Here is a 57,671-nt window from a genome sequence, read left to right on the forward strand (position 1 = left end):
CGAGCCACTTTGGGGTCGACCTTGAGCGGTTGATACAGCTCCACACGATCACCAGCACATAAAACATGGTCAAGTGGCTGAGTACGCCCCCAAACACCGCATGCTTGTGTGACGCCCAGCGTCAGGCCACAGGCTTGCAGAGCCTCTTGCAGGGTTGCGCCCGGCAGCAGAGACACTGCACGCTCCTGCACCTGATCGCGTGCATCCACCCAAACCACTGTCACCTGCAGCATGCCCACCTCAGCCATAGACTTTCTCGGCTCTCTTGATGAAAGCATCCACCATGGAGTTGGCAATGCGATCAAAAATCGGACCGATCAGCGCTGCAATTGCCATGCTGTCAAAGCCATAATCCAGCTGCAACTCCACCTTGCAAGCGCGTTGCGTGCCATCACCCACAGGGTGAAAAATCCAGTGGCCTTCCAAACGAGAGAATGGACCTTTGACCAAACGCATGCTTATTTTGCGCTTGCCTTCATGCACATTGCGTGTCACAAATGATTTTTTGAGCGCGCCCATTGACATGCCGACCTCTGCTGTCATGCTCTGCTCATCCTGCTCCAAAACCTTTGTATGCGAGCACCAAGGCAGAAACTCGGGATAGCGCGCAACGTCTGCCACGAGCGCAAACATTTCTTCAGGGCTATACCAAATGAGGACGGACTTGTTGACGTTTTTCATGAAAACATAAAAACCAGCACCACCCCACCTTAGGACATTGGCATGCTTTCAGGGTAACCTGGAGCTGGAGAAACTAGAATCGCTGTTTAGCGGGAGAAACGCCAATTGTAGGTAGAGCCCGGCATCTGCGGGTCACCCGCCCTGAAAGACCCATGGCAAAAAAACCAGAAACCAACTCCCGCATTGCGGACAACAAGAAAGCGGCGTTCAACTATTTCTTTGAAGAACGCCATGAAGCAGGCATTGTGCTGCATGGCTGGGAAGTCAAAGCCCTGCGCAGCGGCAAGGCCCAGATCAGCGAAGGCTACGTCATCATCAAGGAAGGCGAGCTGTACCTGATCGGCTGCCAAATTCAGCCTTTGAAAACAGCGTCCACCCACGTCAACCCCGATGCGGCACGCATCAAGAAGCTGTTGATGAAGAAGGACGAAATCCGTCGCCTCATCGGCAAGGTGGAACAAAAAGGCTACACATTGGTGCCTGTGAATCTGCACTGGAAAAATGGCTTGGTGAAGTGTGAAATTGCGCTTGCCAAGGGCAAGGGCGAGCACGACAAGCGCGATGTCATCCGTGACCGCGAAGGCAAGCGCGAAGTTGAGCGCGCCATGAAAAGTCGCAACCGCTGAGCACAAACTTACTGTTGCCGTATTCACCAGCGCCTGCTCTTTGCTCCACCTCGTGCTGCGGCCAATAGCTGGAACGGCAATAAAAAAACCGCGCAGCCAATACGCGGTTTTTTAGCGCCTCATTGCTCAGTCTTTGAGTGCAGCCAAAGGATGCGAATGGGCAGGCCATGGGCTGACAAAAAACGCCTTCCACAAATCCTCTGGCACCTCTTCAATGCGCGCAGGGTTCCATTTAGGCTTGTGATCTTTGTCCACAGCCAGCGCACGGATACCTTCCACTGTTTCAGACTGACCAGGTCGCAAGTAGAAACAATGGCGCACCATATCCCGCTCCATGCGCAGATCCGAGGCTACATCCATGCTGCGGGCACGACGAATCTGCTCCAATACCACAAACAGCATCAAGGGTGAGCGTTTGCGCAGGGCTGCTGCTGTCGTCTGCGCCCATTCGCTCGCATCGGCCTCCAGAGCCTGCATGATGGCGGGCACCGTCGGCAAGGCAAAGATCCGGTCAATCTGCGCCGCATCACGCGCCATACCAGACGCTTGAGCCTGTGTTTGCGCAGTGACAAAAGCTTGTACTGCATCACTGGAGGAAAAGCTTTGTGATGCCAAGGCATCCCACAGACCTTGTTGCTGCTCGGAGGGCAGGAAAGCATCGGCCAAATTGAAGGCCAGCGCATCAGCCGCACCAATCGTGTCACCCGTTAACGCCAACCACTCCCCTACTGCCCCAGGGCAACGGGAAAGAAAGTAACCGCCGCCCACATCAGGGAACAGGCCAATGATTGTCTCCGGCATGGCCATCTTGGTTTTCTCGGTCACGATGCGCACGCTGGCGCCCTGACTGATACCCATACCTCCCCCCATCACAATCCCATCCATGAAGGCGATATAGGGTTTGGGATAGGTAAAAATCAAGTGGTTGAGCGCGTACTCTTCAGTGAAGAAGTCCTCCAGTTCAGGGTTGCCTGTACTGCCCGCCTGATGCAAAAAGCGGATGTCTCCGCCAGCGCAGAAATGCCCGAACACACCTTCCTTGTGAGTGCCACGAATGGCAACCGCCAGCACCTGTGGATCATCTTTCCAGGCCAGCAACTGCGCGAGCAGAGCCCGTACCATCCCCAATGACAAGGCATTGATTGCCTTGGGGCGGTTCAGCGTAATACAGCCAATACGACCGCGAACTTCGGCCAGAACGTCTGTAGAGGAATTCGACATTTTTGTACTCCAACTTGTCTCCGAAAAACCCAACGATAGCGCATGCGCGCAACTCGCCTTGTCACCCAAAATGCATTGACTGGCTCATTGATTGCAGAATCAAACACCGTCCCTGGCAGTTCCGCTATCAAGAATTCATAACAATCAAGGCCGTTGATTGTGTGGGCCTGCCCAACTTGCAGCATTGGCCTACAGGAATGCCAGCCAACCATCGCTTTGCGCTTTATCGCAGGCTTTGACTGAGTGGATTCGGGGGGTAGACAAGTAACGTCAGCCCAGTGCTCTCACGCAAAGTGCCTTCAGTGCATCCAGCCAGTCTCACTCGCTGGAGGTCCTTGTCATAGGACGCCTGCCGCAATGACTGTTGATTGATTTACTTTTCAGCGCTGGCGGAGCAAGGACTCTCTGAACGACAGCACATGTTGCTCAATGCATTCAGCCGCCACTTTGGCATCACCAGATGCCAATGCCTCAACGATTTGCGCATGCTCATCCTGCACTTCCCCAACATGACCATGGTGCGACAAGGAGATGGCCCAAAACCGCTGTGACCGCCCATGCAACACGCGCAGGACATCCATAAGCACAGGGTTGCGTGAAGCCGTAGCAATCACTTCATGGAAACTGCGATCAAGCGCCATCATTTCGGTCATTTTGCGCTGCGCGACAGCTTGGTTGAAAGCGAAAGCTATATCTCGCAAGCGCGCAATTTCATCACCTGTGATGTATTGCGCAGCCAGTCGCGCACACAAGCCTTCGTTGACCAGCCGCACCTCAATCATGTGCATTGCATCATCTATGGACAGTGGAGCCACCATGACCCCTTTGCGCGGAAGAATCTGCACCAAGCCTTCGTTCTCCAGCCGATGCAATGCGTGATTGATCGGAGTGCGGCCCAGCTCCAGGTCCTCCATCAACAATGCAATGTTGAGATATTCGCCAGGTTTGTATACCAGGGTCGTCAAGCGATCATGGAGCGCTTCATAAGCACGTTCGTTTTGCGAAACCGCTGGGCTTGTATCCGTTTTTTTCTTCTCCCGAGCCATCAATACGCCTCTCCACGTTGAAAGCGCAGCGTCGCTGCTTGGGTGTAGATCATATCGATGTTTGCTGGCACGGAATTCGCTAAGCAAGCATGCCGTGTGTTGTGAAATTTCACTGAATTCACAGACATACAGGTAAACCCTTGATAAAAATTTGTGAGATGGCTTTTAAAGTCTCTGTGAAATTTCACAATTTCTTCAGGTTGGTGCAAACCTGCACCGAACTGGTTCCAAGCTTTGAGGTCATGAAAGGACTCTCCATGAAACGTGCTTTGTCTTTGTCTGTATTGGCACTTGCAGCGACTACGCTCACCACCATCAGCCACGCCCAAGACCTTCCCGCCACCAAACTCAAGGTTGTGGGTGCATTGAGCAATCTGAGTCTTTACAACGATTTTGAAAAGCCTTTCTGGACAAAAGTCCTGCCAGCAGCCTCGGGAGGCAAAGTTTCAGGCGACATCAAAGGCTTTAACGACATGGGCCTCAAAGGGCCAGAGGTAATGCGCCTGATGAGTTCAGGCGTGATTGAATTTGGCACCTCTACCCTGGCCTATTTCGCAGCAGACAACCCTATCAATGAAGCCATCGACTTGGCAGGCCTGGCCACCGATGTCAAGACTGCACGTGCTGTGACAGATGCATTCCAGCCCGCCTATGAGAAGTTCTACGGTAGCCAGGGCATCAAAGTTTTAGGCATGTCAACCTACCCTGCACAGGTACTTTTCTGTAATGCAGAAATCCAAGACCTGTCGTCCATCAAAGGCAAGAAGGTCCGCACTTCCAGCCGCACTCAAGCCGAGTTTGTGGAGGCCCTGGGTGGCTCCAGCGTAACCATGGCCTTTGGTGAGGTGGTTCCTGCCCTGCAAAACAAGGTGGTGGACTGTGCAATCACCGGATCACTGTCAGGCTACTCGGCGAAGTGGTACGAAGTTTCAACGCACCTGTACGCACTGCCCATCAACTGGAACCAGCAGATCCACGCGGTCAACAAGAAAGCCTGGGACACGCTCAATCCCGGCGTACAAGCGCTGATCACCGAAAATTTCAAGACCTTGATCAACGACATCTGGGCCGGTGCGGACGAACAGACACAGCAGGGTTACGCCTGTAACTCGGGGCATTCCAGCTGCAATGAAACCATCAAAGGCAAGATGACGCTGGTCCAGCCTAGTGAAGCTGACAAAACTGCCCTGAAGAAGATCTTTGAAGAAAAGGTTCTCACCAAATGGGCGCAGCGCTGCAACGCTCAATGCATCTCGGACTTCAATGCATCCATTGGCCCCATCGTCGGCATGACAGCCAAGAAGTAATTGGCATCTTTTCTCTGTAGGAACGATTTGGCGGACTCGTCCGCCAATCTTTAAAGGAAAGAGTTATGCACTCTGAACCCACTCAAACATGGGCACCGCTGCGCTGGGCCTGTGTTCTTTCACAATACGCTGTCTGGGTAGCTGGCGCCCTTCTGATTGCGAGCGTTCTGCTGATCTGCTTTGACGTTCTGGCCCGCAAATTCTTTGGATTCAACACTGGCGGTGCAGATGAGCTTTCAAGCTTTGCTTTCGCCATCAGTACCAGTTGGGCACTTGCATTCGCGACCTTGCAACGCGCCAATGTGCGTGTTGACGTGCTCTACCAGAAGCTGCCACTCAAGCTTGCCGCTTTTCTGGACTGGCTTTCGGTCGTGGCACTGGGTGTATTCATCGTCTTCCTGACTTGGTACGCATGGGATGTTCTGGCTGCATCCTGGATTCAAAACTCCACAGCCAACTCAACGATGGCAACACCCTTGTGGATCCCACAAGGCATGTGGTTCATCGGTCTGATGTGGATGAGCCTGGTCATGGCCTTGATGCTGTGCCGCTCCTCCTATCTGCTGGTGACTGGCGACATAGATGCGCTGCAAAAGCTATGCGGCGTCCGCTCTGCGCAAGAAGAAGCCGACGAAGAAGCCGCCAATGGCAAGCGTTTGATTCAGTCCGAAAGAGAAGGCCGATAAGTCATGATAGCGACTGCACTCACCCTTTTGATGGTGCTGATCGGGCTGAGCATCCCTGTCGGCGCTGCACTGGGCGTCCTGGGCCTGACCCTGGATCCCATGTTCTCTTCCCTGCCTTTGACCCGCGCACTAGGGGAAATCTCATGGAACACCAACAATGAATTCCTGCTGGTAGCCATCCCCCTGTTCATCTTGCTGGGCGAAGTACTCCTTCGCGCGGGCCTTGCGGAAAAAATGTACCAGTCGATGAGCCTGTGGCTGTCCTGGCTGCCGGGCGGACTGATGCATGCCAACATTGGCGCATCCACGCTGTTCTCTGCGACTTCCGGCTCCAGTGTGGCAACCTCGGCCACTGTGGGCACCGTGGCCATTCCCCAGATCAGGAAGCACGGCTACAACCAGCCTCTGTTTCTGGGTAGCCTGGCCGCTGGCGGCACGCTGGGCATTCTGATTCCGCCGTCGATCAATCTGGTGCTTTATGGCGTTCTTACCAACTCCTCAGTGCCCAAGCTCTATCTGGCAGGCATCATCCCCGGCTTCATGCTTGCTGGTTTGTTCATCCTGACCATCATCATCGCCTGCCTGGTCAAGCCCGAATGGGGTGGAAAAAAGATCAGCGCGACTTGGAATGAGCGCCTGCGCAGCCTCATCAACCTGCTTCCACCCTTGGGCATTTTCTTCCTGGTGGTGGGCTCTATCTACGCCGGATTGGCAACCCCCACAGAGGCCGCCGCCCTGGGTGTACTGGGCGCTCTGGTGCTCGCGGCCTGCTATGGGCGACTGACCCTTTCCATGCTGCGTGAGGCGGTGGAAGGCACCATGAAATCCACCGCCATGATCATGCTGATCGTGATTGCAGCTGCCTTCCTGAACTTTGTGATGTCGGCAACAGGCTTGACCAATGCCATCACAGACTTCATCGGTGGCCTGGGTCTCTCTGCTGGAATGATGCTCCTGGTGCTGATTGCCTTTTACCTCGTGCTGGGCTGTTTCATGGAAACCTTGTCCATGATGATCACAACCATTCCCATCGTTGCGCCAGTAATGATCGGACTGGGCTACGACCCTATCTGGCTGGGCATTTTGATCATCATCCTGGTTGAAGCTGCACTGATCACGCCTCCGGTCGGTATGAATCTGTTCGTCGTGCAAAGCCTGCGCAAGTCAGGCTCCATGAATGACGTCATCATCGGCGCCCTGCCCTTTGTTGCAGCCATGTTCATCATGCTGCTACTGCTATCCCTGTTCCCTTCCATTGCCATGTGGATGCCCAACACTTTCGGTTAATGGAACCGATCTCTATTGGTATTTGAAATGAAAGCTACGTTCAACATTGAATCGCAAGGCCATAGCAAGACGGTCGAAGTCGAGTTGAAAAACCTGATTGTTGCCGGCTGGGCTGGGCGTGATATGGAGGCCATCGAGCACCACATCCTGGAGCTGGAAGCCATTGGTGTGCCACGCCCCAGCAGCGTGCCACTGTACTACCGCATTGGTGCCAACCAGTTTACCCAAGAGCCGGTTGTCCAAGTCGTTGGGCCACACTCTTCCGGTGAAATTGAAGCACTGGTGTTTGAGGCAGAAGGTCAGTTATGCCTGAGCATTGCGTCTGATCACACAGACCGCAAACTTGAGTCTCACAGTGTGGCCCTGTCCAAGCAAGTGTGTGCAAAACCTGCGGCCAGGGATGCCTGGCTATATGCAGATGTTGAAGCACACATAGATGCACTGGTGCTACGCTCTTGGATCATCGAAGATGGTGAGCGCAAGCAGTACCAGGACGGCCCGATGTCTTCCCTGCGCACACCACGCACCCTGATTGACGGCTTTGACGGAAATTTTGCCGAAGGCACTGTCATGACTTGCGGCACCGTGGGCGCTATTGGCGGTATTCGCCCGTCCAAAGTCTTCGAAATGGAACTGTTTGACCCTGTGCTCAACCGCTCACTGCGTCACCGCTACGAAGTTGAAGTGCTCCCCGAAATTGCCTGATAGCCCATAGCCATGACATCAACCTGTGTCCAACGTACCCAGCAAGCCCTGCAGGCCATAGCAGCGGCTGGCGATGAAGGTACACGCATCTTCACCAAGGTTTACAACACCTCTGCGCTGACTGAGGCTGCCGCTGCCGATGCCCGTGCTGCAACAGGCATCTGTTTAGGTCCTCTTGATGGACGCATTGTGTCCATCAAGGACTTGTTCGATGTCGCTGGCGAACCAACCACGGCTGGCTCCAAAGTTCTGCGCAACGCCCCTGCAGCCAAGCAGGATGCGACCGTGGTTCAGCGGCTGCGTGCGGCTGGTGCGGTCATTATTGGCAAGACCAATATGACCGAGTTTGCCTTTTCGGGCATCGGCATCAATCCGCACTACGGCACGCCAGGCAATGCCAAAGACATCCACCGCATCCCCGGTGGCTCTTCATCGGGGGCGGGTGTGGCTGTAGCGCGTGGCATGTGCGAAATAGCCATCGGCTCCGACACCGGTGGATCCATCCGCATCCCTTCCGCACTCAATGGCGTCACTGGCTTCAAGCCCAGTCAATCGCGAACAGCGCGTGAAGGTGCTTTTCCACTGTCCTTCACTTTGGATACGGTGGGCCCGCTGGCACTGAACATTCAAGATTGTGCAATTGCCGATGCCGTCCTGTCGGGTGAAACGGTGGCGCCACTTGCGCAACGCTCCATCGACGGGCTTCGCATTGGCGTTCCCCACGGACTGTTGTTGAGCAATGCCGACCCCGAAGTGCTGCAGGCATTTCAGCAAACCATCAACAGGCTCGAAAGCCTGGGCGCCAGGATCAGGCCCTTGCAGGCAGAGTCACTGATAGAAGCCCCCTTCAAGCTCCAGGAGAACGGCACCTTGATTGCGTGCGAGGCTGCCTGCATCCACGCAACATTGTTTAAAGACGGCAAAGATGACCAGCTGGATGCGCTTGTGAAGTCACGCATAACGCGTGGGCAAACCATCCCTGCCGCCCACTACGTTGCTGTCCAGCAGGCACGTGCCAGACTGCTACCAGAGCTTGATGCAGCCATGGCTGACTTCGATGTACTGATGCTGCCGACTGTGCCCGTGGTTGCCCCCACGATTGCCAGCCTCAATGAAGCAGATGAATTCCACCGGATGAACATGCTCGTGCTGCGCAATACTTCTGTGTTCAACTTTTACGACCTGCCCGCTTGCTCCATCCCGATCACGCGTCAAGAACACGATTTGCCTGTTGGACTCATGCTCGTGGGACCACGTCTAAAAGACCGTGACCTGCTCTCCGTAGCGCAAGCCATCGAAGCAGTTATATAAGCATGAAAAAGTAGCAAAGCTGCTTGGACAAGCATGAAAAAAGCCCGTCAATGCGTATGGCATCAACGGGCTTTTTTATGTGTGCCAGCTCAGAGGCTGGCACAGCATCGCAGATCAGGATTCACGCGAAGCACGCTTGCGATCGTGTTCCTTCAGGTGGCGCTTGCGCACACGCAGGCTGGTAGGAGTGATTTCCAGCAGCTCATCGTCTTCGATGAATTCCACGCCGTATTCCAGCGACAGATCGATGGGAGGTGTGATCTTGATGGCGTCTTCCTTGCCAGAGACACGGAAGTTGGTCAATTGCTTGGTACGCGTTGCGTTCACCACCAGGTCGTTGTCGCGGCTATGGATACCGATGATCATGCCTTCGTACACGGGATCGCCTGCCTTCACAAACATGCGACCACGGTCGTCCAGCTTACCCAAGGCGTAAGTGAAGATTTCACCATCGTCCATGGAGATCAGCACGCCATTCTTGCGACCACCGATTTCACCCTTGTAGGGCTCGTAGCTGTCAAAAATATTGGAGATCAGACCCGAACCACGTGTCAGGTTCAGGAACTCGTTGGTGAAGCCGATCAGGCCACGAGCAGGAATGCGGTATTCCAGACGCACGCGACCACGTCCATCGGGTTCCATGTTGACCAGTTCACCCTTGCGCTCACCCAGCGCCTGCATCACGCCGCCCTGGTGGCCTTCTTCGATATCAGCTGTCACCAACTCGATAGGCTCGTGCTTTTCACCGTTGATCATTTGCATCACGACACGGGGCTTGGACACAGCCAGCTCGTAGCCTTCGCGGCGCATTTCTTCCAACAGGATGGTCAGGTGCAATTCACCACGGCCAGACACTTCAAAGATACCGTCTTCGTCGGTTTCCTTGACGCGCAGAGCCACGTTGGAGCGCAGTTCCTTTTGCAGACGATCCCAGATCTGACGGCTGGTCACGAACTTGCCTTCACGACCTGCCAGAGGCGAGGTGTTCACGCAGAAGTTCATGGTCAGGGTAGGTTCGTCAATCTTCAGCATGGGCAGAGGCTGAGGATTGGCGGTGTCAGTCACGGTTTCACCGATACCGATGTTTTCGATACCGCTGATCAGCACGATCTCGGAAGGACCTGCTTCAGTCGCCTGCACGCGATCCAGACCCTGGAAAGTGTGCACTTGGTTGATCTTGCCGGTGTAAGGCTTACCTTCAGGGCCAGCCATCACAGTCACTTGTTGACCGGGCTTGATGGTGCCCTGAGTGATACGGCCCACGCCAATACGGCCCACGAAAGTGGAGTAGTCCAGCGCGGATACTTGCAACTGCAAAGGTGCTGTGGCATCACCCTTCACTGAAGGCACGTGCTCCAAAATGGTGTCAAACAGGGCGGACATGTCCTCACCCCACTTGCCGCCTGGCTCGCCCTCTTCCTTGGACGACCAGCCATTGATACCGGAGGCGTACACGACAGGGAAGTCCAGCTGCTCGTCGGTCGCACCCAGCTTGTCGAACAGATCGAACGCTGCGTTGATGACCTTGTCAGGGTTGGCGCCTGGCTTGTCCACCTTGTTCACGACCACGATCGGACGCAGGCCCAGAGCCAGAGCCTTCTTGGTCACGAAGCGGGTTTGAGGCATGGGGCCTTCTTGCGCGTCAATCAGCAATACCACACCGTCCACCATGGACAACGCACGTTCCACTTCACCACCGAAGTCCGCGTGACCGGGAGTGTCAAGAATATTGATGTGGGTGTCCTTCCAGGACACCGCGCAGTTTTTGGCCAAGATCGTGATACCGCGTTCACGTTCGATGGCATGGTTGTCCATCACGGTGTCAACCACTTTTTCATGTTCGGCGAAAGTGCCGGATTGGCGCAGCAACTGGTCCACCATGGTGGTCTTGCCATGGTCAACGTGCGCGATGATGGCGATGTTGCGGATTTCTTTGCTCATACTGTTTCCAAAATGCCACGAGACTTATGCGCGCGGCGTGCCTTCTAAGATTTGTTGAATTTCTAGGGGGCTGAGCAGGCGATCGGGTATCAGCTCCCCACTTGTGATGTGCCCCACACCCAGCAAGGCGCGCGGTTCATCTCCATATACGGCTACGGCCTCGGCATCGGGCCAATCACCACGGCGACGCAGACCGGTCAAGAACCGGCCGCTTTCACGCGCGTCCAGCGTCACAACCGTGTGTGCATGCAGCAGACAATCTGCTGGCTGCACATACGCTATGCGCTCTTGTTCGGGCATGTTGATCAATGCATCCAAAGTGATGCAACGATCTACACCAATGCCGCCCGTGTCGATACGTCGCAGCGAACGCAGGTGTGCACCACAACCGAGTGCCTCACCCACATCCTCTGCCAACGTACGAATATATGTACCCTTGCTGCACGTTACGGTCAGCTGTATGGCATCTAAGCCGTCTGCATCCTTGCACAAAACAATGTCCAGTGCATGAATGGTCACATTGCGTGCGGGGCGCTCAATCTCAATCCCGGCACGTGCGTATTCATACAGCGCCTTGCCATCTTTTTTGAGAGCGCTATACATTGGGGGAACCTGGCTGATCGCCCCCGTGAACTGGGCTTGCACCTGTGCCAGCCGCTCGGACGTGATTGTCTCCAAGTCCACTGAACGCTCGCGCAGCACCTCACCCTCGGCGTCTGCCGTGGTGGTGGTCTGACCCAAACGGGCTACAGCAATATAGGTTTTGGGAGCTTCAAGCTGCAGCTGGCTGAACTTAGTGGCCGCGCCAAAGCACAACGGCAGCACGCCGGTGGCCAAAGGGTCCAGTGTTCCAGTGTGACCGGCTTTTTCTGCACGCAACAACCACTTCACTTTTTGCAAAGCGTCATTGCTAGACAAGCCAATGGGTTTATCGAGCAGCACCACCCCATGCACAGGGCGCCGCTGCACCCGTGTGCGCGTGGCGTTCATTGCTTATTGGCCCTCTTCGGGTCCGCGCGACGCCACAGCCTTGGCAATCAAGGCATTCATGTCAGCGGCGCGCTCTGAGGTGCGGTCATATATGAAGTGCAAGGTGGGAACCGTATGAATGTGCAAGCGCTTGAACAAGCCATTGCGCAGAAAGCCTGCAGCTTGATTCAGCGCCTTTTGCGTCTCATCAGGGTCACCCACCAACAAGCTGAAGAACACTTTGGCGTGCGCATAGTCAGGCGTGACTTCCACGCCCTGCAATGTGACCATGCCCACACGCGGGTCCTTCAACTCGCGGGCGATCAGCTCCGCCAGATCACGCTGGATCTGGTCAGAAACCTTGAAGCTGCGATTCGGTGCAGCAGATTTACGTTTAGGTGCCATTAAGAATTACGAGCTTGAGCGTTAGTCAGATAAGGGTTTGAAAGCCGTTCGGCCTTCAAACCCTTTATGCACTATCGCTGGCAGCTATGGTTTACAGCGTACGCGCGATTTCCTTGATTTCGAACACTTCCAGCATATCGCCTTCGCGGATGTCGTTGTAGTTGCGCAGCTTGATACCGCACTCGAAGCCTTCCTTGACTTCCTTGACATCGTCCTTCATGCGACGCAGCGATTCGATTTCGCCCGTGTAGATAACCACGTTGTCGCGCAGCAAACGGAAGTGCGCGCTGCGGGTAACGTGACCCTGGGTGATGTACGAACCTGCAACTGTGCCGATCTTGGAAGCAACAAACACCGTACGGATCTCGGCCATACCGATGATCTCTTCGCGCTTTTCAGGAGCCAGCATGCCGGACATGGCGGACTTCACTTCGTCTACCGCATCGTAAATGATGTTGTAGTAGCGCAGATCCACATCATTGCCTTCGGCCGTCTTACGGGCTTGAGCGTCAGCACGCACGTTAAAGCCGATGATGATGGCATTGGAAGCCAGCGCCAGATTGACGTCGGACTCAGAGATACCACCCACGCCAGAGTACACGATCTGTACCTTGACTTCGTCGGTCGACAGCTTGAGCAGCGAAGCAGCCAGTGCTTCTTGCGAGCCTTGTACGTCAGCCTTGATGATCAAAGGCAGTGTCTGCACATTGCCAGCCGTCATGTCGGAGAACATGTTCTCCAGCTTGGCGGCTTGCTGCTTGGCCAGCTTGGTGTTGCGGAACTTGCCTGCACGATAGGTAGCAATTTCACGGGCACGACGCTCGTCAGCCATCACCATGAACTCGTCACCAGCCAAAGGAACATCAGACAAACCTTGGATTTCCACAGGAATCGAAGGACCAGCTTCCTTGGCGCTCTTACCATCTTCGTCCAACATGGCACGTACACGGCCATAGGTTTGGCCTGCCAGCACCACATCACCCACCTTGAGCGTACCGGACTGCACCAGCACGGTGGCCACAGAGCCGCGGCCCTTGTCCAGCTGTGCTTCAATGACCAGTCCCTTGGCAGCTGCATCCACAGGTGCCTTCAACTCCAGCACTTCGGCTTGCAGCAGTACTTGCTCCAGCAGATTGTCGATGCCCGCACCAGTCTTGGAAGACACCGCGATAAACGGAGAGTCACCGCCGTACTCTTCAGGCACCACTTCTTCCACCACCAACTCTTGCTTGACGCGCTCGGGGTTGGCTTCTGGCTTGTCAGCCTTGGTGATAGCGACCACGATAGGAACACCAGCGGCCTTGGCGTGCTTGATCGCTTCCTTGGTCTGGGGCATTACGCCGTCGTCGGCTGCACACACCAGAATCACGATGTCCGTGGACTGTGCGCCACGGGCACGCATGGCGGTAAACGCCTCGTGACCCGGGGTATCCAGGAAGGTCACGATACCGCGTGGAGTTTCCACGTGGTACGCACCGATGTGCTGGGTAATGCCACCTGCTTCACCAGAAGCAACGCGCGAACGACGGATGTAGTCCAGCAACGAAGTCTTACCGTGGTCAACGTGACCCATCACGGTCACCACAGGCGCACGAGGCAACAGCTCACCGGTGTACTTGGCCGCATCTTCTTCGCTGAAGGCTTCAGGCGAATCCAGTGCAGCCACCTTGGCGGTGTGCCCCATTTCTTCCACCACGATCATGGCGGTGTCTTGATCCAAAGGCTGGTTGATGGTGACCATCTGGCCCATCTTCATCAGCACCTTGATCAGCTCGGAAGCCTTCACGGCCATCTTGTGGGCCAACTCAGCCACAGTGATGGTTTCGGGCACGGAAATTTCCAGAGCGCGGAATTCTTGCTGTTGCTGCTGCTGGTCGTTGCGATCGCCACGACGGCCGCCACGAGGACCACCACGCCAGTTCGAGCGGCCTACGCCACCGGAGCTGTCGCCACGGGTCTTGATTTCCTTCTTCTTGCCTGCATCATTGCCCCAGCTTGAAGACAGCTTGGAAGACTTGACTTCCTTGTCCTTGCCGCGACCTGGCGCAGAAGAATCCTTGTCCTTGGTCGTCGATGTTGTGGCGCCCTTCGCATCCTTGGAACCAGCAGGCTTCTTGGCATCAGCAGCAGGAGCAGCAGGCTTTTTGGGCTCTTCAGGCTTCTTGGCAACCAAAACCTTTTTGGGCGCAGCCATCATGGCGCGAATGGCTTCGGCTTCTTGCAAAGCCTTGCGACGGCGATCTTCCAGGTCCTTGGCACGCGCAGCTTCTTCCGCTTGGCGTTGACGGGATTCTTCCTCTGCCTTGGCACGCGCTTCAGCTTGTGCCTTGGCACGTGCTTCAGCAAACGCAGCATTGCCAGCCGCCGCTTCCTTGGCTGCTTCCTTGGCTTGACGCGCCTTGGCAGCCTCGGCAGCTGCGTAAGCAGCTGCACGCTCTTCAGCTTCGCGCTCCTTGCGCTCGCGCTCTTCGCGCGCTTCTCTTTCTTGACGCGCTTGCGCCAGTTCCACTTCTTGTTGGCTAATCATCTCTGCTTGCTTGCGTGCTTCTTCCTCGCGGCGTGCCAGCTCTTGAGAAGCTTGCGCAGCTTGAGCAGAACGGGCTGCAGCCTCAGCAGCCACTTCGGGGGCATCGTCACGTTTGATGAAAGTACGCTTCTTGCGCACTTCCACTTGAATGGTGCGGGCCTTGCCAGTGGCATCGGCCTGCTTGATCTCGCTGGTCGACTTCTTGGTCAGCGTGATCTTCTTTTTGCCTTCCTCAGATCCATGGCTGGCTTTGAGGTGTGACAACAGTTTTTGCTTGTCCGCTTCGGTCAAGGCGTCTGAGCTGGAATTCTTGGCCACGCCAGCGGCTTTGAGTTGCTCCAGCAGGGTCTCAGGGGATTTTTTAAGTTCGTTTGCGAACTCAGCGACAGTGTTCAAAGACATACTCCGTTCGATCCTCCCTGACCCTTATTCCTGACCGTCGGTGAACCAGTGTTCACGCGCCTTCATGATCAAAGCCTTGGCTTCATCTTCAGTTTGACCGGTCAATTCGGTCAGTTCATCGATGGCCAAATCGGCCAAGTCATCACGAGTCAACACACCGCCAGCTGCCAGCTTGGCTACCAGCTCGGGTGTGAGACCTTCCAGGTCGCGCAACTCTTGCGAGACACCGCTAACGCTTTCTTCCTGAGCGATTTCCATGGTCAGCAGCGCATCCTTGGCACGGGCACGCAGCTCAGTCACGGTTTCCTCATCGAAAGCCTCGATTTCCAACATCTCGGCCAGCGGCACATACGCAACTTCTTCCAAGCTGCTAAAGCCCTCTTCAACCAAGATGCCGGCAAGTTCTTCATCCACATCCAGCTTTTCCATGAACAGCTTGCGTGCGGAGTCAGTCTCTTCTGCTTGCTTCTGGGCGGACTCAGCCGCATCCATGATGTTGATTTTCCAGCCAGTCAAATCCGATGCCAAACGCACGTTTTGACCGCCACGGCCAATGGCGATAGCGAGATTTTCCTCGTCCACCACCACATCCATGGCGTGCTTTTCTTCATCCACAACAATAGAAGAGACATTGGCAGGTGCCAATGCACCAATCACAAATTGTGCTGGATCTTCGGACCACAGCACAATGTCCACGCGCTCGCCAGCCAATTCAGTGGTCACTGCATTCACACGGGTGCCACGCACACCGACGCAAGTGCCAATGGGATCCACGCGTTTGTCATGTGAAATCACGGCGATCTTCGCACGGCTTCCAGGATCGCGTGCGCAGCTCTTGATTTCCAGTAGACCTTGCTCAATTTCTGGCACTTCGTTGCGGAACAGCTCAATCATGAACTCCGGCGCCGAACGAGACAGCACGATGGGTGCGCCACGCAAGGTCAAATCCACTTCCATGATCATGGCACGGACACGGTCACCATTGCGCAGATTCTCCTTGGGAATCATCTCGCTGCGACGCAAGCGGCCTTCCACACGGCCAGATTCGACAATGATGTCGCCCTTGTCCATGCGCTTGACTGTGCCAGTGAAGATCTTTTCGCCACGGGCCATGAATTCGTTGAGCAGCATTTCACGTTCAGCATCACGGATCTTTTGCAAGATCACCTGCTTGGCAGTCATCGCACCGATACGACCGATAGGCAACGACTCGATTTGCTCTTCGATGAACTCACCGACTTGAATGCCTGGTACACGGTCTTCGGCATCCATCAGCATTTCTTCCGCTTCAGGATTTTGCAGACCCGCATCGTCAGGCACCACCACCCAACGGCGGAAGGTGTCGTAATCGCCACTGTCACGATCAATCGCAACGCGAATATCCACTTCACCTTCGTACAGCTTCTTGGTAGCTTGCGCCAAAGCCAGTTCAACAGCGCCAAACACCACATCGCGTTCTACATTCTTTTCGCGCGAAATGGCCTCAACCAACATCAACAGTTCGCGGTTCATGCGATGACTCTCCTAATTTCAATTCTTTCAAGCCTGGCACCTGACAGGGTGCCTGTTCAGCTATGGCGTTTTTCTCTCAAGCGGGCTTTGAGCCGCGCCCCTTGAAGTTCACCACGGGAGCCAAACGTGCCTCTCGCAGCTCATCCAGCGCAAAACCCATTGCCTGCAGCGGCGCGGGTTCACGCTTTTTGCTCACTTTCGCACCAGGCTTGCGCGCAGGCTCGTCACTCCAGACGATCTGCCAGCCGCCCGATTCAGCACGCTCAAGCGTGCCACGGAATTTTTTACGGTTTGCATTCACGACACCACCGCCTGCAGCGCCAATCGCTTCCTTCAGGGTGATATCAATTTCAGAGCCAGTAAAGCGGACGAAGTCCTGTTCATGGCGCAATGGACGGTCGATACCGGGAGAGGAAACTTCCAACCGGGCATAGTCCACACCATCGACCTCCAGCGCAAATTGCAGTTGGCGTGTGACTTTTTCGCAATCTTCTACTGTCACAAAAACCTCTGGTAGCGGATCCGCACCTTCTTCAGGAGCTTGCCAGGGCAAATCAATGGTGATGCGCAGCAGGCCACCTGCAGAACGCTCTATCTCCACCAGGTCATAGCCCAGACCCGTTACGGTTTGTTCAACAATTTGCTGTAGTGCCACGTGCTAAGTTCTATCCCGGAAGTACAAAAAACCCGATAACCATCCTGCAATTAGCTTGCTGGCGGCTTCGAGCTCCAAATGCAAGCGACCAAAAAAAAAGGGCGGTTGGTATCCGCCCGTTTGGTCGTGAATAGCTTATTGTATCCGCAAAGCTTTGATTCGCAACGTCAAGCTCTTGGATTTCCTGCATCACTCACTGCCATTGCGCTGCAATACGCTGCCACATGGCCGTTGCCTCTTGCGGCAAAGCGGAGGATGCCGGCTGACCTTCCATCAAGGACTGCAGCAAACGCTCCAGAACCTTGATCTGCGGTAGCAATGGCCCCAGGAACATGGCTTGCGCACCATGCCCTATCAGCAATGTGGGAAAGGTTTCAACATCCACATCCCCCACCAACGCCTCCTGATCCTCCACGTCCACCCAGGCAAAGCGCACATGTGGATACTTGTCTTGCAGCGCTTGGAACTCGGGCTCGTACTGCCGACATACCCCACACCAAGCAGCGCACAAACACACCACACTCCAATGTGCGGGGCTGCTCATCATTTGACTTTCTTTGTGCAACACCGTTGATGTATCCAAAAAACAAAGCTGACCATGCTAACCACTGTCAGCCAGCCCCGACCACATTCGAATTAATGCAGAGCAAAGCACACTGCTTTTTTTTCGTTCGCCACTAAACAAAAAAGCCTCAGACTAAGTCCAAGGCTTTTTTATTAGCTAATCCGGGTCACAAAAAACCCAGAAGCGCAGGATTAACCCGAGTGAGCACGCTTGCCGGGGTTCTTCTTGCTGCGGGTGTGCGAACCACGCTCCAGGCTGACGCGCTGGCCACGGCCTTGAGCCAACAAGGTCACGCCGTTAGGAGCAACGGGACGGGGGGTGCGCTTGCGATCAGCTTCAGTAACGATCTTATTGCCCATGGCAATCTCTCCAGTTGAGGTTTCAGTAAACCCGGTATTTTTCCACACACTGCAAGGCAACGTGACGGCGGGATTCAAAAAATTGTCTCACATCTTGGCTTTTCACTCATTTCCGGGTCCTTTTCAGCATACGCACCACAGCTACAAGGCATCTGGACAAACTTTCACGCGCAAGACCTACAACTTGGCGGTGCTTCTGCTACAAATACTGTGTGCTCCAAGAGCGCACCCCTGGTGCTTCGCATTTTTTGCCACAGGACCTTGCCCATGTCTTTCTTTCACCGTTCTTGCAAGACCGACATCGCCTCCGCTTGCCCTCGCTGCTCCAACCGTGACAGCCTGCACAACACTGTGAAAAGTCTTCAAGATGTTCTGCAGCAACACCGTCAATCTACTTCTGAAGCCCAAACTTCCAGCAGGTCCAGCAGCGCTGTCGTCTGTACCATTGGCCTGGCTGCGCTGGCAGGCGCGGCTATCTATGCATCGCGCAACCCTCGCCTCCCTGAGGGAGTATCCCCGATAGAAGGCTTTCAGCTCGACCGCTATCTGGGCAAGTGGTATGAGCTGGCGCGCATTGAACACAGCTTTGAAAAGGGCCTGCAGCGTACACAGGCGGAATACAGCCTCAACCCGAATGGCAGCATCCACGTCACCAACCGGGGCTACGACCCCAAACGTGGGGAATGGAAAGTTTCTCACGGCAGGGCCAAACCAACGATTGCCGCCGATGTAGCCGCCTTAAAGGTGTCCTTCTTTGGCCCGTTCTACGGCGGCTATAACGTGGTCGCTCTGGATGATGACTACCAATGGGCCATGGTAATTGGCAGCAAACTTGATTACTTCTGGATTCTGTCGCGCACGCCTTCTCTGCCTCGTGGTGTGGAAGAGCGCCTGATGCACCAAGCACAATTGCTGGGCGTGGATACGCAAAAGGTTTTGTGGGTGCATCAAGATGGCGTGAACCCCACCGGAAGCTACAAATAACTCTGTTGTCTATTGATTAAATTGATTCGAGCTTGCAAAGCAATGATTCCTCGAGAGCTTTTTAAAAGCCCTTGATGGGTTTGCAAACAGAGTTGCGGCAAGAAGCCGCTCCCACAAAAAAACCGGCACTTGTTGCCGGTTTTTTTGTGGCGGAGCACGGAAGGCTCAATTGCCCAGAATCAACTGCGCAATCACCCCGGTTGCAATCGCCACCAGCAAGTAATCGCCCCCGTATTGCACCCATTGGTGGCCACGAGGCGGTTGCCTCAAGCCGTGTCCACGCCAGTCATTGACTACATATTGGTAACCTCGGTACTGTGGGGGCACTCGACCACCTTTCACCCAATTGTGATTAGGGCCAGCGCCCATCCGCTTGGCTTGACCAGGGGGGATGCCATGTGGATGGACAGGTCTTGCTGCGGGACCGCCTTGCATGTGCGGTGCAGGCCCAGGGCGGTGAACCTGGGGGCCAGGATGCCCCTGAGGCCCTGGAGGTCCTTTCTGCATGTGTTGCGATGGGCCATGGCCCTGCGGGCCATGTTGGCGCCCAGGCTCTGCAAAAGCGCTCAAGCTGCTCAACCCCAGAGCCAATGCAACGGCGGTGATGCCAAGGTTCTTCTTATTCATCGCGATCCCCTTTCGTGGGTGGTTGCTCATGTGCCCATAGTAAGCAGCCCTTGCAAAGCAAATCCCAAAAGTTTGTAAAGCTTTGGCAAAACCCGGTATCCACCTACAACGTGGCACGCACCAACTGCTGGGTATACGGGTGTTGCGGTTGCCCCAGCACCGCATCAACTTCACCGTACTCCACCACCTCGCCGCTTTTCATCACCATCACCTCGTGAGCCATGGCTCGAATCACGTCCATATCGTGCGTAATCAGGACATAACTCAAACCCAGCTCTCTCTGCAGACGCTGCAGCAGGCCCAGCACCTGTTTCTGGACAGTTACATCCAGCGCACTGGTCGGCTCATCAAGCACCAGAATTCTGGGGCGCACAATCAGCGCCCGTGCTACAGCCAGACGTTGGCGCTGCCCTCCTGAGAATTCATGCGGATAGCGCTGCAACAAACCTGGGAACTGCTGCTCACTCAAGCCCACACTCAGCAGCGCAGACAGCACCTGCTCACGCCGCCCAGCTTCGCTGATGTCAGGGGCATGCACGCGCAAGCCCTCTCCCACGATCTCCTCAACCGTCAGACGCGGCGATAGCGAAGAAAACGGATCTTGAAACACCACTTGCACTTCGCGACGCAGTGCTTGATTGACCGCCGAGTTGCGTATGGATGGCAGTTGCCAGTTTTTACCACTGATCAGCAACTCCCCTCGACTGGGCAACAGCCCCAAAAGCGCTTGAGCCAGGGTGGATTTACCGGAGCCAGACTCTCCCACCACGCCCAAGGTTTGGCCTTCTCGCAGCCTCACATCAGCACCTTGAACTGCAATAAATTCACCCTTTTTGAACCAACCTTTGATACCTGAAAGAGGGACCGGATAGCTGACCAGCAGATTTTTCGCTTGCACCACAACCTTGGCATGCGAATTGGCAGGCTGCACATCCCGCACAGGCTGACTTTGCAACAGCTTTTGCGTATAAGAGTGTTTGGGCTGCGCAAACAAATCAGCCACAGTGCCTTGTTCCACCAACACCCCTTGCTCCATGACCGCCACCCGGTCAGCAAAGCGGCGCACCAGATGCAAGTCATGCGTGATCAACAAAATTGCCATGCCATTTTGGCGCTGCAAATCACTCAGCAATTCCAGGATCTGTGCTCTCAGCGTTACATCCAGCGCAGTGGTTGGCTCATCGGCCAGCAGCAGCCTGGGCTTGCAAGCCAATGCCATGGCAATCATGGCACGCTGGCGCTGCCCGCCACTCAGTTGGTGAGGATAGCTTTGCGCGCGACGTTGCGGCTCTGGAATGCCGGTGGCAGCCAAAACCTCTACAGCCAGCTTCCAGGCTTGCTGCTTGCTCAGCACCTCCTTGAGTTGCAGCACTTCGGCCACCTGCGCGCCCACCGTCATCAACGGATTCAACGCAGTCATCGGCTCCTGAAAAATCATGGCCACATCACCACCACGCACCGCACGCATTTCACGCTCTGGCAACGACAGCAGATCACGCCCATCCAGCATGGCTGTCCCACTGATATGGGCATCACCAGCCAGCCGCAGCAAGCTCAATGCAGTGATGGTTTTGCCTGAACCCGACTCCCCAACCAGCGCCAGCTTTTCTCCCGCATGAAGGTCAAAACCAACACCGCGCACGACGGCTTTATCGCCAAAGCGCACCATGAGATCGCAAACAGACAGCAACGGTGTTTGAGAAGGTGTACCTTGCATCACACCCCCTCCTTCGCATCGCTGACCTGGGCTTTGCGAGGGTCAAGCGCATCACGCAGGGCATCGCCCATAAATGTCAGCAACAACAAAGTCATCACCAACACCGCGAACGTACCCAAAGAAATCCACCAGGCATCAATGCTGTTTTTACCCTGGTTGAGCAGCTCTCCCAAGCTGGGCGTGCCAGGAGGCACACCCAAGCCCAGAAAGTCCAGCGAGGTCAGCGCCAAAATGGATGCGCTCATGCGAAAGGGCAAAAAGGTCACCACGGGCGTCAGGCTGTTGGGCAGGATGTGGCGAACGATAATCTGTCCATTGGGCACACCCAGCGCACGTGCTGCCTTGACGTAGTCCAACTGCCGGTTACGCAAAAACTCCGCCCGCACATAATCGGACAAGCCCATCCAACCAAACAGACTCAGCAGCACCAAGAGCAGGCTGATGCTGGGAGCTAACACAGCACTGAAGATGATGAGCAGGTACAGCTCAGGCATGGAGCCCCATATCTCGATAAATCGCTGGAACACCAGGTCGGTCTTGCCGCCAAAAAAACCTTGAACGGCTCCAGCAATCACCCCCAGTACCACGCCAACTGCGGTCAGTGCCAGCGCAAACAGCACGCTGACACGAAAGCCGTAAAGCAGTTGCGCCAACAAGTCTCTGCCGCGGTCATCAGTGCCCAGCCAGTTCGCAACTGACGGAGGTGCCGGGTTGGGTGCTTCAGCGAAGTAATTGATGGTTTTTGAACCGTAGCGATTGAGGGGAAACAAGGCCCAGTTGCTACCTGTCTGCAGTTGCTGCTGAATAAACGGATCAAGGTAGTCGGTGGGGGTATCAAAGTCCCCGCCAAACACCGTTTCCGGGTAATCCTTCCATAAGGGGAAATAAGTCTGACCTTCATAGCGCACTACCAGCGGCTTGTCATTGCTGACCACTTCCGCGCACAGGCTCAACACCACCATGGCACAGAACAAAACCAGGCTGTAAAAACCCAGTTTGTTGCGCTTGAACCGCTGCCACGCGCGACGCCCGGGTGAAACAGAGCGTGGAACCAAGGTAGTACTCATTCTTTCGGACTGAGGCATAGATACCGCTGCTTGGGCAGCCTGTGCTTGCGTTGGAGCCATGGTTCAATCAAATTTCACACGCGGATCGACCCAGACATAGCACAGGTCGCTGATCAGCTTGGTGAGCAGACCAATCAAGGTAAACAAATACAGCGATCCCAGGACCACAGGGTAATCGCGGCGAATGACGCTTTCATAGCTGAGCAAGCCCAGACCATCGAGCGAGAACAGGGTTTCGATCAAGAGTGAGCCCGCAAAAAACGCCCCAATGAACGCAGCCGGGAAACCTGTAATGATGGGAATCAGCGCATTGCGAAGCACATGTTTGTAAAGCACTTGCTTTTCGCTAAGCCCTTTGGCACGTGCAGTCAGCACATACTGCTTGCGGATTTCTTCCAGGAATGCGTTCTTGGTCAACATGGCTGTCACAGCAAAGCTACCTGCCACCATGGCCGTCACCGGCAGCGCGATATGCCAGAGGTAGTCCACCACCTTGCCCATCAGGCTTAGCTCCTCCCAATTGGCTGAAGTCAGACCACGCAAAGGAAACCACTGCAGCTGTCCACCAAAAATCACCAGCAGCGCCACCCCCAGAACAAATCCCGGAATGGCATAGCCCACCAAAATCATCAGCGTGGTCACCAAATCAAAGCGTGAGCCAGCCCGCAGGGCCTTGGCTACGCCCAGCGGCACAGCCACCAGATAGCTGATGAAGAATGTCCACAGTCCCAAGCTGATCGAGACAGGCAATTTCTCAGCGATCAGCTCCCACACGGGCTTGTTCTGAAAAAAGCTCTGTCCCAGATCAAATCGGGCAAACTGCCCCAGCATTTGAAAAAAACGCTCATGCGCAGGCTTGTCAAAGCCATACAAGGCCTTGATTTGCTCAAGCCGCTCAGGGTCAACACCTTGGGCTCCGCGATAAGCCATGCCACCGCCTTCCGCCCCCAGGCCAGCCCCAGTTTTGGCTTCTGCCAGATATTGCTCAACAGGTCCACCAGGCACAAATTGAAGCACCACAAAAGTAAGCAGCAGCACCCCAAGCAGGGTTGGCACCATCAACAAAATGCGTTTGAGGATATAGGCCAACATATTCATTGCGCCTTTTGAGAGAGTTGGTTTTTCGCCGTGTCTGCATTCAAGGGCGGCATGCGAGCCCACCATGTATCCATGACCCAGCCTTCTCCGCTGGAGTATGGTGGAATGACTTGCGGATGAGCCAGGCGCCACTGATTGAAAGCCATGCGGTGGGTATTGGCAGACCATTGTGGAATCAGATAGTGACCATGGGCAATGGCGCGCTCCAGTGCATGGCAGGCTGGAAGCAATTCCTGCTCTGTCTTTGCGGAAACCATGGCCTTGATGAAAGCATCCACCGCCTTGCTTTTGACACCGGGAAAGTTGCCTGAGTCTTCCTGGTCTGCTGCGGCACTGCCAAACAGGTCTGCAAACTCTTGACCCGGATTGTTCGTACCCTGGTAAGCGATGCTGGTAATGTCAAAGTCAAACTTTTGCAAGCGCTGCTGGTAGAGCGCAAAGTCCACCGCGCGGAAGTTCAATGTGATGCCCAGTTTCTGCAGATTGCGCTGCCAGGGAGCCACCGTGCGCTGGCCTGCATCGCCGCTGTCAAGGTATTCCAGCACCATGGCTTGGCCATGGCTGTTGCGCAGTACTCCGTCTTGGACGGTCCAGCCAGCAGATGCCAGCAGCGCCTTGGCCTTGCGCAGGTTCTGTCGCAGGCTGCTGTCCCCGTCGGTACGTGGGGGCGTGGTCATGGCGCCAAACGCTGCGGGTGGAAGTACATCAGCAAATGGCTGCATCAAGGTCAATTCCGCCGCAGAGGGCAATCCACGAGTCTCACATACTGTGTTGCCAAAAATTCCGTTCACACGCTGATAGGCGCCATAGAACATCTGCCGGTTCATCCACTCATAGTCCATGGCCAGGCCCAGCGCTTCGCGCACGCGCACATCCTGCAAAAAGGGGTGGCGCACATTGAGCACATAACTCTGGAAACCCGTGGGCAGCTTGTGCTCAAACTCCCCTTTGACCAACTCGCCAGAACGAAACTTGCGGCCATCGACGCGCCGCGCCCAGTCACCAGCGCTAAAAAAGCGCATCAAATCAAACTCACCGGCTTTAAGTGCTTCCAGTTTGGCCGTGTTATCACGATAAATTTTGACGCTGATACGGTCAAAATTTGCCGTTCCCCGACGCACCGGCAAATCTTGGGCCCAGTAATCCGGGTCCCGCACATAGACAATGTCTTTGCCAAAACGAACCGGGCCAATCTTGTACGGACCGCTGCCAATAGGCGTATCCATCACAACTTCATTGAATGGTTTTCCGCCTCCCCAAGCGCGGCTGAAAATGGGCAGCCCTCCCACCGTCAAAGGCAGCTCGCGATTGGGCGCCCGGAAGGTAAAGCGCACCGTACGCTCATCCAGTACCTCGCAGCCGGCGACTTCCGCCAGCAAGGTCTTGTAGGCTGGCGACGTATGCGGCCCAATCAAGGTTTCGTAGCTGTGTTTGACGTCATGCGCCAACACCGGCTTGCCATCATGAAACCTTGCCTCCTGGCGCAGGCGAAAACTAGCAGACAAGCCATCCGATGCGACCGTGACATCCTCTGCCAGCAAGCCATAGCCTGTGGCTGTTTCATCCATGCTGCCCACCAGCAATGTATCGAACATCAGATTCGACAAATAGGCAGGAGCTGTGCCTTTGATGGTGAACGGGTTGTACTTGTCAAAGGTGGACACCCGCAAATTGCTGACCAATCGCAGCTCGCCACCTTTAGGCGCTTGCGGGTTCACATAGCCAAAGTGTCTAAAGTCAGCCGCGTACTTGGGCTGCCCCCATAAAGCGTAGGCATGATCGGCCCAAGCCGGGGCAAACGTAGTGGCTCCTGCGAGCAAGAAACAAAACTTCCAAAAGCGCATGAGACAATTCTGCACCACAGTGGCCTGCCTGCCTGCGTTTTTGACTGATACAAAACCCGGAGGTCGGCCTTCTATGAATTTCACCTAGGAGAAGAACAATGGGTTTTCTGACCGGCAAGAAGCTGCTGATCACAGGCGTGCTGTCCAACCGTTCCATCGCTTACGGCATCGCCAAGGCCTGCCACGAGCAAGGTGCTGAATTGGCATTCAGCTATGTGGGCGAACGCTTCAAGGACCGCATCACCGAGTTTGCAGCGGAATTCAATTCCAAGCTGGTGTTCGATTGCGATGTGGCAGACGATGCACAAATTGAAAAACTGTTTGCTGACCTGGGAGCCGTCTGGGGCAAGTTCGATGGATTTGTGCACTCCATCGGTTTTGCACCCCGTGAGGCCATTGCTGGCAATTTTCTGGATGGCCTGTCGCGCGAATCGTTCAAGATCGCCCACGACATCAGCGCCTACAGCTTCCCTGCGATGGCCAAGGCAGCCTTGCCTTATCTGAATGACAAGTCTTCACTGCTGACCCTGTCGTACCTGGGTGCCCTGCGCTCCATCCCCAACTACAACACCATGGGTTTGGCCAAGGCTTCTCTGGAAGCTTCGGTACGTTACCTGGCTGAAGCCGTAGGCCGCACCGAAGATGGCCGCGCCATCCGTGCCAATGGCATTTCTGCAGGCCCCATCAAGACCTTGGCAGCCTCCGGCATCAAGGACTTCGGCAAGCTGCTGGGCCGCGTGGCCGATGCTGCTCCGCTGCGCCGCAACGTGACCATTGAAGATGTGGGCAATGTGGCAGCCTTCCTGCTGTCTGACCTTGCCTCGGGCGTGACAGCTGAAATCACCTATGTGGATGGCGGCTTCAGCCAGACAGCAGGCCTGTCGGCAGATCAGGTCTAGGCAACCTCTCTACGCACCCTCAAAGCCCTGCCAGCGAAAGCTGGCGGGGCTTTTTTCCATGGCTTTTTTCACGCACGTATTCCTAATCTATGCACATATTTCTCGAGAAAAGAAAAGATTCGCATTGATTGGGTATTGAATAAATAGGAATAATTCGCATTTAATAAACATTCGTCATTGACTGACAGCGCAAGCCGGGCTCAGGCATCACGCTGATATCAATCCCATTTTTGCTTATGAAAAATACTCCCTCCCCGGATACCTCCCACAAACGTGCTTTTGGCGTCCCTAGCGCGAAGCACCACGTGCGACTATGGATCGGCTTTGTCATCTCCATCATTGGTATCTGGGCCCTGTTCAGTCAGTTTTGGGCCTATGCACAGCAACAGCCCGTGGTGCTGCAAGCATTGGGTGGAGGTATGGTGGCCGCGCTAGCCACGGCTTTGGGGACTGTTCCTGTCATGTTTTCTCAGAACATGAGCGAGCGCACCCAAGACACTTTGTTCGGTTTTGGCGCAGGTGTAATGCTGGCTGCCTGCGCGTTCTCGCTTATCTTGCCAGGCATGGATGCCGTGCGCGCGCAAGCACTGTTTGGAGGCTCTGATGCTGCGGCTTCAGGGGTGATGGGTGCAGCGATTTTGCTGGGTGCTGGTGCCATGCTGCTGATGGACCGCGTGCTGCCACACGAGCACTTCATCAAAGGCCGCGAAGGCATGGACCTAGAAGCCGCACGACGCCTGCAACGCACCTGGTTATTTGTTTTTGCGATTGCTTTACACAATCTGCCCGAGGGACTGGCAATTGGCGTTGGCTATGCCAGCAACGGTATGGCTGGCAATGCGCTGGCAACAGGTATCGCAATCCAGGATGTACCTGAAGGCCTGGTGGTATCCATGGCCTTGCTAGCTGCTGGTTATGGTCGCAAGCTGGCAGTAGTGCTGGGCATGCTCAGCGGGTTGGTAGAGCCAGTCGGCGCAGTCGTAGGCGCCGCCATTGTCAGCACATCTCTTGGCATACTTCCTTGGGGCCTGGGTTTCGCTGCAGGCGCCATGCTGTTTGTCATCAGCCACGAAATCATTCCTGAATCACACCGCAAAGGTCATGAAACCTTTGCCACAGGTGGTTTGATGTTGGGATTTGTGCTGATGATGATCATGGATACCGCACTCGGCTAATCACTTACAGGTGTTGATTTCTGCAAAAAGTACGACAAAACACTACATCAAGCTCAGAAGCTGCGTACGATATGGACTACCTTTTCTATGAAATATTTCTCTCATCTACAACAACATTTCATTAGAGGAATGCTATGACCTACCGTTTCTTATTCTTGGGCCTGGCTACAACTGCATTGATGGGTTGCGCCGGAATTGGGCAGGATCCTTCTGCCACCGCTGAGCTCAAGCCAACAGCTGGTAGCTCCGTTACTGGCAAGGTGCTGTTCGTCCAGCACAAGCACGGAATGGTCAAGGTATCTGGGCAGGTCAGCGGGCTCAAACCCAATTCGGAGCATGGCTTTCACATCCATGAAAAAGGCGACTGTAGCAGTGCAGATGGGAGTAGTGCAGGAGGTCATTTCAACCCTTCCAACACGGCTCACGGACGCCACGGTCAGGGAACCCAACATGCTGGCGATTTACCCAGCTTGCGCTCCAACGCGAGCGGCATGGCAATTGTTCAGTACGAAACCGCGCAAATCAGCTTGAAGGACTCACGCTCCAGCACTGACCAGGAGAAAACAAGCAACAACATCGCTGGTCGTGCGCTTATCGTTCATGCGGATCCAGACGACTTCACAAGCCAGCCCACAGGCAATGCCGGTGCGAGACTTGCCTGCGCAGTGATTCAAAGCAACTAAACCCTTTGCCCGGTCTGTTCCAAAGCTGCAGCCAAGCTGCAGCTTTTTTCATGCGTGCTTTTCACGACATAGGTTTTCCTTCCTTGCGCGAAACCATGACAAGACAGTGCCATGTCAAGTTCAAGGCCTTGCTACTGCCAATGGTTTGTCAGCCACTCGACGCTATTGCAACGAGGTCGCAAAATCTCTGTCATAGCAGTTTCAGGCAGTGTCTGTGCACTCAAAAAAATCATCGTTGGCAGCCCTTACCCTTGGTGCATTGGGCGTGGTGTATGGCGATATTGGCACCAGTGTGCTGTACGCGCTCAAAGAAGTTTTCAACTCTGGCCACGTCACGCTGACCACCGAACACATTCATGGTGTGCTCTCCTTGGTCGTATGGACCGTCACCACCATTGTTTCCATCAAATACGTCACTCTGGTATTGCGCGCCGATAACCGTGGCGAAGGCGGGCTGGTTGCCATGCTGGCACTGGCAGCCCGTGCAGTTGAAGGTCACCCTAGACTTCGGCGCTGCCTGATGGCTATAGGTATCTTTGGTACCTGTCTGTTCTACGGAGATGGGGTGATTACCCCTGCCATCTCCGTGCTCTCTGCGGTGGAAGGCCTGGCCGTGATTTCACCCCAACTTTCTTCATCGATAGTGCCACTGACACTGGGAATTTTGCTGCTGCTGTTTGCATTTCAAAAGCGGGGAACAGCAGGCATCGGCCGCTGGTTCGGCCCCATCATGCTGCTTTGGTTCGTCTGTCTTGCTACGCTAGGTCTCTGGCATATTGCGCAGCATCCAGGCATTCTGAAGGCTCTCAGCCCTCACTACGCTGTGGCGTTCATCACAGAAGAAACTGGCATCGCTTTTCTATTACTGGGTGCGGTGGTGCTCTGCGTCACAGGAGGCGAAGCACTGTACGCCGATCTGGGGCACTTTGGAAAACGGCCTATACGCCATGCTTGGTTTGGTGTGGCCATGCCTGCCCTGCTGATCAACTATCTCGGCCAAGGCGCGTTGCTGCTGCAACAACCTGATGCCGTAGCGAACCCTTTCTTTGCCATGGCTCCGCGTGCCGCACTATGGCCCATGGTGCTTCTGGCAACTGCAGCCACCGTCATCGCCTCCCAGGCCTTGATTACCGGCGCATTCAGCGTGACCAAACAAGTGATTCAGCTCGGGTATTTGCCCCGTTTGCAGGTCTTTCACACAAGTGAAACAGATACCGGGCAAATTTATTTGCCCCTCGTGAATTGGAGTTTGTGCGCTGGAATTGCCCTGGCTGTGATCTTCTTTCAGTCTTCTGCAGCACTGGCTGCTGCCTATGGCATTGCTGTCACGCTGGACATGCTGATTACCACTGTGTTGACTTACTTTGTGGTGCGTTGGGGATGGAAATACAGACTGCTGCCCGTGGCTGCAGCCACCACCTTCTTTTTATTGATTGACCTGAGCTTTTTTACATCCAACTCTCTCAAGATTCTTGAGGGCGGCTGGTTTCCGCTGGCTATCGGTGGCGCCATGTTTGTACTTATGCGCACATGGCACCGGGGGCGCGATCAGGCTCTGCAGGCCATGCAGCCCCACGCACTGCCGTTGAGCGAGTTTCTAGGGCAACTGCGCCATGACAGTCATGTCGCTCGCGTGGCCGGCACCGCTATTTTTCTCTCCTCCCAAGAGGACAGCGTGCCTAGCGCTTTGCTGCACAACCTCAAGCACAACAAGGTATTGCATGCACGCAACATGTTTGTGACGGTACACCATCATGAACTCGCACACATCCCCCCCAACCACTGTGCTAAATCTCACGACTTGGGACATGACTGCTGGCAAGTCGTGCTGCACTTTGGTTTTAAGGATGATCCTCACGTCCCCAACGCTTTGGCGCAGCTTGCGCTGCAGGGGAAGTTGCCCAGCGCCTCCATCATGGAAAGCAGTTACTTTCTTTCTCGAGACATCATCGTGCCCCAACTTGGCCGAGGTATGGCACTCTGGCGCCAGAAACTGTTCGCCCAGATGTATCGCAACGCAAGCTCTGCAGCCGATTTTTTCCATCTTCCACATCGCAACGTAGTGGAGTTGGGCAGCCAAATAGCGATTTAGCGGAAGACGCCATCCCGTCTATCGCCCGGCGCTAGATGCTGACCTGCAAATCAGCTCTTATCCCACGGTAAAAGCGCCCTCTTTCCGAACAAGCTGACGTTATGCTTGCACGCGTACAACGAGCCATTGCTTTGGAAAATACATGCCCCCACCTGCTGCTGCACGCCCCCCTCCGTTGAGCGATGGCTTCTACCGCCAATGCCTGGAGCAGTTGGACAATGAGATGTATGTCATCGATGCGCAGGGCAGGTTGATTGACGCCAACGCATCAGCATGTCGTGCCCTAGGATTTTCACTGGAGGAGATATGCAATCTTCCGGCAAAAAATCTGTGTGCGGAGTTCTCTCCCAAACAACTTAGACAGCTTTGCCGTAACAAGCCTGCATCATTGTCCTCAAGCTACCTGCTGCACCGCAAAGACAGCAGCGACCATGTATTGCGGGCACAGGTGAGCAGCGCTGAATATCATCAGCAACCCTATTGGCTAGTCATGGGTCAGCCTGCGAGTTCCGACAAAGTTGCGCATGCTGAGTCAGAGCAAGCGCTTACCCGACATTGGCGTCATCATGCTCGTCTGCTGGAAACCTTTATGGACAGAACTCCAGATGGAGTATTCATCAAGGACAGCAATGGCCGTTATCAATTCATCAACCAAGCGCTACTCAACCGCTGCGGACTAAGCCGAAGCGACGTCTTGGGATTTACGGACCAAGATCTGTTCCCGCCAGAGATTGCAGCCCAATACACCGCGTCAGACCGGGAAGTCATTGCACACAACACCCCTTTGTTATATGAAGAACGCTTGCCTGTAGGTAATAAGGTTCTGTTCTTCAATGTCATGAAAACACCTTATGTGGACGATGAAGGACAGGTCGTCGGCATACTTGGCATGACGCGTGACATCACCGAGATGCGTCTTGCTCAAAACCAGCTGGCACATAACTATGAAATGCTGCGCCAGGCAGAGCGCATCGCCAAAGTCGGTAGCTGGACGCTGGATTTGGTCACTCAAACCTTCACCAGCTCGGAAATGCTTTCGTCCATGAATGGATTGCAACCTGGAGACCCGCCGCTGACGCTGGAAAGTCTGGCAAACATGCTCGAGCCTGCCGACTACACCCTGCTTAGCCAGTGCATCCAGCAGTGCATATTGACAGGCACACCCTATACCGTCGATGTAACGCACAAACGCCCAGGCGGCGGAACTTTCCCGGCACGAATTCGCGGCCATGCCTTCCGCAATGCTGAAGGACAGACCATCATGCTGCACGGTACGCTACAGGATCTGACAGACTCGGTGGAAGCCGAGCAGCGCTTGCAGAACTTGGCTGACAACCTTCCTAACGGTGCCATCTTCAGTTGTGAACAGATTGGCCGCGAACAACTTTTCCTGCTCTATGTCAGCGCTGGTGTCTGGGGTTTGCTAGGTATTACGCCAAAGGGTTTGATGGCCAACCAAAATGGATTCGCGCAGCTTATCCATGAAGAAGACCGGGAGGCATTCTTCAGCGCCATGTTTGAGGCCATGCAGAACGCTGTACCCATCGTGCACGTATGCCGCATGCGGCACACCAATGGCAGCTTGCGCTGGATGCGCATACGTGCCATCGCAAGGCACTCGCAAGATGCTCTTTATTGGGAAGGCATATTGCTGGACATCACGTCCGAACACGCGGCGCAGCAAGACTTGCAGGAGGCCAAAGAGGCTGCAGAAGCTGCAGAGCGTGCCAAGTCCGAGTTTCTAGCCACCATGAGCCATGAAATTCGCACGCCCATGAACACCGTTATAGGCATGACCCAGCTGCTGCAGCAAACAGCCATGACATCCAGGCAACGTAATTATCTGGAGAAAGTGGAGCTGTCTGCGAAGACGCTGCTGAACATCATCAATGACATCCTGGACTTCTCCAAGCTGGAAGCCGAGATGCTGCAAGTGGACACCATGCCCTTTGAGCTTGAAGCCTTGCTGGAATCCGTTGGTTCTGTCACCACCTTGAATGCCGAGCAGAAGGGGATTGAAATGGTCTACAACATTTCCCCCAGCGTACCGCGCCACCTCCTGGGTGATGCCCAACGCCTGAGCCAGGTACTCACCAACCTGGTCAGCAATGCCATCAAGTTCACGGACCGCGGGGAAATCGTAATTTCCATGCACATCGAAGATGCAGCACCAGGGAATACGAATGCTTTTACCTTGCATGTGGCAGTCCGAGATACGGGCATTGGCATAAATCCAGAACAAATACCCCGCCTGTTTCTGCCTTTCTCTCAGGCAGAAACGCACACAAGTCGCCGTTTTGGAGGAACAGGTCTAGGGCTTGCTATTTCACGCAAGCTTGTCCAGCTGATGGGAGGCGAGATCAGTGTTCGCAGTCAACCCGGACAAGGCAGCGAGTTCAGCTTTCATGTGCGACTACAGGCACAGCGTCTCGATCACAGCCCACAAATTTTTGTGCAAAGCAACTATCGGGTTCTGGTCGTAGATGACAACCTGATCGCACGCGATACCCTGGCCCATATGCTTGAGGGATTTGGAATGGCATGCACCACGGTTGCCAGCGGCGCCGAAGCCCTGACATGCCTTCAAGAGGCTGCTGCAGCCAACCAGCCAATTGAATTGGTACTCATGGACTGGCAAATGCCAGGCATGGATGGTTTGGAACTGGCAGAACACATTCGCCAGCACGCCAGCCTTTCACACACTCCCGCCATGCTGATGGTGACTGCCTACTGCCGTGATGAAGTACTGGAGCGCGCGAATCAGTTGCGACTTCAGGGCTTGTTGATCAAACCAGTCACAGAGTCCGTTCTCTTTAATGCAATTCAAACTGCGCTGCAATTACACTCCAGCGAGCAGCCTCTCTCCTCTCATGGACTCGCCAAACCAGCGTCCTTGTCTCCGCCAACGGGCTTGCAACAGCGCCGCGTACTGGTTGTAGATGACAACGCGCTTAATCGGGAGGTCGCACAAGAGTTCCTTCAATTGGCTGGCGTGGTTGTCACCACAGCCAGCAATGGTCCTGACGCACTTGCCTTGCTGTCGCAGCACGAGTTTGATGCAGTCCTGCTGGATGTACAAATGCCCGAAATGGATGGGCTGGAGGTAGCCCGCAGCATCCGTGCAAAAGCCTCATGTAAACAACTGCCTGTGTGGGCGCTGACGGCACAGTCCCGGCCAGAAGACAGACAGGCTATTTTGGACAGTGGCATGAATGGCCAGCTCACCAAGCCGATTGACGCTCAGCTCCTATATGCCACTTTGCTACAAGAATTCGCCATGCTCCCAAGCACCGTTGAAGCTCCAGCAGCACATGCTGCCTTGTCCATGCCTGCGCGTTGCAGCATTGCACAGCACTTTGCAGACCAGCCTCAGCGAATGCAACGATTGCTGCATGCTTTCATGGGAGAGTTTGCTCAGGCTCCACAGCAATTGCGCAATTGGTATACAACCCAGAATTGGGAAGCTATTTCCATGATGGCGCATACCCTCAAAAGTGCTCTCAGCTATCTGGACCAGACAGCTGCAGTCCAGGCAATGCAAAGCTTGGAAAAAATCTGCCAAGAAAGACAGTTGCAGGCTTCACAACTGGAGAGTGCAGTCCAGCATCTTCAGATTGCACTAGGCAATGTGCAAGCACAGCTCAACGCCCTTTCGCTGAGCAGCGACACAATCTCCGCCAACGTGGATGCGCACGCACTTCATACGATGGTGGAAAAAGCTATGCCTCTCATTTTGCGAGGTGATTACGCTGGCCTGCAATTGCTGGAGCACGTCGAGAAACAGCTTCGTGGACACACTTTGCACGGATTGGCTGCACGTGCGCTGGTACAAGCCGAAGACCTGGAATCCGAAGCCAGCTGCGCAAACCTGTCTGCACTTTTGCAAAGCCTAGATAGCAACCGTTCAGATACAGACAATTTCCAGCCGTGAGCCATGCATGATGCTTGACCCCTCCCCTGCGCTGCCTCAGCAAGCGACCATCCTGATCGTTGATGACGAGCGTTTAAACCGTGCCACGCTGGCTGAGCTGTTGCAACCGCACTATAGGGTGCTGCTCGCCAAAAACGGAATCAGTGCCCTCGAAATTGCAGTCAATGAATGTGCACAGTTGGCCTTGGTGTTGCTCGATGTCAGCATGCCGGGCATGAGTGGCTATGAAGTCCTGCAAGCACTGCGTGCTGACAAACGCACCTCACACATTCCGGTGATCTTCATTACAGGCCAAAGTGATGAGGCAGCCGAGGAGTACGGACTGCGTCTAGGAGCTGCTGACTACGTCTCCAAACCCATACGCCCTGCAGTACTGCAAGCGCGCGCCAAAAATCAGGTAGACCTCTTCTTACGCAAGCGAGAACTGGAGCAACTGGCATTGGCAGATGGACTAACGGGACTAGCCAATCGCCGACATTTTGATGAAATGCTAGAGCACGCTCTGCGCCGCAGTCCTCGCTCAGGTGAATATCTGGGTTTGGCCTTGATGGACATTGACCTGTTCAAGCAGTTCAATGATCACTACGGTCATCTCCAAGGTGATGATGCACTTCGTGCCGTGGCTCAGGCCATGCGGCAGCATGCGCAACGTGCCGGAGATTGCGCCGCACGCTATGGCGGAGAAGAATTTGCTTTTGTCAGCCTTGGCTCAAAGGAAGCTTTACCTCAGATGGTCAAAAACTTTCGCTCCACCATCAATTGCTTGCGCATTCCTCATGCGGCCTCCCCCTCTGGCCAATTGACCGTAAGTGCCGGCATCGTCGTCTGCAGCCCGCAAGCCTCACGTACCGTTCCTCAGCTATTGGAAATAGCTGACTCGCTGCTCTACCAAGCCAAAGCCCAGGGCCGCGACCGCATGCTGTACCAGTTGCTGGAGTAAACCCATGCAGGCACGCAGATCCATCTTTTTCTTGGTGCTGCTTTGTGTGCCCCTACTGTTTTGGTGCTGCCGGGGCTACGCGCAGGCCCTCACACTGGCCAATACCTATCGCAGCGACCTGAACCTTCAAGACTACTGGGTCAGTGAAAAGTACGACGGTATCCGCGCATATTGGGATGGTCAGCGCTTGCGCACGCGCCAAGGCCTGCTCATTCAAACTCCAGCTTGGTTTACAGAAAACTGGCCCACACAGGCTCTGGATGGAGAGCTATGGGCTGGTCGCGGTCAATTTGTGATTACGCAAGCCACCGTGGCTCAGGGAACAAAACACGAAGCAGCCTGGCATGCGTTGCGCTACATGGTGTTTGACCTGCCGGAGCACCCAGGCCTTTTTGTGCAGCGCCAGCAGGCCTTGCAATCGCTGGTGCGCGACATCCAACAAACATGGGTTCAGGCTGTCCCCCAATGGCAGGTAAAAAATCACGATGCACTGATGCGCCAACTTCGCGCCCTCAGCCGTGAGGGAGCCGAAGGCCTGATGCTCAGGCGTGCCGATGCGGTTTACCGCGGCGGACGCAGCGATGACCTCATCAAGGTCAAACTCTTTGAAGATGCAGAAGCCACCGTCATTGCGCACTTGCCCGGACAAGGTAAATACAACGGCATGACTGGCGCTCTATTGGTGGAAACGCCCAGCGGGCAACGTTTCAAGCTGGGCAGTGGACTGAGTGATGCCGAGCGTGCTAACCCGCCCTCTATCGGCAGCACCATCACCTACCGCTACAACGGCACGCACCCCAGCGGCTTACCTCGTTTTGCACGTTTTTGGCGTTTGCGTACGCAGGCAGATAGCGTGCCAGCAAGAAAACCATAAAGAAACTGCCCGCATATAGCGGGCAGCGTGGGTATTCAAAGGCCTATCAACAACCTTGAACGCATTGGCTATTACTTGGCGGCTCCCCCCGTGGACTTAGCCGCAGGTTTACGCGCTTGCGACTTGGCACGAGGAGCGGTCGCCTTTTTTGCTGCCGCTTTAACCGCCAGCTTTGACACAGACTGGGGCTTTTCCAGGGCTACACAGTCGGCATAAAAGCGCACATTGCCACTTTCGTCCTCGATTTCCACCAGACCATGAATATCCGTCTCGAACCCGGGGCACTCCTTGGCAAAGTCACGAGCGAACAACAGGTAGTCCACGATTTTCTTGTTGAAAACTTCACCAGGAATCAGCAATGGAATGCCCGGCGGGTATGGTGTCACCAAGCCCACAGTCGTGCGGCCTACCAAGTGGTCGATTTCCACGCGCTCGGTCTTGCGCTGCGCAATGTGGGCGTACGCATCCGAAGGCTTCATGGCGGGGGTCAAATCCGACAGATACATCTCCGTGGTCAGGCGCGCAATATCGTACTTGGCGTACATCTGGTGTACGTGCTGGCACAGATCACGCAAACCCATGCGCTCATAGCGACGGAACTGCTGGCAGAACTCCGGCAAGATGCGAGACAGCGGTTGGTTGCGATCGTAATCGTCCTTGAACTGCTGCAATGCGGTCAGCATGGTGTTCCAGCGACCCTTGGTGATACCGATGGTGAACATGATGAAGAACGAGTACAGACCCGTCTTCTCCACCACCACGCCGTGCTCGGCCAGGTACTTGGTCACGATGGAAGCAGGAATACCGGTATCCGCAAAGTCACCATCCAGATCCAGGCCGGGTGTCACGATCGTGGACTTGATGGGATCAAGCATGTTGAATCCGTCTGCCAAGTCACCAAAGCCGTGCCAGTTGTCAAACTCCTTGCCGTTCTTTTTCTTCGACTTGGACTTGGGCGCCGTGTCCTTGCCGCGGATGATCCAGTCATCTGCACGTCCCACGCCCTCTTCGGCCAGCTTTTCAGGCCCCCAGACTTCAAACCACCAGTCGTCGTCGCCAAACTCGTCTTCCACCTTGCGCATGGCGCGGCGGAAGTCCAGAGCTTCCAGAATCGACTCTTCCACCAGCGCAGTGCCTCCGGGTGGTTCCATCATGGCAGCCGCCACATCGCAGCTCGCAATGATGCTGTACTGCGGGCTGGTCGAGGTGTGCATCAAGTACGCCTCATTGAACAGGTGGTGATCCAGCTTTTCATTCTGAGAATCCTGCACCAGCACATGCGAAGCCTGGCTGATACCGGCCAGCAGCTTATGGATGGACTGGGTCGCGTAAACCACTGATTCTTTAGGTCGAATACGCTTCTTGCCCATGGCATGGTAAGTGCCATAGAACGGATGGAATGCCGCATGCGGCAACCAAGCCTCGTCAAAGTGCAGATTGGCTACATAGCCATCCAGCATGGTCTTGATGGTTTCCGTGTTGTAGAGAACACCGTCGTAGGTGGACTGTGTAAGCGTCAACACCCGAGGCTTGACGGTTTTTGCATCCACGCCCTTGAGCAACGGATTGGCGGCAATCTTGGCCTGGATGGATTCCACGCTGAACTCACTTTGCGGGATCGGACCGATGATGCCGAAGTGGTTCCGTGTGGGCTTCAAGAACACCGGGATCGCACCCGTCATGATGATGGAGTGCAGAATGGACTTGTGGCAGTTACGGTCCACTACCACCACGTCGCCTGGAGCGACCGTGTGGTGCCAGACGATCTTGTTGGACGTTGATGTGCCGTTGGTCACAAAGTAGCAGTGATCGGCATTGAAGATGCGAGCCGCATTGCGCTCGGACTCGCCGATCGCACCATTGTGATCCAGCAATTGGCCCAGCTCTTCCACCGCATTGCACACGTCAGCGCGCAGCATGTTCTCGCCATAGAACTGGTGGTACATCTGCCCAACAGGTGTCTTCAAAAATGCTACGCCACCCGAGTGCCCCGGGCAGTGCCAGCTGTATGAACCATCTTCTGCATAGTCCAGCAAGGCCTTGAAGAATGGTGGCTGCACGCTTTCCAGATAGTTTTTGGCTTCACGGATGATGTGCTTGGCCACAAACTCTGGTGTGTCCTCAAACATGTGAATGAAACCATGCAACTCGCGCAGAATGTCATTGGGCAGGTGACGCGAGGTTTTGGTCTCACCGTAGATATAAATCGGCACCTCTTCATTCTTGCGCCGCACTTCCCCAATGAAACTGCGCAGGCTATGAATGATGGGATCGTCGTTATCACCAGTGAGTTCTTCATCGTCGATCGATAAAATAAAGGCACTGGCGCGACTTTGTTGTTGCGCAAACTGGCTCAGATCACCATAACTGGTGACACCCAGGACCTCAAAACCCTCAACCTCTATGGCCTGCGCCAGGGCACGAATGCCCAGGCCGGATGTGTTGTCAGAGCGGTAATCCTCGTCGATGATGACGATGGGAAAGCGGAATTTCATGCGCAACCCTTTGTAATCGGGATCAATAAAAGTCAGATAGCCGCGCAGTGTAAGTAATATCGTGAGCTATCCTGCAGATTGCAGACATTTTTCCTAAATTTACAGGCTGTTTCACAACAGCGAAGCCAACAAAGCATAGGGAGTTGACACATGGAGGAAAGTACTTGGTGGTGGATTCTTGCAGGCATCACCATTGCCGCAGAACTGCTCACAGGCGGAATCTACCTATTGATGATCGCTCTAGGCTTGGCCTGCGGTGCAATTGCAGCACACTTGGGCTTAAGCGCACCCTTGCAAATTAGTGCAGCGGCCCTGGTGGGCGTACTGGCTGTTTTGGTCTGCCGCCGCATTCGCGGCCGCCGTCAACCAGAGCTCCCCGCCAGTGCCAACCCTGATCTGAACCTGGACATTGGCGAAACCCTTCATGTGCCCGAGTGGAACAGCGATGGCACAGCACGCATCCCATATCGCGGCAGCCAATGGACCGTAAGCCTTCGCCCAGGCAGCATGCCTACAGCGGGTCTGTATCGCGTGATTGAAGTCCAGGGCAACCGTTTGATTGTGGATAAAGCCTGAGACCCCTCCAACAGCATTCCGTTTTTTCTTTTCTCTATCTCCTAAAGGTTTAGACCATGGAAATCGCCATCGTCGCATTTGTCATTGCTGCCATTTTCATCAGCATGTCCGTCAAGATCGTGCCCCAGCAGCACGCCTGGATCAAAGAGCGCCTGGGCAAGTACGCTGGCACCCTCGGCCCGGGACTGCGCATCATCATTCCGTTTGTTGAAAAAGTGGCTTACAAGCACAGCCTGAAGGAAATCCCGCTGGATGTACCCAGCCAAGTGTGTATCACCCGTGACAACACCCAACTGCAGGTTGACGGCATCTTGTACTTTCAGGTGACAGACCCGATGCGTGCCAGCTATGGCTCATCCAACTACATCATGGCTGTCACACAGCTTGCGCAAACCTCGCTGCGTAGCGTGATTGGCAAGCTGGAACTGGACAAAACCTTTGAAGAGCGCGACATGATCAACGCGCAAGTCGTCAACGCCATTGACGAAGCGGCGCTGAACTGGGGCGTCAAAGTTCTGCGCTATGAAATCAAGGACCTGACCCCTCCCGCAGAAATCCTGCGCGCCATGCAAGCGCAAATCACCGCCGAGCGTGAAAAGCGTGCTTTGATCGCAGCCTCCGAAGGCCGCCGTCAGGAACAAATCAATATCGCCACTGGCGAACGTGAGGCCTTTATTGCCCGCTCTGAAGGTGAAAAACAAGCTGCTATCAACAAGGCCCAAGGTGAAGCCGCTGCCATTACCACCGTGGCAGAAGCTACCGCCGAAGCACTGGAGCGCGTAGCACGTGCCATCCAGCAACCAGGCGGCGACCAAGCAGTTCAGCTGAAAGTGGCCGAAAGTGCAGTCGAGGCATACAGCAAGGTGGCTCAGGATGCCAATACCACCCTCATCGTTCCCAGCAACATCTCCGAGGTCTCCGGCTTGATCGCCTCCGCCATGCGAGTGGTTCAGCAAGGTGGCAAAGCCAGCTGACCCATGCGCCTACAGCTGCAAAAGTAAACATTAGGGCAGTTCGACCTATGTTCTACCAACGGGCCTTTATGGCCCGTTGGTTCTTTTGAAGCGCCATAGCACCAAAAGCAAACAGTCCAGCAAAACGACTTCATTTCAATGCTGCCTGTACGGCAGCGAACTGCAGCAGCATCCTGATCTTGCGCCAGCTTACTTTCTGAGTTGCCTGTGCGGCAGCGAACTTACCCGGTGATCGAGACTATCGCGTCTGGCATTTCTGAGCTGCCTGTGCGGCAGCGAACTTGTTAATTCGTCATAGCGCGGTGCTGTCTGCTTTCTGAGCTGCCTGTGCGGCTGCGAACTCGCATTTGCCATCTGCCTGCGCACCTGGATCTTTCTGAGCTGCCTGTGCGTCAGCGAACATGTCCAGCCACCCCAAGCATCAACGAAACCATTTCTGAGCTGCCTGTGCGGCAGCGAACATGCTCTACGGTGAACGACTTCAACTAGCTATTTTCTGAGCTGCCTGTGCGGCAGCGAACAAGGTCAGTGAGGCTTTCCGCAACGCAGTGGATTTCTGAGCTGCCTGTGCGGCAGCGAACAAAAAGCCCTAGAAATTCAACCCGCGCCCTACTTTTCTGAGCTGCCTGTGCGGCAGCGAACGGCTTCAAGCTCCTCTACGAACTCAATCCCATTTTCTGAGCTGCCTGTGCGGCAGCGAACTTCTGCAGGAGATGGAAAGCCAGCACGCACAGTTTCTGAGCTGCCTGTGCGGCAGCGAACGCAGCAGGCCGGGTCCAGGCTACAGGGGGTGGTTTCTGAGCTGCCTGTGCGGCAGCGAACGAGCTATTCGACGTGAAGCGTGACTTCGCAGATTTCTGAGCTGCCTGTGCGGCAGCGAACACGAATATGAAGAAGCAGATCAAGATCAGCAATTTCTGAGCTGCCTGTGCGGCAGCGAACACAAAGCGGCACTATCTGCATCGAGGCGCGAATTTCTGAGCTGCCTGTGCGGCAGCGAACCTTCCATCTCAGTGACACCCGAAGATGCCTTTTTTCTGAGCTGCCTGTGCGGCAGCGAACATGGCATCTGGAGGGGTTCCAGTGCCCCGCGTTTTCTGAGCTGCCTGTGCGGCAGCGAACCATGAGCTTGGCGCTGTGCGCGACCCGTCAGATTTCTGAGCTGCCTGTGCGGCAGCGAACATAAAACCTCCGCAACCCGGATTGGGTCTGGATTTCTGAGCTGCCTGTGCGGCAGCGAACGATCTCAAGCGCTTGAACCGCGGCTTGTGCTTTTTCTGAGCTGCCTGTGCGGCAGCGAACATTTGTTGTTATTGCTGTGTGTGGTGCGGTATTTTCTGAGCTGCCTGTGCGGCAGCGAACTACAAGATGGCTACAGGTAACGATGCCGACGATTTCTGAGCTGCCTGTGCGGCAGCGAACCTCATCACAAAATACGTGCCCACCGGTGGCGGTTTCTGAGCTGCCTGTGCGGCAGCGAACGCTAGAAAATAAACGAGCTAGAAATCGAGCTTTTTCTGAGCTGCCTGTGCGGCAGCGAACACGTCACGCGCTTACCCTTGTCCAGCTTCAGATTTCTGAGCTGCCTGTGCGGCAGCGAACTCGACCAGGAACGGCACACGCTCGTGCAGATTTTTCTGAGCTGCCTGTGCGGCAGCGAACAAACCCACGCCTAGATTTCTTTACCTACCGGCTTTCTGAGCTGCCTGTGCGGCAGCGAACGTCTCGTTTTCACAGTTCTGCGCAAGTCATGTTTTCTGAGCTGCCTGTGCGGCAGCGAACTAGAGCATATCTCAGTCAGATCACTGATTTTTTAAAGAATTCCTCACAAAAAAGCGAACCACCCTTTTTTACAGCGATTCGCTAACCCGTTGTTTTTAAAGCACTGCGATCAATGCTTGAAAAAAGGGTCAAAACCAGGGGATTGATGCACCTTGGCTAAGTCCATAGGTATTGAACTTGCCCTTTGCTGCATGTGGCAGCAAAGGGCCATGCTCAACAAACAGCGCAAATGTTTGTGCAGTACTATGGCTTCGCAGGTTGGCAAAGGGCAGGTCGGGTTTGCGTTCTACATGTAGAGGGATGGCCTCTGTGGCCTGCTCCGCTGTTTCGCCTTTGCGCTGCATACGGCGGCGGCGCAGGCGCTCTACGCTGGTTTTGAATTGGCGCCGCTGCACGCAACGGTGACTGGCACCAGCGGGCACAGGTGACAAGGCTGCCAAAGCAATGTGATCTCGCATGCCTTTGAGCCAGTCAATGGCAGAGAGCTGCTCCAAGGCCTGTTGCGTGCCATGCAAGCGCACCAGACTACCCAGTGTTCGCTTGCTCACCGGTGCGTTCACATGCTGCGGGAAGCTTACGCCCACCTCACCGCTGCCCAATTGCACCAAGGCACGGTGCAGCTTTGACAGCAGCGCCCCCATCAGATGTGCGTGGCTGAACTCGGGGTCTGGCAGGATGGTGATATCGATGTAATGCGTAGTCATGGCATCAGCTCGCATCACCAAACACACCACCACGAATCAGCACGGCCATAACAAAGTGCTGCTGTTCCACGGCGGGGACCTGGTCTTTAAGCAGCCAGTTGTCCAGCAATGTGTAGAAGTCCATTTTTTGCTTGGGCTGGCGATAGGCCTTGCCTTGTGTGGTGACCGAGCCATAGGGCTCCACGGCAATTGGCCCCAGCTCCGCTGCGCCTTCATACCAGGTATCAATCGTGCGAATGGCATTGCCGATTTTTTGCGAGTGCATGGCGGCCACGTTATCCACGTGATACAGCGTCTTGCTTTTGCCGTTGCTGCCCTTATCGAGAATCAGCTCCTGGGAAGGGAATACTTCCTGCCCTGCCCCCACACGCACAAAGGCCGTGATTTGCAGCAGCACATGGCGCTGGCCTGCAAGGCCCTCAGCGATCACTGCACCCACCTCCTTCACTTTGGAATCAATAGCATCCAGCGTGCGCATGCTGTGCTCCAGTGCCTTGAAAGACCAAGAATGTTCCGCCTTGCCATCTTTCAGCACAGTGACTTCAACCACTACCTCTTCTGCGCCTTGGCGGTTGCGCCACAGAAAGCGGCCGTTGGCCAGGTTGGCTGCATAGCGGTTGGCCAACTCAGCAAAGCCGTTTTGTTGTACATAGCCCTGCACGGTTTGCAGCAGTTTGGCTTGGTAATCCGCACTGTTGCAAGCAGACGGTGTACCTGCACCAGGCAACACACGCAGCGTGAACTGCACTTTCAACGTGTCTGCATCAGCAGGTAGCGCCGCCACATCCACGGTTTGCAGGTTGGGGTTTTCAATCGCTGCATCCAGCTTGGCAGGATCTTGGTCTTTGGTTTTCAGGCGGTTACTGATGGTGCCGCGTACGGACTTGGGCTTGATCTCCACAGGCACCCAGCTTGCAGATGCATCACGCTCCTCCCAGCGGCCTGCGCGGAAGATGGCGTCCGATGGGTCCAGCTTGCGTTCAAAAGCCAGGACAGAAGCGGTTTTAAGTATGTTCGACATGGTGAAATTCCTTAGGTAATTTGTTCAAAATTCAAGAAGAAATGCAAAGAAGGCGCGTGCCAATGCCTCTAGTCATCGACATAGTCGTCGTCCTCCTCATCCCAGTCGTCGTCAGCAATGCCTGCTGACTCCTGATGCTCTGACAGCGTGTTGTGAAAGGTATTGCGGCAGCGGTACAAGCCTGCGGCGGCATCGGTATCCGCCTGCCATAACAAGTCTTGCAGACGCTCGATCCGGTGTGGACTAAGCCATGCGCCAATCGAATACACCGACTCCACAAAGCGCAGCGGTGCTGTCATATCGCGTGCATTGCCCACCGTACCTGCTGCATGTTGGGCCCCCAAGGCTGCATAGCCCACAGGAATGGGAACCAGCCAGCCGCTTCCCTTGGTTTTTTCCATCTGTCGGAATGGGTCTTTCCACTCGACTTTGCCGTCTGACTGAGCTTCGCCGTCCTTGACAGCTTGCGCCTCATAGTTAAAGCGTGCTGCGTGCAGCCAGGCATCGAGCAGCGTGGCCTGGGGCTGCGTGGTATTTCGCAGCTTTTCCAGGCGCTGTGCCAGCACATCGTCACGCGACACCAGTGCAAAACCGGGCAGCCATTGGCGACGCCAGCGCCGAAAGTCCTCTTTTTGCTGCGCGTTGTCTTCAGCAATCACGTCCATCCAGGGCCGCACTTTCTTGCCTGGCGCAGGACGCGATGGCAGCAAGCTGCCACCAGCCACGCGCATCTGCTCAGCAATTTCTCCCACTGATTTGGCCCATGCCTCACGCTGCTCTTTGTCATGCAGCTCACTGGCTGCTGCACCAGGCTGCAAGGCCACGCCAAACACCAGTGACACCTGCATGTGCATGCGGCCTTCTTCCACAATGGCAGCGGTGCTGCCGTCTTTGTCCACGGGGTTGCGTGTCAGATTGAAAGTGCGCACATAGCCCTCGCTGACCTGCTCCTGATGGTGATGGCATACCACGCCAACACTGAGCAGCTTCAAGGGAATGTGCTTGTGCGCCAGCTTGCGCTGCAGCGCCCACATCAGGCCAATAAATGCCGTGATGGATGGAAAGCCGTGCGTCAGCGGGCTGGAAATGGCGTTGGCATTTTGCACACGCAAGTGTGGCAACACCAGAATGGCTTGAGGCTGTAGCTGGATCATGCTGCACCACCTTTTCCTGACTCCAACTTGCTGCGCAATGCACGCAGCTGCCCCCTGAAGCCATCCTCGTCAGCCAGCAACTCTTTGGCCCATTCGCGAGCCTCCACATCACCTACAGGCAAACGGTCTTGCAGCTGCTGGTTCAGCCAACGCCCAAAGCGCTTGCCAATTTCGGCTGGCCAGTCCATGTGCAACCACTCCTGCGCAAACTCCGCTTCTTGCGGCATTTCAGTGCGTAACGGGTCCAGCCAGAGCTGCTCATCACGATGGAGCTGTTCAAACCTGTCGGTGTCCATGGTCCACCCCGCAGGCATGCTTTGCTGCAACTCTCCGGCCAGCGCCACAAGCTCGTCCACCAAAGTGTCGATCAGCGCTTCACGACGCTCCCGCGTCTCAAGGTTTGGAGGTGGCTCGGATTGCAGAAACTGGCGCAAGGCGCGCACCGTCTGACGCACTTCTGGACGAGAGATGAACAGTTTGTTGAATACCGAATCTGTACCCACAGGCAGTCGCGTGGCGCTGCTCTTCCACACAGGCGGCAGTGAGGACAGCAAATAGTTCACCCCGCCCCGCTCGCTATTCAATTGACTGATATTTTGAGGCTTCGTCCCACCCATCTTTTGCGCAGCCAAGCCTGGATAGTCATAAAAAACACCATCGTGCGCCTTGCGCTCACGGCGGGCGATGCGCGCCGCCTTGTTGGCATCACCAAAGCGATGTGCCTGAATTTCTGCATACACCGCATGGGCCAAGGAAGTGGCATACAGTGGTGCCAGCAATTCATATTGCGCATCATCACTGGCATCGTCGCCTGTCAGCCAGTACAACTGCTTGGCACGGGTATGGCTGCTGGGGCCTCCGGCCCGCGCCTCAGTCAACGACACAAAAGCATCGCGCAGCACCTGAGCTTGCGTTGCATCGTCGTGCAGGGCTTGCAGGGCAGCAGGGTCTTTTGCCAGCAAGGCTGCCAGCAAGGTTTGACCTCCTACTTGCAGCTTGAGCAGCTTGTACACATCCAGGGCAGCCGCATTGCCTACCACATCGCTATCAAAATCCGCACCCAAGGCGTGGCTGCCCACATCTTGCAATGGGGGTAGCTGTGACGGATCGACATAAAGATTGGTGCCGCGCGCGTCCGGATGGATGGGCTTTAGCGAATGGGTAACCGCTTGAATTTGCTGCACACGGCGTGCTGCATCAGCAAGCCATATATGCGGCTCGTGTTCTGCCATGAGCTGCTGCCGTTTCGGGTCATCCTCTTTAAGTTTGTCCAGCTTAGCTCGCAAGCGCGTGCGAATGAATGCACGAACGGCAGTATGAAAACCTGCATACCCAGGTTCTTCTTCCATGTTCTCCATAACAGCCTCCTCCTTTCTAAATCTTGTTGATAGGTTTTCAGCGCACTAATTTATTGAACCCTAGCGCCTCATGCCAACACCAGCCTTGCGTTGACTCCGGCAAGCTGGCGGTGGCATAGCGCTTGGCGCACTGCTCCAGCGTCAGGTCTTTTTCTTTGGCCAGATCACTCAAGGCCTGTAGCAGATCAACCTGTATCCAGGGCTGCACGCTGTGCTGCGGGTTGGGAAAAAGCCTCTTGTCTGCAATGCGGGTGAGCATGGTTGCGTCATCGCACACATACAGGTTCTCAGTGCGCTTACCTTCATCCACCACACGATGCAAGAGCAACAGCGCCTCATCTTCATCTGGTAAAAACGCCACCTCCACACGCTGCTGGTCATCGGCACGAAAACGCTGGTATTGGGGCAGCACGCCGGTCAGCCACAGGCGCTGCGGATGGGCTGCATCGGCTTCATACCAAGCCAGGCTGGCATCGCGCTGAACCAGTGTGGGCATGAGTGCATCAGGCTTTTTGGGGAGCATGGTGTCACGCATACGGGCATGCTCCAGATCCACCCAGTTGTCTGCCCGCCTGGGTTTTCGTTTGACTTGATGAATGCGCGGTTGCGCATCCACAGGCCAGGGGCTGGGCCATTCCTGCAACTGGCGCTCTAGCAAGACGCTCAGACTGTGTGAACTGAAATGAAAATGTGGCGTGTCGCTGGCATCCAGCTCAAAGCCGGGCTTGCAATAGGCCGCTTTTTCACGATCAGCGTCCTCCGTAAACTCCAGCGCCTTACCGTTGGTGTCCAGAACTTGCACATTGACCGTTTGCACGGGACTGCTGCGATGTCGGCGCACTCGGCCAACCAACTGAATGAGGGAGCGCATCGATGATGGCTCCACCACGGCCCAGTCATAGTCATGGTCACGCCCCACTTCGGTGATGGGACTGCCCAGCACAATAAAGAGTTGGTCGCTCTCCGGATATTGGTCAATCAGCGCACGTATGGAGGGACGCTGGAACACAGGGTCTGCGCCATCTTCCAGTGGGCGGCGACTGAGCACGGTGTCCAGCTCCTGTTCAATGATGGAACGCGCCAGCAGCGGAAACTGCGAGTGGTACACACACAGATGAATGCGCACGCCTGCAGGAGCACCTTGGGAGTAGATAGACTGCGCCACGTCCAGCAGCGGCGCAATATTGGCCATGCGAATCAGTCCAAAACTCACACGCTTGCCACTCTCCGGATCAAGGCTGTGGTTTTGCGTGTTGCTGTGCAGCTTCCAGGCGCACTGCAGCATGAATTGCGCCAATTCCTGGCGACGTTGCTGTACCGGGACGCCTATGGCCTGCAAATCCTCTGGCAGCGGAACAATTTGCGCCAGCCTGCGTGCCCCGGTCTTGGCTGCTTTGGCCAGTTGCTGCATACGCTTGCCGACGAATGTTTCATGCGCTTGAGCGAAGTCGCTGCCTTTGGCGCATGCATGGTCGGCTTGGTGAAATTCATCCACCCACAGGCAGCACACGCTGACGGGCTCATGCGGGCGATCACTACGGTGTTTTTGAAATACTTCACGCCCAGCACGGTAAGCGCGAAACAGTCCCTCCACCAAGGCTGGCGGCAAGGTGGCCGACGACAGCAACACCCGAGAACCCAGTAACCCGGCCCAGTGCACAAGACGTGTAAGCGCGGGCAAATCAGCCATGTCAAAGTCGTCTGGCTCATCCAGCACCAGGTCGCTGGTCAGCAAACGCAACATGGGGGCAATCTGGCGACCACCGCGCAGGCTTTCGGTGGCGGGCGTGAGGTGGTCTACCGTGCACACCAGCAAAGGGGCCGCAATCAGGCGGCGCACCTGTGCGTCGTCTGTCAAACGCTCCAGCAAGGGATGGCGGTCATTGCCCTCAAACAACACCTGCCCACCCTCATCCAGCAAGGCTTGATTGGATGCAGAGCCTGTGGCTTCAGCTTGCCGCTCCCAGTATTCAAACAAGTCGCGGCTGGCCGCACCACCGACCCTGATGGCCAGCTGCTCATCGCTCAGCCCCAAGTCACGCTGAAAGCTGCGCCCGGTTTGCAAGGTCAGGGTGCGCAGGCCAATGGCAAAGGCGCAGCGCATGCCGAGCTTGGGATCGGCCAAGGCATTCATGATGCGTGCATTGCCCAGGGTTTTGCCGCAGCCGGTCGACGCCATATTAACAATGAACGCGCCTTGGCTGGCGGCTTGCAGGCGCACACCGGCAGCCCAGTCTGTGGCTTTGTCTTGCCACTGAAAGCGTGCGCTGCTGTTGCGCTTTTTCAAGCCCTTGTGGTTTTGCAACGCGGGCAGGCTGCGTGCCAATGTGGGCAGCGAGTGTGTGATAAGGCTGGTGTGTGCTTGCACGCCCAGCAGATGCTCATCCAGGGTTTGATTGAAAACCGGCTTGAAGCACTTGCCTGCCCCCCACCTGTCACCATTCTTTCTGGAAGTGTTGGCAAACAGTGGGTAGCCTGCACTGAGATAGGGCTTGCGACGGGCCTCGTCTTCGATGCTGGAATAATGGTGGTCGGCCAGCATCAGGCACATGCGGCTGATGTGCATGGTGAACGGGTCGTTCAAGACGGATGCTCCGTCACCCTTGTCCACCAAAGCCAATAACTTGCAGGCATAGCGCGCAACTTGCTTGCGCCATGACAACTGAGCAACAGGCAGGCCATGTGGGAAGCGCCAGTACGATTCCAGCGTCAGGCTGTCCACAGGCTCGCGTGGCTCATTCCAGTCTGCATTTACGGCTTGCAACAGCCCTGTCAGTTCTGCGCGTGTTATTGACACGCGGTTGCTGCCGAAACGGCGCCAGATACGATGCTTGTCTTCATCGCCAAGATCCGTATCTGCTTTTTTTTCCACGGGTTTGCAAGGCAAGCGGTGGTGCGTCAGCACCAGCCACGCCACGGCTTGTGCCAGCGGAGGCAAAGCAGCAAAAGGATTCAGGGCTCTCTTTTGCCCAGGCTGCCATTTGGCATCCGTGATGCCATCACAGTGCAGTTGTGCCAACCAGTGCGCTTCAAATGCCTGGGAATCAACCTCGCTGTCGGCACAAGCGCCCAGCCGCTGCAGCCAACCTGCATCCGAGTCACTGCCTACAAACGACTGAAACAAGCGCACTGACACCCATTCGTGGCGATAGTGGTTGCGCTCCATCACACGGGGATTGCGCAGTCGATCCTGAAACGCCTGCGTGGCCTTGCCCAGATCGTGCAGCAAAGCAGCCAATGCTGACAAGGCAGTGATCAACGGTAGGTGATGCCAGGCGTTTTCATCTTCGGCACGCAAAATGTTGTGGCTGCTTGTATTGGTCGGCACTGCCCCAGCTTCGTTGAACTGGCGGCCATCACCCACCACCCACAACAGTTCGCTGTGGTCGCGCCCGCGAATCCAGTGGCAGGCCACCGCAGTGTTTTTGCGTGCGCTCTGGCGCAGCAGCTTGCGCACGGTGTCCAGACCGGCTTGGGTGATGGAGGTCTGCCAAGTGCGCTCGCCACGACGCTCGGCAAACTGGTCCAGAATGCGGCGCGTTTCGGTCAGCGCTCGTTTGCTGCATTGGGAGACAAACAGCACATTCATGGCTGCCCCTGGGTGATGGATTGCTTGTGCAGCGCCAGTCTGGAGGTTTCCATCGCAATTTGCTTGACGCTGTCGATCATGAAGTCCAATGACTCTGAGCGAGTGAGCACTTCAATACAGCCGCTGCGAAATTGCTGTTCGTCGTCGCCGCGCATCGCAGACATAAAGGCTTGCGGCAGGATGGCAGCATCCTTGACCAGGTCAGCCACATCAAACACCAGCCCTCCGCGCCGCGTTTTGCCATGGAGCACAGCCAGGCCATGCGGCAATCCCAGCACCCAGGTGGCAGTGGCGCCCAAACCATAAGCCAGATAGTTGCCGTGATCGAGAAAGCGGTTTGCGGGGTCGGTGCCGGTGCCGCGCTTGGACCGTGTGAAATCTCCATAGCCCACGGTATCCACGGCCAATTTAAAGAGTGCCTTGGTCAGGCGGGCCTCTTCGGTGAGCAAGGCAGTAATATCTACGGCATTTTGAGAAAGTCTGTGCGAATGCTCAAGCAGCGATACCAGCTTGGCAGCATCCACCGCAAAGCTACCATCTCTCAAACTGCGTTTTTGCCATTCGCCGCGAATGCGCTCCAAGCGAAGTGCCTGCAGCTTTTTAGCGGCATGCAGGCGCAGTGCGTCATCAAACCAGAACTGCACCCAGGCTTGCAGATATTCCGTTGGCCGGTATTCACTTTGCGGCTGAAACCAGGCAACTTCCACATCCACTTCCTTGGCACTGAACAAAGGCGTGCCACCGCCCCCACAAAAGCCAACCAGCACCCCTGCCTTGCTCAACTCGCGCATGGCTGCCTGTGTAATCGAAGTGCCTGTGCCCAGCAAAATGCTGGTGGTATTGGCAATGGGAATGTTCCAATACAGACTTTTTTTGCCAGCGTCCGTGACATACTCCACACGTCCCCCATTCACCAACACACGACAATGCTCTAACAAATAGATGTTGGCTCGCTTGGAGTGAATAATGGTTTTCAGGTCTGAACTTTTGAGTTCTGTGTTTGTTATGCCCATGTTTTTTGTAATCAATCAGGCGTTTAAAGACTCATTTCTCTCACATGCTGCCTCTTTCAATTGCAAACAAATGGATATTGGTACTTATTCACAAAATTCACTCACCTTTAACCAGAGGTTCTGCCAAGAACCCTATAATTTTCTCCCTCAGGAAACCCTGTAAAGCTTGCACCTTTGCGCCATTCGTTAAAAAAGCTTATGCAAATAATAAAAAAACGCCACATAGCGTGGCGTTCTGTTTTTTTATATGGCTAGGCTAAATTGCTTACTGCTTGGGTATGCCTGCTTTTTCGATCACTGTGCCCCAGCGCTGAATTTCTGTTTTCAGCAGCTGAGCCGTCTCGGCCGGTGTGCTGGATTGGGCTTGTACATTCAAGCTGCGCAGTTTTTTCACCACCTCGGGGTTGCTGACAGCTGCAGCAATTTCCTTGTGCAAGCGATTCACCAACTCAGGGGGTGTTTTGGAAGAAACAGCCAATGCATTCCAGGACGAAGCTACAAAGCCTTTAACGCCCTGCTCCTGCGCAGTGGGTGTCTGCGGCAGCAGCTCTGAACGTTTTTCTCCTGTCACTGCCAGCAATTGCACAGCCTTGGATTGGATCTGCCCGGTGATTGGTGCCAGGATCTCCACAGCCACATCCACCTGCTGCCCACGCAAAGCAGTAACCACAGCCGGAGTTCCGTTAAAAGGAATCACCTGGGCATTCAGACCTGCTGCTGATTTGAACAGCTCTGCAGCCAGATGCTGGGTACTTCCCACATTGATGCTACCAATATTGAGCTTCCCCGGGTTGGCTTTACCGTAACTGACGACTTCTCCCAGGCTCTTGAATTTTGACTTGGCATCGGTAATGACGCCAATATCAAAATAGCCCAAGGTGGAAACAGGCGTCAGGTCTTTCACCATGTCAAACGGCAAATGCTGGAACATATTCACGGTGACGGCACTACCGTTGGACATCAGGAACAAGGCGTGGCCGTCTGCTGGCGCCTTCACCACCCAGTCGGCCGCCACAATGCCGCCTGCACTGGGTTTGTTTTCGATGATGACGGGTTGCCCCATCTGCTCGGACAATTGCTGCGCCACAACACGTGACGTGACATCGGCCACACCCCCAGCCCCAAATGGCACCATGATGCGGATGGGCTTGGCAGACAATGGCTGTGCCACTGCCGCGGCCAAAGGCATCAGCGCCAAAACACCCCAGGCAACAACACGTCCACAGCGCACGCTCCATCGATTTCGGTCTTGCATACGAAACTCCTTGAATCCTTATGAAGACCAGTGTGCCATTTGCAGACAAGGGTCATGCGCTGTTTGATGGCTAGCAGTTATTTCAATCTGGCATAGCTGGTGCAGCGTTATGCCTTAAGTACCAGTATTCTCAAAAGCGAATTTTTCAGTATCGACTTCACGCTGCCCTTGCAGTGCATAGCGGTCGCCCACTATGGCTTGTGGCGAAAACAGCTGATCCAATTCAAACAAGACTTCTGTGGTCAACTCCACAGAACCGCCGCGCACATTCTCCAGCAAGTGCGCTGTCTGTGTGGTCCCAGGCAAGGCAATGACATGTTCGCCTTGATGCAGAACCCAAGCGATGGCCAGCTCTGCCAGCGTGCACCCCACTTTATCGGCCACGACTTGCATAGGTGCCAGGAGGCGCAGGTTCTGCGCATAGGCCTCTGGTGCAAACCGTGGCATGGCCGCACGAATATCACCCTTTGCCCAACTATTCGCGGTCTGCAATTTACCCGTCAAGAACGCGCGCCCCACGGGGCTGAATGCCACATAGGCAACCCCCAGCTCTTTGCAAGCCTGCAGCGTTCCCAGCTCAGCGTTTCGCGACCACAAGGAATATTCACTTTGCAGCGCAGCAATCGGATGCTCCGCATGTGCGCGGCGCAAGGCAGCGGCGCCCACCTCAGACAAACCAATGGCCCGAATTTTTCCTTCCTGCTTCAACCGCGCCATCTCGCCCACAGACTCTTCGATCGGCACACTCTTGTCCCAGCGGTGCAGGTAGTACAGATCAATCACATCCGTGTCCAAACGCTGGAGGCTGTCTTCGCAGTTTTGCCGGATGGTAGCTGGCCGTCCATCAATCACACGGCGCATGACTCCATCCTCGCCAGGTACGCCAGCCATGCCACATTTGCTGGCCAATGTGATGCGGTTGCGATGTGGTTTGACCCAGGGCGCAATCAAGCGTTCGTTGGCACCAAAACCATAGAGCGCCGCTGTATCGAACAGGTTCACCCCAACATCCAATGCGGTGTGAAATACCGCCTGCGACTGCTCAGCACTGGGCGGCATGCCGTAAGCATGGCTGAAGTTCATACAGCCCAGGCCTACATTGCTGACGTTCCATGGGCCTATACGGCGTTGCTCCATTACTCATCCTTTCGCGATCTGAATGATCAAAGTTTTTGGGTAGAAACCATGCATTGACAAACAAGGCATGGTTCAAAAAAAATCCCGCAATCACTGGTGAGCGAGTGCGGGATGTGCAATGCATTATTCGATGCACCTGCCGTAGTTAATTACGCCTCAAGCTGCAATTCCAGATCATGCAGCACCTTGTAGCAAGGCAGAACCTGCTGAACGCTGGAATTGGGTTCCCGTCCCTCGCGGATGGCAGCAAAAAACTCCCGATCCTGCAGCTCAATGCCATTCATGGACACATCCACCTTGGACACATCGATCTTTTCCTCCTTGCCGTTGACCAGATCATCGTACCGAGCGATATAAGTACCGTTGTCACCGATATAGCGGAAGAAAGTGCCCAGCGGACCATCGTTGTTGAACGAGAGACTCAAGGTACAGATGGCACCATTTGCAGCCTTGAGCTGGATGCTCATGTCCATGGCAATGCCCAGCTCAGGATGGATAGGCCCCTGGATGGCGTTGGCCTTCACAATGGGGCTGCCAGCCTGGTAGGCAAACAGATCCACCGTGTGCGCCGCATGGTGCCACAGCAGGTGGTCCGTCCAGCTACGGGCCTGTCCCAGTGCATTCATATTGGTGCGGCGGAAAAAGTAGGTCTGCACATCCATTTGCTGGATGTTGAATTCACCTGCCTTGATTTTCTTGTTCACCCACTGGTGGCTGGGGTTGAAGCGGCGCGTATGCCCCACCATCGCGACCTTGCCAGACTGCTTTTGCACGTCCAGCACTTCTTGCGCCTGCGCCCAGCTGTCTGCCAGCGGAATTTCCACCTGCACGTGCTTGCCTGCTTTCAGACACTGAATGGCCTGAGCGGCATGCATCTGCGTAGGTGTGCACAAAATCACGGCATCCACTTCCGGCAGTGCCAGCGCCTCTGCCAGATCGGTAGTCACGTGGCCGATACCGTACTTTGCAGCCACCTCCTGGGTAGGCTCCAGACGGCGGCCTACCAGAGAGACCACTTCTACACCGTCGATGTTCTTGATGCCGTCCAGGTGTTTAATGCCAAAAGCACCGGCTCCCGCCAGCGCAACTTTGATGGTTTTGCTCATTTATTGATTCTCCAAAATCAGATGTCCAACAGCCGTGTTCGATGCTGGCACATGGAAGAAACGATGTGCCAGCTTGGGCGGATTGCCGCCAGCGACATCAGCCATCGCTCCGCGGGCAATCAGCCACATCACCAGCTCAATGCCTTCGCTGCCGGCTTCGCGCACATATTCGATGTGTGGCACCTTGGCCAGTTCTGCAGGGTCGGCAATCAGTCGATCCAGGAACTGGTTGTCCCACTCCTTGTTGATCAAGCCTGCACGCGGTCCCTGAAGCTGGTGGCTCATGCCACCTGTGCCCCAGATTTGCACCTTGATGGGCTTGTCATAGCTTTCAATGGCCTTGCGGATGGCTTTGCCCAGTTCAAAGCAGCGCTGACCAGAGGGTACAGGGTACTGCACCACATTCACGTGGAAAGGTATCACCTTGCAAGGCCAGTTTTCGGGCTGACCAAACATCAGCGACAGTGGCACGGTCAACCCGTGATCCACCTTCAGATCGTTGACGATGGTCAGGTCAAAGTCCTGCTGGATGACGGACTGTGCAATATGCGAAGCCAGTTCAGGATCTCCCTTGACCTTGGGCACGGGCCGTGCGCCATAGCCTTCGTCCGCTGGCTCGAACTCTGCAGCCGTACCAATCGCGAACGTGGGGATCACACCCAGGTCGAACGAGGTGGCATGGTCGTTGTAGACGAGAAAGATCACGTCAGGCGTGTTCTCTGCCATCCACTCCTTCGAGGGCTGGTATCCGTCAAACAGGGGCTTCCAGTATGGCTCCTCCGTCTTGCCTTGGTCCACGGCCACGCCAATGGCTGGCACATGCGAGGTGTACACCGAAGCGGTGATGACTGCGCGCCCCTGTGGCTGCTGTGCTTGCGACTGCTCCACAGCCTCCGCGAGCAAATGCTGTGCGTGCGCATGCTCCCATTCTTCCCAAGCTTGCGACTTGCTCATGGGGCCTTGCGCATCACCATCTTCGCCGACAAAGCGGTTGCCATCGGGCTTGCGGCCCCCCGCCATCATCATGGCCCGGTAGTCTTCCTCTGTCTTGCCAGTCATGGAGCCAGCCATTTGCTGGAAGCTCAAACCATCGGTTGCACCGAGTTTGGACAGAAAGTAAATATTGCCCCCCGTGCGCATCATCCAGTTCAGGTCCCGGGCTTTGACGGCAGCCTTTTGCTCGTCCGTCATAGGCCATTCCGCCAGATACGCATCCTCGTCCGCCTTGAAGCGCGTGCGGTTTTCTGCCTTCATCAAGCTCATGCAGAACTGATTGAGCCAGTAACCCTTACGGCTCTGGTCCGCATCAAAAATAGTGGTACCAGGGACGTCCAGGTAAGGTTTATCCAATGCCATGATTCATCTCCTCATAAAGTTTTGATGGCCCCAGCGATCAGGCTTCTTCCGGCCAGTACAAACGCATGGGGTTGTCAACCAGCAGCTTTTGCTGCAACTCGGCCGTAGGGGCGATATGGGGAATAAAGTCCACCAGCAAGCCATCATCTGGCATGTGATCCTTCAAATTGGGATGCGGCCAGTCTGTACCCCACAACACACGATCGGGGAACTCCTGCACGACACGGCGCGCAAACGGCACCACATCCTGGTAAGCGCTCTGCTCACCATTGAGCGCCTTGGGCCCAGTCACACTCAAGCGCTCAGGACATGACACCTTGCTCCAGACATTGTCATGCTCGCGCATGAACTTCAGGAAGAGCGCGAACTCTTCGCTGTCCACACCCTTGCTCACATCGGGACGGCCCATATGGTCCACCACCACGGTGGTTGGCAGGCTGGTGAAGAAATCCCACAGTTCAGGCAGGTCTACCGCTTCAAAGTAGATCACCACATGCCAGCCCAGCTTGGCGATGCGGCCAGCAATCTCCAGCAACTCGTCCTTGGGCGTGAAGTCCACCAGACGTTTGACGAAATTGAAGCGCACACCACGCACGCCAGCCTCGTGCAGGGCTTGCAGCTCTTCATCGGTCACACTGCGCTTGACTGTCGCCACACCGCGGGCTTTGCCATTCGAGGCCAGGCAGGCATCCACCATGGCGCGGTTGTCTGCACCATGGCAAGTTGCCTGCACGATCACGTTGCGCGCAAAACCCAGGTGATCACGCAAGGCAAATAATTGCTGTTTGCTGGCATCACAAGGTGTGTATTTGCGCTCGGGCGCGAAAGGAAATTCATCTCCTGGGCCAAACACGTGGCAGTGGGCATCCACCGCACCTGCTGGCAGCACAAACTTGGGCTTGCTGGGGCCCTGGTACCAATCCAGCCAGCCTGGCGTTTTTTCAAAAGCACTCATGCGTGTCTCCGTCAATCGATATAGCGCAGGCCTGCTTTTTCCAGCGGCTCACGCATCTTGTACATATCCAGCCCCAGCACGCCCGAGGCCAGCTTGGCGCGCTTTTCACCTTCAAAGCTCTCGCGCTTTTGCGCCGCTTCCAGCACCTGGGCTGCACGTGCAGCAGGAACGCATACGACACCATCGTCATCCGCCACAATCACATCACCAGGCGTGACCAGCATGCCCGCGCAAACGATGGGAATGTTGACCGAACCCAGAGTGGCCTTGATCGTGCCCTTGGAAGAGATGGCTTTGCTCCACACGGGGAAGTCCATCTCCTGCAGTGTCTTCACATCGCGCACGCCAGCGTCAATGATCAGGGCACGTGCGCCACGGGCTTGAAAGCTGGTGGCCAGCAAATCACCAAAATAGCCATCGGTACATTCAGCCGTCACAGCAGCCACCACGATGTCGCCGGGCTGAATCTGCTCTGCCGCCACGTGCATCATCCAGTTGTCACCAGGCTGCAGCAGCACGGTCACGGCCGTGCCGGACACCTGCTTGCCCGCGTAGATAGGGCGCATATAAGGCTTGAGCAGGCCCACGCGGCCCATGGCTTCGTGCACGGTGGCCGAGCCCAACGCCGCCAAACCATCAGCGGCTGCGCGGTCCGCACGCTGAATATTGCGATACACCACACCTAATTCGTACATATCAACTCTCCTTGTTCTTCCCATCCTGCGCTACAGACGCTTGTTGCGCAGGATTTTCAGGATTTCCACAACCCAAGCTTTGCCAAACATTGGTTCAGCAAGCACGCGTCATTTGCCTTTGGCCTTCAGTGCAGCATCCAGGCGGGTGAACACACGGCGTGCATTGCCTTCGTAGACAGCATGCTTTTCTTCTGCTGTAAGGTTTTGCGTGGCTTCGATATAGCGCTTGGTGTCGTCGTAGTAATGACCGGTCTGCGGATCAATACCACGCACTGCACCAATCATTTCGCTGGCAAACAGAATGTTTTTGGTGGGAATCACTTCCGTGAGCAAATTGATGCCTGGCTGGTGGTAGACACAGGTAT

The 57,671-nt window shown here is 55.4% G+C and carries 47 protein-coding genes, 1 pseudogene and 1 CRISPR repeat array (2 of these 49 running past the window's edge); of the genes and pseudogenes, 16 read left to right on the forward strand and 32 right to left on the reverse strand.

The genetic code is table 11. The annotated features are described in order from the left end of the window. Together QEP11_RS03760 and QEP11_RS03765 are read right to left on the reverse strand one after the other, a co-directional pair. On the reverse strand, positions 1-248 hold the 5' portion of the coding sequence (locus tag QEP11_RS03760; RefSeq protein ID WP_284335268.1) for an RnfH family protein. It extends 82 nt beyond the left edge of the window; only the first 248 of its 330 coding nucleotides appear in the window; the start codon lies at positions 246-248; its stop codon lies off the left edge, out of view. Beyond that, a complete protein-coding gene (locus tag QEP11_RS03765; protein ID WP_284335269.1) occupies positions 241-681 on the reverse strand; it encodes a type II toxin-antitoxin system RatA family toxin in 441 nt (146 codons plus the stop codon). Before QEP11_RS03765 ends, QEP11_RS03760 begins: the two co-directional genes overlap by 8 nt. A 152-nt stretch (positions 682-833) precedes the next feature. On the opposite strand from QEP11_RS03765, the gene smpB reads away from it, so the two are divergent. Then, a complete protein-coding gene (gene smpB / locus QEP11_RS03770; protein WP_284335270.1) occupies positions 834-1,307 on the forward strand; it encodes an SsrA-binding protein SmpB in 474 nt (157 codons plus the stop codon). A 126-nt stretch (positions 1,308-1,433) separates the two neighbouring features. Here the strand turns inward: smpB and QEP11_RS03775 are convergent, their stop codons facing one another. Together QEP11_RS03775 and QEP11_RS03780 are read right to left on the reverse strand one after the other, a co-directional pair. Then, a complete protein-coding gene (locus tag QEP11_RS03775) occupies positions 1,434-2,528 on the reverse strand; it encodes an enoyl-CoA hydratase/isomerase family protein (RefSeq protein WP_284335271.1) in 1,095 nt (364 codons plus the stop codon). A gap of 380 nt (positions 2,529-2,908) precedes the next feature. After that, positions 2,909-3,493, reverse strand: a complete 585-nt coding sequence (locus QEP11_RS03780; protein ID WP_413788671.1) for a GntR family transcriptional regulator — start codon at positions 3,491-3,493, stop codon at positions 2,909-2,911. Positions 3,494-3,831: 338 nt separating this feature from the next. Here QEP11_RS03780 and QEP11_RS03785 point away from each other — a divergent pair, with 338 nt between their 5' ends. The 5 genes from QEP11_RS03785 (at position 3,832) to QEP11_RS03805 (ending at position 8,870) form a co-directional block, all read left to right on the forward strand. Further along, positions 3,832-4,881: a TRAP transporter substrate-binding protein gene (locus QEP11_RS03785; protein ID WP_284335273.1), complete on the forward strand. Its 1,050-nt coding sequence runs from the start codon at positions 3,832-3,834 to the stop codon at positions 4,879-4,881. A gap of 65 nt (positions 4,882-4,946) precedes the next feature. Next, on the forward strand, positions 4,947-5,567 hold the full coding sequence (locus QEP11_RS03790; RefSeq protein ID WP_284335274.1) for a TRAP transporter small permease subunit: 621 nt from the start codon (positions 4,947-4,949) through the stop codon (positions 5,565-5,567). Between the two features lie 3 nt (positions 5,568-5,570). Further along, positions 5,571-6,854 carry a TRAP transporter large permease gene (locus QEP11_RS03795; protein ID WP_284335275.1) on the forward strand — a complete coding sequence of 428 codons (1,284 nt, stop codon included), beginning with the start codon at positions 5,571-5,573 and terminating at the stop codon, positions 6,852-6,854. Positions 6,855-6,881: 27 nt separating this feature from the next. Beyond that, entirely contained in the window at positions 6,882-7,559 is a 678-nt protein-coding gene (locus QEP11_RS03800; RefSeq protein WP_284335276.1) for a DUF2848 domain-containing protein, read from the forward strand. A 12-nt stretch (positions 7,560-7,571) separates the two neighbouring features. After that, complete coding sequence (locus tag QEP11_RS03805; protein ID WP_284335278.1) at positions 7,572-8,870, forward strand: amidase; 1,299 nt, start codon at positions 7,572-7,574, stop codon at positions 8,868-8,870. A 114-nt stretch (positions 8,871-8,984) separates the two neighbouring features. Here QEP11_RS03805 and typA read toward each other — a convergent pair whose 3' ends face one another. From typA to QEP11_RS03845, 8 genes are all read right to left on the reverse strand, one after another. Continuing rightward, on the reverse strand, positions 8,985-10,811 hold the full coding sequence (gene typA / locus QEP11_RS03810) for a translational GTPase TypA (protein WP_284335279.1): 1,827 nt from the start codon (positions 10,809-10,811) through the stop codon (positions 8,985-8,987). 24 nt (positions 10,812-10,835) lie between these two features. After that, on the reverse strand, positions 10,836-11,801 hold the full coding sequence (gene truB, locus QEP11_RS03815; RefSeq protein WP_284335280.1) for a tRNA pseudouridine(55) synthase TruB: 966 nt from the start codon (positions 11,799-11,801) through the stop codon (positions 10,836-10,838). Positions 11,802-11,804: 3 nt separating this feature from the next. Continuing rightward, on the reverse strand, positions 11,805-12,185 hold the full coding sequence (rbfA, locus tag QEP11_RS03820) for a 30S ribosome-binding factor RbfA (protein WP_284335281.1): 381 nt from the start codon (positions 12,183-12,185) through the stop codon (positions 11,805-11,807). Positions 12,186-12,276: 91 nt separating this feature from the next. Then, complete coding sequence (infB, locus tag QEP11_RS03825) at positions 12,277-15,114, reverse strand: translation initiation factor IF-2 (RefSeq protein ID WP_284335282.1); 2,838 nt, start codon at positions 15,112-15,114, stop codon at positions 12,277-12,279. Positions 15,115-15,138: 24 nt separating this feature from the next. Further along, entirely contained in the window at positions 15,139-16,626 is a 1,488-nt protein-coding gene (nusA, locus tag QEP11_RS03830; protein WP_284335284.1) for a transcription termination factor NusA, read from the reverse strand. A gap of 76 nt (positions 16,627-16,702) precedes the next feature. Next, the gene (gene rimP, locus QEP11_RS03835; RefSeq protein WP_284335285.1) at positions 16,703-17,281 is read right to left on the reverse strand and encodes a ribosome maturation factor RimP; all 579 of its coding nucleotides are present in this window, start codon (positions 17,279-17,281) and stop codon (positions 16,703-16,705) included. Between the two features lie 193 nt (positions 17,282-17,474). Next, a complete protein-coding gene (locus QEP11_RS03840; protein WP_284335287.1) occupies positions 17,475-17,828 on the reverse strand; it encodes a thioredoxin family protein in 354 nt (117 codons plus the stop codon). A gap of 209 nt (positions 17,829-18,037) precedes the next feature. Then, entirely contained in the window at positions 18,038-18,205 is a 168-nt protein-coding gene (locus QEP11_RS03845; RefSeq protein WP_284335288.1) for a hypothetical protein, read from the reverse strand. A 267-nt stretch (positions 18,206-18,472) separates the two neighbouring features. Between QEP11_RS03845 and QEP11_RS03850 the strand changes: the two genes are divergently transcribed. Beyond that, a complete protein-coding gene (locus QEP11_RS03850) occupies positions 18,473-19,189 on the forward strand; it encodes a lipocalin family protein (protein ID WP_284335290.1) in 717 nt (238 codons plus the stop codon). A 165-nt stretch (positions 19,190-19,354) separates the two neighbouring features. Here the strand turns inward: QEP11_RS03850 and QEP11_RS03855 are convergent, their stop codons facing one another. The 5 genes from QEP11_RS03855 to QEP11_RS03875 form a co-directional block, all read right to left on the reverse strand. Beyond that, positions 19,355-19,816, reverse strand: a complete 462-nt coding sequence (locus tag QEP11_RS03855; RefSeq protein WP_284335291.1) for an RcnB family protein — start codon at positions 19,814-19,816, stop codon at positions 19,355-19,357. A gap of 103 nt (positions 19,817-19,919) precedes the next feature. Further along, positions 19,920-21,533, reverse strand: coding sequence for an ABC transporter ATP-binding protein (locus QEP11_RS03860; protein WP_284335292.1), 1,614 nt, complete (start codon positions 21,531-21,533; stop codon positions 19,920-19,922). Next, complete coding sequence (locus tag QEP11_RS03865) at positions 21,533-22,600, reverse strand: ABC transporter permease (protein WP_284335293.1); 1,068 nt, start codon at positions 22,598-22,600, stop codon at positions 21,533-21,535. Before QEP11_RS03865 ends, QEP11_RS03860 begins: the two co-directional genes overlap by 1 nt. A 63-nt stretch (positions 22,601-22,663) precedes the next feature. Beyond that, positions 22,664-23,692 carry a microcin C ABC transporter permease YejB gene (locus tag QEP11_RS03870; RefSeq protein ID WP_284335337.1) on the reverse strand — a complete coding sequence of 343 codons (1,029 nt, stop codon included), beginning with the start codon at positions 23,690-23,692 and terminating at the stop codon, positions 22,664-22,666. A gap of 2 nt (positions 23,693-23,694) precedes the next feature. After that, complete coding sequence (locus QEP11_RS03875) at positions 23,695-25,542, reverse strand: extracellular solute-binding protein (RefSeq protein ID WP_284335294.1); 1,848 nt, start codon at positions 25,540-25,542, stop codon at positions 23,695-23,697. A gap of 98 nt (positions 25,543-25,640) precedes the next feature. Here QEP11_RS03875 and fabI point away from each other — a divergent pair, with 98 nt between their 5' ends. The 7 genes from fabI to QEP11_RS03910 all read left to right on the forward strand — a co-directional run bounded on the left by fabI (position 25,641) and on the right by QEP11_RS03910 (position 36,136). Further along, the gene (fabI, locus tag QEP11_RS03880; protein ID WP_284335296.1) at positions 25,641-26,441 is read left to right on the forward strand and encodes an enoyl-ACP reductase FabI; all 801 of its coding nucleotides are present in this window, start codon (positions 25,641-25,643) and stop codon (positions 26,439-26,441) included. A gap of 305 nt (positions 26,442-26,746) precedes the next feature. Beyond that, entirely contained in the window at positions 26,747-27,616 is an 870-nt protein-coding gene (locus QEP11_RS03885; protein WP_413788672.1) for a ZIP family metal transporter, read from the forward strand. A 134-nt stretch (positions 27,617-27,750) separates the two neighbouring features. Continuing rightward, entirely contained in the window at positions 27,751-28,299 is a 549-nt protein-coding gene (locus tag QEP11_RS03890; protein ID WP_284335299.1) for a superoxide dismutase family protein, read from the forward strand. A gap of 214 nt (positions 28,300-28,513) precedes the next feature. Continuing rightward, a complete protein-coding gene (locus QEP11_RS03895) occupies positions 28,514-30,391 on the forward strand; it encodes a potassium transporter Kup (RefSeq protein ID WP_284335301.1) in 1,878 nt (625 codons plus the stop codon). A gap of 142 nt (positions 30,392-30,533) precedes the next feature. Next, on the forward strand, positions 30,534-34,322 hold the full coding sequence (locus tag QEP11_RS03900; protein ID WP_284335302.1) for a response regulator: 3,789 nt from the start codon (positions 30,534-30,536) through the stop codon (positions 34,320-34,322). Positions 34,323-34,329: 7 nt separating this feature from the next. Further along, entirely contained in the window at positions 34,330-35,262 is a 933-nt protein-coding gene (locus QEP11_RS03905; protein WP_284335304.1) for a GGDEF domain-containing response regulator, read from the forward strand. A 4-nt stretch (positions 35,263-35,266) separates the two neighbouring features. Next, positions 35,267-36,136 (forward strand): DNA ligase, encoded by an 870-nt coding sequence (locus tag QEP11_RS03910; RefSeq protein WP_284335305.1) that lies wholly within the window; start codon positions 35,267-35,269, stop codon positions 36,134-36,136. Between the two features lie 71 nt (positions 36,137-36,207). Here QEP11_RS03910 and QEP11_RS03915 read toward each other — a convergent pair whose 3' ends face one another. After that, the gene (locus QEP11_RS03915; RefSeq protein WP_284335306.1) at positions 36,208-38,631 is read right to left on the reverse strand and encodes an arginine/lysine/ornithine decarboxylase; all 2,424 of its coding nucleotides are present in this window, start codon (positions 38,629-38,631) and stop codon (positions 36,208-36,210) included. 150 nt (positions 38,632-38,781) lie between these two features. Here QEP11_RS03915 and QEP11_RS03920 point away from each other — a divergent pair, with 150 nt between their 5' ends. Beyond that, entirely contained in the window at positions 38,782-39,207 is a 426-nt protein-coding gene (locus tag QEP11_RS03920; RefSeq protein WP_284335307.1) for an NfeD family protein, read from the forward strand. 56 nt (positions 39,208-39,263) lie between these two features. Further along, complete coding sequence (locus tag QEP11_RS03925; RefSeq protein ID WP_284335309.1) at positions 39,264-40,181, forward strand: SPFH domain-containing protein; 918 nt, start codon at positions 39,264-39,266, stop codon at positions 40,179-40,181. 133 nt (positions 40,182-40,314) lie between these two features. Next, a CRISPR array of direct repeats spans positions 40,315-41,963; the repeat unit is 28 nt; unit sequence TTTCTGAGCTGCCTGTGCGGCAGCGAAC. Positions 41,964-42,091: 128 nt separating this feature from the next. Here QEP11_RS03925 and cas6f read toward each other — a convergent pair. The 14 genes and pseudogenes from cas6f to QEP11_RS03995 form a co-directional block, all read right to left on the reverse strand. Then, positions 42,092-42,667 (reverse strand): type I-F CRISPR-associated endoribonuclease Cas6/Csy4, encoded by a 576-nt coding sequence (gene cas6f, locus QEP11_RS03930; protein ID WP_284335310.1) that lies wholly within the window; start codon positions 42,665-42,667, stop codon positions 42,092-42,094. A gap of 4 nt (positions 42,668-42,671) precedes the next feature. Next, positions 42,672-43,688: a type I-F CRISPR-associated protein Csy3 gene (gene csy3 / locus QEP11_RS03935; protein WP_284335311.1), complete on the reverse strand. Its 1,017-nt coding sequence runs from the start codon at positions 43,686-43,688 to the stop codon at positions 42,672-42,674. Positions 43,689-43,756: 68 nt separating this feature from the next. Then, entirely contained in the window at positions 43,757-44,842 is a 1,086-nt protein-coding gene (gene csy2, locus QEP11_RS03940) for a type I-F CRISPR-associated protein Csy2 (RefSeq protein ID WP_284335313.1), read from the reverse strand. After that, positions 44,839-46,200: a type I-F CRISPR-associated protein Csy1 gene (gene csy1, locus QEP11_RS03945; RefSeq protein WP_284335314.1), complete on the reverse strand. Its 1,362-nt coding sequence runs from the start codon at positions 46,198-46,200 to the stop codon at positions 44,839-44,841. The genes csy2 and csy1 overlap by 4 nt, the downstream gene beginning before the upstream one ends. Before the next feature lie 37 nt (positions 46,201-46,237). Further along, positions 46,238-49,789 carry a type I-F CRISPR-associated helicase Cas3f gene (gene cas3f, locus QEP11_RS03950; RefSeq protein WP_284335315.1) on the reverse strand — a complete coding sequence of 1,184 codons (3,552 nt, stop codon included), beginning with the start codon at positions 49,787-49,789 and terminating at the stop codon, positions 46,238-46,240. After that, positions 49,786-50,802, reverse strand: coding sequence for a type I-F CRISPR-associated endonuclease Cas1f (cas1f, locus tag QEP11_RS03955; protein ID WP_284335316.1), 1,017 nt, complete (start codon positions 50,800-50,802; stop codon positions 49,786-49,788). Before cas1f ends, cas3f begins: the two co-directional genes overlap by 4 nt. Before the next feature lie 265 nt (positions 50,803-51,067). Then, a complete protein-coding gene (locus QEP11_RS03960) occupies positions 51,068-51,991 on the reverse strand; it encodes a Bug family tripartite tricarboxylate transporter substrate binding protein (RefSeq protein ID WP_284335338.1) in 924 nt (307 codons plus the stop codon). Between the two features lie 180 nt (positions 51,992-52,171). After that, a complete protein-coding gene (locus QEP11_RS03965) occupies positions 52,172-53,194 on the reverse strand; it encodes an aldo/keto reductase (protein ID WP_284335317.1) in 1,023 nt (340 codons plus the stop codon). A gap of 149 nt (positions 53,195-53,343) precedes the next feature. Then, positions 53,344-54,300: a Gfo/Idh/MocA family oxidoreductase gene (locus tag QEP11_RS03970; protein ID WP_284335318.1), complete on the reverse strand. Its 957-nt coding sequence runs from the start codon at positions 54,298-54,300 to the stop codon at positions 53,344-53,346. Next, positions 54,301-55,188: a class III extradiol dioxygenase subunit beta gene (locus QEP11_RS03975; protein ID WP_284335339.1), complete on the reverse strand. Its 888-nt coding sequence runs from the start codon at positions 55,186-55,188 to the stop codon at positions 54,301-54,303. 144 nt (positions 55,189-55,332) lie between these two features. Then, positions 55,333-55,656 (reverse strand): annotated as a pseudogene (gene ligA / locus QEP11_RS03980) (protocatechuate 4,5-dioxygenase subunit alpha); the annotation flags it as partial. Between the two features lie 37 nt (positions 55,657-55,693). Next, complete coding sequence (locus QEP11_RS03985; protein WP_284335319.1) at positions 55,694-56,611, reverse strand: amidohydrolase family protein; 918 nt, start codon at positions 56,609-56,611, stop codon at positions 55,694-55,696. A gap of 11 nt (positions 56,612-56,622) precedes the next feature. After that, positions 56,623-57,306, reverse strand: coding sequence for a 4-carboxy-4-hydroxy-2-oxoadipate aldolase/oxaloacetate decarboxylase (gene ligK, locus QEP11_RS03990; RefSeq protein WP_284335320.1), 684 nt, complete (start codon positions 57,304-57,306; stop codon positions 56,623-56,625). 108 nt (positions 57,307-57,414) lie between these two features. Beyond that, on the reverse strand, positions 57,415-57,671 hold the 3' end of the coding sequence (locus tag QEP11_RS03995; protein WP_284335321.1) for an amidohydrolase family protein. It continues 772 nt past the right edge of the window; only the last 257 of its 1,029 coding nucleotides appear in the window; the start codon falls outside the window, past its right edge; its stop codon occupies positions 57,415-57,417.

The organism is Comamonas halotolerans (assembly GCF_030162935.1).
In the GTDB taxonomy this organism is placed as follows: Bacteria; Pseudomonadota; Gammaproteobacteria; order Burkholderiales; family Burkholderiaceae_C; genus Comamonas; species Comamonas halotolerans.

Excerpts from the sequence above, each read along its gene's own strand:
- typA (WP_284335279.1), bottom strand. The coding sequence starts at position 10,811 with ATGAGCAAAGAAATCCGCAACATCGCCATCATCGCGCACGTTGACCAT.
- QEP11_RS03960 (WP_284335338.1), bottom strand. The coding sequence starts at position 51,991 with ATGCCTTTGGCCGCGGCAGTGGCACAGCCATTGTCTGCCAAGCCCATC.
- QEP11_RS03795 (WP_284335275.1), top strand. The coding sequence starts at position 5,571 with ATGATAGCGACTGCACTCACCCTTTTGATGGTGCTGATCGGGCTGAGC.
- csy1 (WP_284335314.1), bottom strand. The coding sequence starts at position 46,200 with ATGGAGAACATGGAAGAAGAACCTGGGTATGCAGGTTTTCATACTGCC.
- QEP11_RS03765 (WP_284335269.1), bottom strand. The coding sequence starts at position 681 with ATGAAAAACGTCAACAAGTCCGTCCTCATTTGGTATAGCCCTGAAGAA.
- nusA (WP_284335284.1), bottom strand. The coding sequence starts at position 16,626 with ATGAACCGCGAACTGTTGATGTTGGTTGAGGCCATTTCGCGCGAAAAG.
- QEP11_RS03785 (WP_284335273.1), top strand. The coding sequence starts at position 3,832 with ATGAAACGTGCTTTGTCTTTGTCTGTATTGGCACTTGCAGCGACTACG.
- QEP11_RS03775 (WP_284335271.1), bottom strand. The coding sequence starts at position 2,528 with ATGTCGAATTCCTCTACAGACGTTCTGGCCGAAGTTCGCGGTCGTATT.
- QEP11_RS03875 (WP_284335294.1), bottom strand. The coding sequence starts at position 25,542 with ATGCGCTTTTGGAAGTTTTGTTTCTTGCTCGCAGGAGCCACTACGTTT.
- QEP11_RS03985 (WP_284335319.1), bottom strand. The coding sequence starts at position 56,611 with ATGAGTGCTTTTGAAAAAACGCCAGGCTGGCTGGATTGGTACCAGGGC.
- truB (WP_284335280.1), bottom strand. The coding sequence starts at position 11,801 with ATGAACGCCACGCGCACACGGGTGCAGCGGCGCCCTGTGCATGGGGTG.
- QEP11_RS03845 (WP_284335288.1), bottom strand. The coding sequence starts at position 18,205 with ATGGGCAATAAGATCGTTACTGAAGCTGATCGCAAGCGCACCCCCCGT.
- smpB (WP_284335270.1), top strand. The coding sequence starts at position 834 with ATGGCAAAAAAACCAGAAACCAACTCCCGCATTGCGGACAACAAGAAA.
- QEP11_RS03855 (WP_284335291.1), bottom strand. The coding sequence starts at position 19,816 with ATGAATAAGAAGAACCTTGGCATCACCGCCGTTGCATTGGCTCTGGGG.
- QEP11_RS03800 (WP_284335276.1), top strand. The coding sequence starts at position 6,882 with ATGAAAGCTACGTTCAACATTGAATCGCAAGGCCATAGCAAGACGGTC.
- QEP11_RS03905 (WP_284335304.1), top strand. The coding sequence starts at position 34,330 with ATGATGCTTGACCCCTCCCCTGCGCTGCCTCAGCAAGCGACCATCCTG.
- QEP11_RS03865 (WP_284335293.1), bottom strand. The coding sequence starts at position 22,600 with ATGAGTACTACCTTGGTTCCACGCTCTGTTTCACCCGGGCGTCGCGCG.
- QEP11_RS03860 (WP_284335292.1), bottom strand. The coding sequence starts at position 21,533 with ATGCAAGGTACACCTTCTCAAACACCGTTGCTGTCTGTTTGCGATCTC.
- QEP11_RS03925 (WP_284335309.1), top strand. The coding sequence starts at position 39,264 with ATGGAAATCGCCATCGTCGCATTTGTCATTGCTGCCATTTTCATCAGC.
- QEP11_RS03915 (WP_284335306.1), bottom strand. The coding sequence starts at position 38,631 with ATGAAATTCCGCTTTCCCATCGTCATCATCGACGAGGATTACCGCTCT.
- QEP11_RS03790 (WP_284335274.1), top strand. The coding sequence starts at position 4,947 with ATGCACTCTGAACCCACTCAAACATGGGCACCGCTGCGCTGGGCCTGT.
- rbfA (WP_284335281.1), bottom strand. The coding sequence starts at position 12,185 with ATGGCACCTAAACGTAAATCTGCTGCACCGAATCGCAGCTTCAAGGTT.
- QEP11_RS03805 (WP_284335278.1), top strand. The coding sequence starts at position 7,572 with ATGACATCAACCTGTGTCCAACGTACCCAGCAAGCCCTGCAGGCCATA.
- infB (WP_284335282.1), bottom strand. The coding sequence starts at position 15,114 with ATGTCTTTGAACACTGTCGCTGAGTTCGCAAACGAACTTAAAAAATCC.
- cas6f (WP_284335310.1), bottom strand. The coding sequence starts at position 42,667 with ATGACTACGCATTACATCGATATCACCATCCTGCCAGACCCCGAGTTC.
- cas3f (WP_284335315.1), bottom strand. The coding sequence starts at position 49,789 with ATGAATGTGCTGTTTGTCTCCCAATGCAGCAAACGAGCGCTGACCGAA.
- csy3 (WP_284335311.1), bottom strand. The coding sequence starts at position 43,688 with ATGTCGAACATACTTAAAACCGCTTCTGTCCTGGCTTTTGAACGCAAG.
- ligK (WP_284335320.1), bottom strand. The coding sequence starts at position 57,306 with ATGTACGAATTAGGTGTGGTGTATCGCAATATTCAGCGTGCGGACCGC.
- fabI (WP_284335296.1), top strand. The coding sequence starts at position 25,641 with ATGGGTTTTCTGACCGGCAAGAAGCTGCTGATCACAGGCGTGCTGTCC.
- QEP11_RS03900 (WP_284335302.1), top strand. The coding sequence starts at position 30,534 with ATGCCCCCACCTGCTGCTGCACGCCCCCCTCCGTTGAGCGATGGCTTC.
- QEP11_RS03965 (WP_284335317.1), bottom strand. The coding sequence starts at position 53,194 with ATGGAGCAACGCCGTATAGGCCCATGGAACGTCAGCAATGTAGGCCTG.
- QEP11_RS03890 (WP_284335299.1), top strand. The coding sequence starts at position 27,751 with ATGACCTACCGTTTCTTATTCTTGGGCCTGGCTACAACTGCATTGATG.
- QEP11_RS03920 (WP_284335307.1), top strand. The coding sequence starts at position 38,782 with ATGGAGGAAAGTACTTGGTGGTGGATTCTTGCAGGCATCACCATTGCC.
- QEP11_RS03840 (WP_284335287.1), bottom strand. The coding sequence starts at position 17,828 with ATGATGAGCAGCCCCGCACATTGGAGTGTGGTGTGTTTGTGCGCTGCT.
- QEP11_RS03970 (WP_284335318.1), bottom strand. The coding sequence starts at position 54,300 with ATGAGCAAAACCATCAAAGTTGCGCTGGCGGGAGCCGGTGCTTTTGGC.
- QEP11_RS03870 (WP_284335337.1), bottom strand. The coding sequence starts at position 23,692 with ATGTTGGCCTATATCCTCAAACGCATTTTGTTGATGGTGCCAACCCTG.
- QEP11_RS03850 (WP_284335290.1), top strand. The coding sequence starts at position 18,473 with ATGTCTTTCTTTCACCGTTCTTGCAAGACCGACATCGCCTCCGCTTGC.
- cas1f (WP_284335316.1), bottom strand. The coding sequence starts at position 50,802 with ATGGGCATAACAAACACAGAACTCAAAAGTTCAGACCTGAAAACCATT.
- QEP11_RS03910 (WP_284335305.1), top strand. The coding sequence starts at position 35,267 with ATGCAGGCACGCAGATCCATCTTTTTCTTGGTGCTGCTTTGTGTGCCC.
- csy2 (WP_284335313.1), bottom strand. The coding sequence starts at position 44,842 with ATGATCCAGCTACAGCCTCAAGCCATTCTGGTGTTGCCACACTTGCGT.